The sequence below is a fragment of the Psychroserpens mesophilus genome (genome assembly GCF_050617655.1).
Taxonomy (GTDB): domain Bacteria; phylum Bacteroidota; class Bacteroidia; order Flavobacteriales; family Flavobacteriaceae; genus Psychroserpens; species Psychroserpens mesophilus_A.
Genome location: NZ_JBODQC010000006.1, coordinates 57,554 through 115,224, shown reverse-complemented (window position 1 = coordinate 115,224; position 57,671 = coordinate 57,554). Strand labels below are relative to the sequence as shown.

At 33.3% G+C, this 57,671-nt stretch carries 52 protein-coding genes (2 of these 52 running past the window's edge); 18 read left to right on the top strand and 34 right to left on the bottom strand.

Annotated elements, in window-relative coordinates; genetic code table 11:
• From ribB to pheT, 7 genes are all read right to left on the bottom strand, one after another.
• Positions 1 to 1,043: the 5' portion of a 3,4-dihydroxy-2-butanone-4-phosphate synthase gene (gene ribB / locus ACRHNM_RS11750; protein WP_431136794.1), read on the bottom strand. 118 nt of this gene lie to the left of the window's left edge; 1,043 of the gene's 1,161 nt are visible here — the first part of the coding sequence; the start codon lies at positions 1,041 to 1,043; the stop codon falls past the left edge of the window.
• A 39-nt stretch (positions 1,044 to 1,082) separates the two neighbouring features.
• Positions 1,083 to 3,446 (bottom strand): LptF/LptG family permease, encoded by a 2,364-nt coding sequence (locus ACRHNM_RS11745; protein WP_431136792.1) that lies wholly within the window; start codon positions 3,444 to 3,446, stop codon positions 1,083 to 1,085.
• Between the two features lie 14 nt (positions 3,447 to 3,460).
• Positions 3,461 to 4,093: a LolA family protein gene (locus ACRHNM_RS11740; protein WP_431136790.1), complete on the bottom strand. Its 633-nt coding sequence runs from the start codon at positions 4,091 to 4,093 to the stop codon at positions 3,461 to 3,463.
• 31 nt (positions 4,094 to 4,124) lie between these two features.
• Positions 4,125 to 6,527, bottom strand: a complete 2,403-nt coding sequence (locus tag ACRHNM_RS11735; protein ID WP_431136788.1) for a DNA translocase FtsK 4TM domain-containing protein — start codon at positions 6,525 to 6,527, stop codon at positions 4,125 to 4,127.
• An 89-nt stretch (positions 6,528 to 6,616) separates the two neighbouring features.
• A complete protein-coding gene (locus ACRHNM_RS11730) occupies positions 6,617 to 6,997 on the bottom strand; it encodes a diacylglycerol kinase (protein WP_431136786.1) in 381 nt (126 codons plus the stop codon).
• A gap of 33 nt (positions 6,998 to 7,030) precedes the next feature.
• Positions 7,031 to 7,531: a thiol peroxidase gene (gene tpx / locus ACRHNM_RS11725; RefSeq protein ID WP_431136784.1), complete on the bottom strand. Its 501-nt coding sequence runs from the start codon at positions 7,529 to 7,531 to the stop codon at positions 7,031 to 7,033.
• Positions 7,532 to 7,665: 134 nt separating this feature from the next.
• Entirely contained in the window at positions 7,666 to 10,092 is a 2,427-nt protein-coding gene (pheT, locus tag ACRHNM_RS11720; protein WP_431136782.1) for a phenylalanine--tRNA ligase subunit beta, read from the bottom strand.
• Between the two features lie 121 nt (positions 10,093 to 10,213).
• Between pheT and ACRHNM_RS11715 the strand changes: the two genes are divergently transcribed.
• A complete protein-coding gene (locus ACRHNM_RS11715; RefSeq protein ID WP_431136780.1) occupies positions 10,214 to 11,431 on the top strand; it encodes a peroxiredoxin family protein in 1,218 nt (405 codons plus the stop codon).
• 180 nt (positions 11,432 to 11,611) lie between these two features.
• Here the strand turns inward: ACRHNM_RS11715 and ACRHNM_RS11710 are convergent, their stop codons facing one another.
• From ACRHNM_RS11710 to recG, 3 genes are read right to left on the bottom strand one after another with little or no spacing between them, the layout of a single operon-like run.
• Positions 11,612 to 12,127 carry a DUF3124 domain-containing protein gene (locus ACRHNM_RS11710; protein ID WP_431136779.1) on the bottom strand — a complete coding sequence of 172 codons (516 nt, stop codon included), beginning with the start codon at positions 12,125 to 12,127 and terminating at the stop codon, positions 11,612 to 11,614.
• A 16-nt stretch (positions 12,128 to 12,143) separates the two neighbouring features.
• Positions 12,144 to 12,725, bottom strand: coding sequence for a tRNA-(ms[2]io[6]A)-hydroxylase (locus ACRHNM_RS11705; RefSeq protein ID WP_431136932.1), 582 nt, complete (start codon positions 12,723 to 12,725; stop codon positions 12,144 to 12,146).
• 40 nt (positions 12,726 to 12,765) lie between these two features.
• Positions 12,766 to 14,868 carry an ATP-dependent DNA helicase RecG gene (recG, locus tag ACRHNM_RS11700; protein WP_431136778.1) on the bottom strand — a complete coding sequence of 701 codons (2,103 nt, stop codon included), beginning with the start codon at positions 14,866 to 14,868 and terminating at the stop codon, positions 12,766 to 12,768.
• A 115-nt stretch (positions 14,869 to 14,983) separates the two neighbouring features.
• Between recG and ACRHNM_RS11695 the strand changes: the two genes are divergently transcribed.
• Positions 14,984 to 15,880 (top strand): patatin-like phospholipase family protein, encoded by an 897-nt coding sequence (locus tag ACRHNM_RS11695; RefSeq protein ID WP_431136776.1) that lies wholly within the window; start codon positions 14,984 to 14,986, stop codon positions 15,878 to 15,880.
• 4 nt (positions 15,881 to 15,884) lie between these two features.
• Here the strand turns inward: ACRHNM_RS11695 and ACRHNM_RS11690 are convergent, their stop codons facing one another.
• Together ACRHNM_RS11690 and ACRHNM_RS11685 are read right to left on the bottom strand one after the other, a co-directional pair.
• A complete protein-coding gene (locus tag ACRHNM_RS11690) occupies positions 15,885 to 16,403 on the bottom strand; it encodes a hypothetical protein (RefSeq protein ID WP_431136774.1) in 519 nt (172 codons plus the stop codon).
• Between the two features lie 8 nt (positions 16,404 to 16,411).
• Positions 16,412 to 17,989 (bottom strand): FMN-binding glutamate synthase family protein, encoded by a 1,578-nt coding sequence (locus ACRHNM_RS11685; RefSeq protein WP_431136772.1) that lies wholly within the window; start codon positions 17,987 to 17,989, stop codon positions 16,412 to 16,414.
• Positions 17,990 to 18,144: 155 nt separating this feature from the next.
• Between ACRHNM_RS11685 and ACRHNM_RS11680 the strand changes: the two genes are divergently transcribed.
• Positions 18,145 to 19,629 (top strand): hypothetical protein, encoded by a 1,485-nt coding sequence (locus ACRHNM_RS11680; protein ID WP_431136770.1) that lies wholly within the window; start codon positions 18,145 to 18,147, stop codon positions 19,627 to 19,629.
• A gap of 1 nt (position 19,630) precedes the next feature.
• Here ACRHNM_RS11680 and ACRHNM_RS11675 read toward each other — a convergent pair whose 3' ends face one another.
• Entirely contained in the window at positions 19,631 to 20,899 is a 1,269-nt protein-coding gene (locus tag ACRHNM_RS11675; RefSeq protein WP_431136767.1) for an amidohydrolase, read from the bottom strand.
• Positions 20,900 to 21,036: 137 nt separating this feature from the next.
• Here ACRHNM_RS11675 and ACRHNM_RS11670 point away from each other — a divergent pair, with 137 nt between their 5' ends.
• The gene (locus ACRHNM_RS11670) at positions 21,037 to 23,355 is read left to right on the top strand and encodes an ATP-dependent helicase (protein WP_431136765.1); all 2,319 of its coding nucleotides are present in this window, start codon (positions 21,037 to 21,039) and stop codon (positions 23,353 to 23,355) included.
• 58 nt (positions 23,356 to 23,413) lie between these two features.
• Complete coding sequence (locus ACRHNM_RS11665) at positions 23,414 to 24,034, top strand: L-threonylcarbamoyladenylate synthase (protein WP_431136763.1); 621 nt, start codon at positions 23,414 to 23,416, stop codon at positions 24,032 to 24,034.
• A gap of 106 nt (positions 24,035 to 24,140) precedes the next feature.
• Here the strand turns inward: ACRHNM_RS11665 and ACRHNM_RS11660 are convergent, their stop codons facing one another.
• The 3 genes from ACRHNM_RS11660 to ACRHNM_RS11650 form a co-directional block, all read right to left on the bottom strand.
• Positions 24,141 to 24,998, bottom strand: a complete 858-nt coding sequence (locus ACRHNM_RS11660; RefSeq protein WP_431136761.1) for an OmpA/MotB family protein — start codon at positions 24,996 to 24,998, stop codon at positions 24,141 to 24,143.
• A gap of 75 nt (positions 24,999 to 25,073) precedes the next feature.
• Positions 25,074 to 26,081 carry a glycosyltransferase family 2 protein gene (locus tag ACRHNM_RS11655; protein ID WP_431136759.1) on the bottom strand — a complete coding sequence of 336 codons (1,008 nt, stop codon included), beginning with the start codon at positions 26,079 to 26,081 and terminating at the stop codon, positions 25,074 to 25,076.
• Between the two features lie 4 nt (positions 26,082 to 26,085).
• Positions 26,086 to 26,532, bottom strand: coding sequence for a type I restriction enzyme HsdR N-terminal domain-containing protein (locus ACRHNM_RS11650; protein WP_431136757.1), 447 nt, complete (start codon positions 26,530 to 26,532; stop codon positions 26,086 to 26,088).
• Positions 26,533 to 26,635: 103 nt separating this feature from the next.
• Here ACRHNM_RS11650 and holA point away from each other — a divergent pair, with 103 nt between their 5' ends.
• Positions 26,636 to 27,643: a DNA polymerase III subunit delta gene (gene holA / locus ACRHNM_RS11645; protein ID WP_431136755.1), complete on the top strand. Its 1,008-nt coding sequence runs from the start codon at positions 26,636 to 26,638 to the stop codon at positions 27,641 to 27,643.
• Positions 27,644 to 27,765: 122 nt separating this feature from the next.
• A complete protein-coding gene (locus ACRHNM_RS11640; RefSeq protein WP_431136754.1) occupies positions 27,766 to 28,326 on the top strand; it encodes a type 1 glutamine amidotransferase domain-containing protein in 561 nt (186 codons plus the stop codon).
• Between the two features lie 92 nt (positions 28,327 to 28,418).
• Here the strand turns inward: ACRHNM_RS11640 and ACRHNM_RS11635 are convergent, their stop codons facing one another.
• From ACRHNM_RS11635 to ACRHNM_RS11625, 3 genes are read right to left on the bottom strand one after another with little or no spacing between them, the layout of a single operon-like run.
• Positions 28,419 to 28,772, bottom strand: coding sequence for a VOC family protein (locus ACRHNM_RS11635; protein ID WP_431136752.1), 354 nt, complete (start codon positions 28,770 to 28,772; stop codon positions 28,419 to 28,421).
• A 15-nt stretch (positions 28,773 to 28,787) separates the two neighbouring features.
• Positions 28,788 to 29,153 (bottom strand): DUF2200 domain-containing protein, encoded by a 366-nt coding sequence (locus ACRHNM_RS11630; protein WP_431136750.1) that lies wholly within the window; start codon positions 29,151 to 29,153, stop codon positions 28,788 to 28,790.
• A gap of 10 nt (positions 29,154 to 29,163) precedes the next feature.
• On the bottom strand, positions 29,164 to 29,643 hold the full coding sequence (locus ACRHNM_RS11625; protein ID WP_431136748.1) for a hypothetical protein: 480 nt from the start codon (positions 29,641 to 29,643) through the stop codon (positions 29,164 to 29,166).
• A gap of 106 nt (positions 29,644 to 29,749) precedes the next feature.
• Here ACRHNM_RS11625 and ACRHNM_RS11620 point away from each other — a divergent pair, with 106 nt between their 5' ends.
• Positions 29,750 to 30,580 (top strand): alpha/beta fold hydrolase, encoded by an 831-nt coding sequence (locus ACRHNM_RS11620; RefSeq protein WP_431136746.1) that lies wholly within the window; start codon positions 29,750 to 29,752, stop codon positions 30,578 to 30,580.
• 174 nt (positions 30,581 to 30,754) lie between these two features.
• On the opposite strand, the gene ppk2 (ACRHNM_RS11615) is transcribed toward ACRHNM_RS11620, so the two are convergent.
• The 8 genes from ppk2 (ACRHNM_RS11615) to uvrA all read right to left on the bottom strand — a co-directional run bounded on the left by ppk2 (ACRHNM_RS11615) (position 30,755) and on the right by uvrA (position 43,247).
• Complete coding sequence (gene ppk2 / locus ACRHNM_RS11615) at positions 30,755 to 31,570, bottom strand: polyphosphate kinase 2 (protein WP_431136744.1); 816 nt, start codon at positions 31,568 to 31,570, stop codon at positions 30,755 to 30,757.
• Between the two features lie 6 nt (positions 31,571 to 31,576).
• Positions 31,577 to 32,431: a polyphosphate kinase 2 gene (gene ppk2, locus ACRHNM_RS11610; protein WP_431136742.1), complete on the bottom strand. Its 855-nt coding sequence runs from the start codon at positions 32,429 to 32,431 to the stop codon at positions 31,577 to 31,579.
• 143 nt (positions 32,432 to 32,574) lie between these two features.
• Positions 32,575 to 34,986, bottom strand: coding sequence for an alpha-ketoacid dehydrogenase subunit alpha/beta (locus tag ACRHNM_RS11605; RefSeq protein WP_431136740.1), 2,412 nt, complete (start codon positions 34,984 to 34,986; stop codon positions 32,575 to 32,577).
• A 152-nt stretch (positions 34,987 to 35,138) separates the two neighbouring features.
• Positions 35,139 to 37,991 carry a metalloprotease gene (locus ACRHNM_RS11600; RefSeq protein ID WP_431136738.1) on the bottom strand — a complete coding sequence of 951 codons (2,853 nt, stop codon included), beginning with the start codon at positions 37,989 to 37,991 and terminating at the stop codon, positions 35,139 to 35,141.
• The gene (locus tag ACRHNM_RS11595) at positions 37,988 to 39,175 is read right to left on the bottom strand and encodes an endonuclease/exonuclease/phosphatase family protein (protein ID WP_431136736.1); all 1,188 of its coding nucleotides are present in this window, start codon (positions 39,173 to 39,175) and stop codon (positions 37,988 to 37,990) included. The genes ACRHNM_RS11600 and ACRHNM_RS11595 overlap by 4 nt, the downstream gene beginning before the upstream one ends.
• Positions 39,176 to 39,283: 108 nt before the next feature.
• Positions 39,284 to 39,970, bottom strand: a complete 687-nt coding sequence (locus ACRHNM_RS11590; RefSeq protein WP_431136734.1) for a TIGR00730 family Rossman fold protein — start codon at positions 39,968 to 39,970, stop codon at positions 39,284 to 39,286.
• A gap of 149 nt (positions 39,971 to 40,119) precedes the next feature.
• Complete coding sequence (locus tag ACRHNM_RS11585) at positions 40,120 to 40,287, bottom strand: lmo0937 family membrane protein (RefSeq protein ID WP_431136732.1); 168 nt, start codon at positions 40,285 to 40,287, stop codon at positions 40,120 to 40,122.
• Between the two features lie 128 nt (positions 40,288 to 40,415).
• Complete coding sequence (gene uvrA, locus ACRHNM_RS11580) at positions 40,416 to 43,247, bottom strand: excinuclease ABC subunit UvrA (RefSeq protein WP_431136730.1); 2,832 nt, start codon at positions 43,245 to 43,247, stop codon at positions 40,416 to 40,418.
• A gap of 165 nt (positions 43,248 to 43,412) precedes the next feature.
• On the opposite strand from uvrA, the gene ACRHNM_RS11575 reads away from it, so the two are divergent.
• The 4 genes from ACRHNM_RS11575 (at position 43,413) to ACRHNM_RS11560 (ending at position 45,596) form a co-directional block, all read left to right on the top strand.
• Positions 43,413 to 44,219 (top strand): peptidylprolyl isomerase, encoded by an 807-nt coding sequence (locus ACRHNM_RS11575; protein ID WP_431136728.1) that lies wholly within the window; start codon positions 43,413 to 43,415, stop codon positions 44,217 to 44,219.
• 75 nt (positions 44,220 to 44,294) lie between these two features.
• Positions 44,295 to 44,822 carry a hypothetical protein gene (locus ACRHNM_RS11570; RefSeq protein WP_431136726.1) on the top strand — a complete coding sequence of 176 codons (528 nt, stop codon included), beginning with the start codon at positions 44,295 to 44,297 and terminating at the stop codon, positions 44,820 to 44,822.
• A gap of 130 nt (positions 44,823 to 44,952) precedes the next feature.
• Positions 44,953 to 45,396 (top strand): hypothetical protein, encoded by a 444-nt coding sequence (locus tag ACRHNM_RS11565; protein ID WP_431136724.1) that lies wholly within the window; start codon positions 44,953 to 44,955, stop codon positions 45,394 to 45,396.
• Positions 45,396 to 45,596 carry a helix-turn-helix transcriptional regulator gene (locus tag ACRHNM_RS11560; protein WP_431136722.1) on the top strand — a complete coding sequence of 67 codons (201 nt, stop codon included), beginning with the start codon at positions 45,396 to 45,398 and terminating at the stop codon, positions 45,594 to 45,596. The genes ACRHNM_RS11565 and ACRHNM_RS11560 overlap by 1 nt, the downstream gene beginning before the upstream one ends.
• A gap of 35 nt (positions 45,597 to 45,631) precedes the next feature.
• On the opposite strand, the gene ACRHNM_RS11555 is transcribed toward ACRHNM_RS11560, so the two are convergent.
• Positions 45,632 to 46,309 carry an SIR2 family NAD-dependent protein deacylase gene (locus ACRHNM_RS11555; protein ID WP_431136720.1) on the bottom strand — a complete coding sequence of 226 codons (678 nt, stop codon included), beginning with the start codon at positions 46,307 to 46,309 and terminating at the stop codon, positions 45,632 to 45,634.
• A gap of 129 nt (positions 46,310 to 46,438) precedes the next feature.
• Between ACRHNM_RS11555 and ACRHNM_RS11550 the strand changes: the two genes are divergently transcribed.
• The 4 genes from ACRHNM_RS11550 to ACRHNM_RS11535 are packed head-to-tail and all read left to right on the top strand — an operon-like array spanning position 46,439 to position 49,319.
• On the top strand, positions 46,439 to 47,650 hold the full coding sequence (locus ACRHNM_RS11550) for a CHRD domain-containing protein (protein WP_431136718.1): 1,212 nt from the start codon (positions 46,439 to 46,441) through the stop codon (positions 47,648 to 47,650).
• 60 nt (positions 47,651 to 47,710) lie between these two features.
• Positions 47,711 to 48,364 (top strand): TrmH family RNA methyltransferase, encoded by a 654-nt coding sequence (locus tag ACRHNM_RS11545; protein WP_431136716.1) that lies wholly within the window; start codon positions 47,711 to 47,713, stop codon positions 48,362 to 48,364.
• Positions 48,365 to 48,403: 39 nt separating this feature from the next.
• Complete coding sequence (locus ACRHNM_RS11540) at positions 48,404 to 48,934, top strand: SRPBCC family protein (protein WP_431136714.1); 531 nt, start codon at positions 48,404 to 48,406, stop codon at positions 48,932 to 48,934.
• 1 nt (position 48,935) lies between these two features.
• Positions 48,936 to 49,319, top strand: coding sequence for a VOC family protein (locus ACRHNM_RS11535; protein WP_431136712.1), 384 nt, complete (start codon positions 48,936 to 48,938; stop codon positions 49,317 to 49,319).
• Positions 49,320 to 49,328: 9 nt separating this feature from the next.
• Here ACRHNM_RS11535 and ACRHNM_RS11530 read toward each other — a convergent pair whose 3' ends face one another.
• From ACRHNM_RS11530 to ACRHNM_RS11515, 4 genes are all read right to left on the bottom strand, one after another.
• The gene (locus ACRHNM_RS11530; protein ID WP_431136710.1) at positions 49,329 to 50,114 is read right to left on the bottom strand and encodes a carboxypeptidase-like regulatory domain-containing protein; all 786 of its coding nucleotides are present in this window, start codon (positions 50,112 to 50,114) and stop codon (positions 49,329 to 49,331) included.
• 126 nt (positions 50,115 to 50,240) lie between these two features.
• Positions 50,241 to 52,112, bottom strand: a complete 1,872-nt coding sequence (locus tag ACRHNM_RS11525) for a DEAD/DEAH box helicase (protein ID WP_431136708.1) — start codon at positions 52,110 to 52,112, stop codon at positions 50,241 to 50,243.
• 247 nt (positions 52,113 to 52,359) lie between these two features.
• Positions 52,360 to 53,190 (bottom strand): hypothetical protein, encoded by an 831-nt coding sequence (locus ACRHNM_RS11520; protein WP_431136706.1) that lies wholly within the window; start codon positions 53,188 to 53,190, stop codon positions 52,360 to 52,362.
• Between the two features lie 39 nt (positions 53,191 to 53,229).
• Entirely contained in the window at positions 53,230 to 53,817 is a 588-nt protein-coding gene (locus ACRHNM_RS11515; protein ID WP_431136704.1) for a non-canonical purine NTP diphosphatase, read from the bottom strand.
• 135 nt (positions 53,818 to 53,952) lie between these two features.
• Between ACRHNM_RS11515 and hpf the strand changes: the two genes are divergently transcribed.
• Both hpf and ACRHNM_RS11505 read left to right on the top strand, forming a co-directional pair.
• Positions 53,953 to 54,252, top strand: coding sequence for a ribosome hibernation-promoting factor, HPF/YfiA family (hpf, locus tag ACRHNM_RS11510; protein WP_431136702.1), 300 nt, complete (start codon positions 53,953 to 53,955; stop codon positions 54,250 to 54,252).
• Positions 54,253 to 54,368: 116 nt separating this feature from the next.
• Positions 54,369 to 56,438, top strand: a complete 2,070-nt coding sequence (locus tag ACRHNM_RS11505; RefSeq protein ID WP_431136700.1) for a M3 family metallopeptidase — start codon at positions 54,369 to 54,371, stop codon at positions 56,436 to 56,438.
• 3 nt (positions 56,439 to 56,441) lie between these two features.
• On the opposite strand, the gene rlmH is transcribed toward ACRHNM_RS11505, so the two are convergent.
• Together rlmH and ACRHNM_RS11495 are read right to left on the bottom strand one after the other, a co-directional pair.
• Positions 56,442 to 56,915 (bottom strand): 23S rRNA (pseudouridine(1915)-N(3))-methyltransferase RlmH, encoded by a 474-nt coding sequence (rlmH, locus tag ACRHNM_RS11500; RefSeq protein ID WP_431136698.1) that lies wholly within the window; start codon positions 56,913 to 56,915, stop codon positions 56,442 to 56,444.
• Positions 56,912 to 57,671, bottom strand: the 3' portion of a protein-coding gene (locus ACRHNM_RS11495; protein WP_431136696.1) for a hypothetical protein. It continues 62 nt past the right edge of the window; only the last 760 of its 822 coding nucleotides appear in the window; its start codon lies beyond the right edge, outside the window; it ends in the stop codon at positions 56,912 to 56,914. The genes rlmH and ACRHNM_RS11495 overlap by 4 nt, the downstream gene beginning before the upstream one ends.

Sequence of the window (57,671 nt, the reverse complement as noted above, 5' to 3'; positions counted from 1 at the left end):
GCACCAATTCCGAAGTCTTTAGAATCCATTTCTATACGAGGCGCTTTTACTATTTCACCCTCAATTTGAGATGTTTTTAGAATACTAAGGCGCTTCAGTAGATTCATAGATTGTGATTGCTGATTAATAAAAACGATAGCACCTTTACCTTCAGTGTTGATAACTTTAAACATGTCGTCTAATTTCTCGTCAGCATTATTAGTTAATGTTCCAAGAATATCATTGTTAACCAAAGTTGCATTCACACGAGTAAGGACTGGTTCATTTCGAGACCAAGTACCTTTTGATAGTGCTATATGTATTTGATTGTTAGTAGTTTGCTGGTATGCTCTTAAGCGAAAACTTCCAAATCGAGTTTCAATATTAAAATCTTCCTTTTTCTCTATTAAAGAGTCATGTTCCATTCTGTAGGCTACAAGATCTTCAATAGAAATGAGCTTTAAATCAAACTTCTTGGCCACATCCATTAGCTGAGGTAATCTTGCCATCGTTCCGTCTTCATTTAAAATTTCAACGAGTATTCCTGCAGGATTAAATCCAGCAAGTCTAGCTAGATCAACAGCAGCTTCAGTATGACCAGTGCGTCTTAATACACCTCCGTTTTTGGCTTTAAGAGGGAAAATATGACCAGGACGACCTAAATCCTGAGGCTTTGTGTCTTTTTCTACCAATGCTTTGATTGTCTTAGCTCTGTCATGAACTGAAATTCCGGTAGTGCAACCATGACCAATTAAATCCACAGAAACTGTAAATTGTGTATGATGTAAAACCGTGTTGTTTTGAACCATCATAGTTAAATCCAACTCTTCGCAACGATCTTCGGTTAATGGAGCGCAAATTAAACCACGACCATTAGTAGCCATGAAATTAATCATTTCTGGTGTTACTGCTTCAGCTGCAGCAATAAAATCACCTTCATTCTCTCTGTTTTCGTCATCAACAACAATAATGATTTTACCATTTTTGATGTCTTCTATGGCTTCAGAAATGGTATTGAGTTTTATTTTTGCTGAATTATTTGTGTTTGACATTGTTGTGAGCATAACGATAAATTAGAGTTGCAAAGATATGGCTTATTTTTTCTATGCTGAAAAGTCTTCAGCTATTTTATTGTGCCTTTTAAAATAGACAACAGGATAAATGAACAATCCTAAAACACTCCATAAAAGATGAGACTCTGGCTTTTGATTTATACTGGTATAAATGGTTTTAAAACGAATATTTGAAACTATCAAATAGACTAAAAATAAAAACAATGAAATCACTGATAATTCTAAAGCAGCATTTTCAGCAGCTGGTAAATTATTGTTTTTAAAGACAAAGTATAAAATACATAAAGTGATACACATGATATAAAACATGTAAGCAAACCTAGCGTATGATTTGTAATCTTTAAATATAAGGTTTGATTTTTCATTTGTTAGTAGGTCTAACTTACCATTAGAATCACTGGTAATTTGGTCGTTAGTTTTAGTCGTTTTTAAATCCTCATTTATTTTTTTCTTTTGAAAAAAGTAAAAAACAAAGTATAGAGGCAACCCAAAAAGAATAAATATTAAAGCATTTGAGATGTTGTTTTTGCCTAGTTGTTTATTAAGGTTAGAACTATCCATAAACGACTTAATAAGAGCAAATAAATAAAAAACACCTACAATAATGCCACAAATGAATAATGCTTGTCCAACTGAAGGAAAACCGTTATTTTTTAAAATAGCTCCTGGTAACGTTAATAATAATGTGATTGCATAAAGAAAGAAAGCTAATTTAGAGTTCTCTTCATATAGATATTTTAAACGTAGAGACTCTTCGTAGGAGTAGTCGGTTAAATTACCTGAAAATTTTAGTTGCTGTTGTGTTATTCCTCTGGATTCAAGTATGTTTAGCGAAGAGTTTTTATACTCAATACCATAATTATACTGTCTGTAATGTTTTACAACATCAATTAATTGATTGTTATCATAGTTTTTGAGATTTTGATAGTCTTCAGAATTAATATCTAATAGTTTTGAGCTGAAAGCCAGAGTTTTACTCTTAATCCCAAATAGTTTTTTAAGCGGGTCAAGTAAGCCTTCAGAATCAAATAACTGTCTGTCTTTAGTAGCTCTTCGGGTAAGATAAATACTTAAAGGAAACATAATTAAAGTCGATAGCCAAGTAGCTAAAACAGGATCTAAGGTACCATCTAATGAGCTGTTTTTGGCAAAAATACCAATAAAATGATATGTTAAAAACAATAAGATAGCAATCACTAAAGGTAAGCCAATACCTCCTTTACGAATTAAAGCCCCTAAAGGTGCTCCAACAAAAAATAAAATAATACAAGCTATGCCCAAAATGAATTTTTCATGAAGAGAAATCACATGCTTGCTTAACCATTTAGTAGATCCAGCAGTGTTTTTCTTATTAGCGTATATAATTTGACTTGTACTTGACGCTGTATTTGCAGCGAGATTAAGCAATTTTATTTTAGTTTTATTTTGAAACAAACTGAAAATATCACCATTAAAAGTGGAATCTTTTTTTGTAGTGATATTTTGATTCAGAGTTTCAAAAGCGGTACGTGTATATAAGGTTTGAGAAAATGTTTTTAATTGATCTGATTGTTTTTGATACAAGCTGTCAATCGTGTAACTAAGACTACTCGCGTCAAGCATATTGTAACGGTTATCATAACTTTTATCGTCTATATCTACATCATTTAATCCTTCTAAATCAACATTGATGGTGTATTCTTCAAAGTAGCTTTTTGCATAAGGTTTCTTAGCACGTTGTTTAGGATCTTTATTAAATATTTCTTCATAATAATGTCCGTCAAACAAGACCAATTGAAGAATATTTGAGTTTGGATTACTCTTTAGTTCTCCAGAGTCTGATATGATGACTGTCGTATTTCCTGTACGACGAATGCCTTTTTTATGGATGACTACTGTTTTTAGAAATTGTCCTTTATCACCACTTTTTTCTTCCACTTTAATATTGTAATCGCCAATATCATTAAATTGTCCTTCGGCTATAGCCATAGCAGGTTGAACTTTGGCAATGTTTTTTCTTAAGTTGTAGAAATTGTAATTCGCTAAAGTGATAACCTTATTTGAAAAAACAAAAGTAGATAAGCCTAATAACACAATAAAAACACTTAGGCTTCTCATAGCACGTTGAAGTGAAATACCAGTCGACTTCATGGCAGCAAACTCATAATTTTCGGCAAATTGACCGAAAACCATAATAGAAGCTAACAGTACTGTTAGTGGTAAAATTAGAGGAATTAGAGTAGGAGTAACGTATAATAAGAATTTTAAAATAACTCCAATGGCTAAGTCTTTTCCAGCTAATTCTGTGATGTACAGCCAGATAGATTGTAAAACAAAAATGAGCATGAGTATTATAAACACGCTCAAAAAAGTTTTTAAGTAGGTCGTGAGTATGTACCTATCTAGTATTTTCATGTATGGTTAATGGCCTAGTCGAGCTTATTTATGTAATAGTCTCCATATTTACTTTTGTCAAATGTAAATAAGGTTTTTGAAATCGGCTCATTCGTTTTAAAAGAATTAACAGTTAAGGTTGTTTTTGTGCCGTTTTTACCAATTTCAATCAGGTTGTAGATGTGTTTTGTATTGGCATCAATGCCTAATAGTACTTGTTTTATTTCAGAGTTGGTGTCTATTGGGTTTAATTTTACATATTGTATTTTTCTGCCTTTTACATTTTGAACAATATCCATTTCATAAGTATATCCGTCTTTGTAAAAGGACAACATTTTACTTGGAGTTATTGTAGATTCTTCTTCTATATTATCTGTAGATATAGTCACTTCCTCATCCTCAGGGCTAATTGTATAAAGTGTTTTTCCATCATAAATTCTAGTGATACCAAGAATGTTTAAGACATATTTATCTCCTTCCATAACAACATCTCCTCGTGTTTCTTGGTTAATGTTTTCGCTTGTGTTTTGAAGCACATATTTGAAATCTATAAATATATTCTCATAAGATTTGGTTTTATTATAAACGTCATTAAGTAAGGTTTCAGCATCTTGAGCAAACCCAATTGAACTCATTAAAACGGCTATTACAATTATAATCTGTTTCATTTTAAAATTAAGTGTTAATTATATTTTTGAATTACGATTCATTTTCTAATAATTGATCTAGAGCTACTAAATCTGGAACTAATACTTGTCTGGCTTTACTACCTTCAAAACCTCCAACAATACCTGCGGCTTCAAGTTGGTCAATTAAACGTCCAGCCCTGTTGTATCCAAGCTTTAGCTTTCTTTGTAAAAGAGAGGCAGAACCTTGTTGCGCAGTTACAATAATTTCGGCAGCTTCTCTAAACAGTTTATCTCTGTCCTCGATATTATTATCAAGACTTGTGCCACTTTCTTCACCAACGTATTCAGGTAATTGATAAGCTTCAGGATATGCTTTTTGAGAACCGATAAAATCAGTTATTTTTTCAACTTCAGGAGTGTCTACAAATGCACATTGAATTCGGATAATATCATTTCCCTGTGTGTATAACATGTCTCCTCGACCAATGAGCTGATCCGCTCCAGAGCCATCTAAAATGGTTCTAGAATCTATTTTTGAAGTTACTCTAAAAGCAATTCTTGCCGGGAAATTAGCTTTTATAATACCAGTTATAACATTTACTGACGGACGTTGCGTTGCAATAATAAGGTGAATACCAATAGCACGAGCTAACTGAGCCAAACGAGCAATAGGAGTTTCAACTTCCTTACCAGCAGTCATGATTAAATCTGCAAACTCATCGACCACCAAAACAATGTAAGGTAAAAAATGATGACCATCATTAGGGTTTAATTTGCGTGCTTTAAATTTGGTATTGTATTCTTTTATGTTACGACATAAAGCGTTTTTAAGCATCTCGTAACGGTTATCCATTTCAATACACAAAGAGTTTAATGTATTAATTACTTTAGTGTTATCTGTTATTATGGCATCTTCACTATCTGGAAGTTTCGCCAAATAATGACGCTCAATTTTATTAAAAAGTGTTAATTCTACTTTTTTAGGATCGACCAGAACAAATTTTACTTCTGCTGGATGTTTTTTATAAAGTAATGACGTTAGTACAGCATTTAGTCCTACAGATTTTCCTTGACCTGTTGCTCCAGCCATTAACAAGTGAGGCATTTTGGCTAAATCAACAACCATGGTTTCGTTGCTAATGGTCTTACCAAAAGCAATAGGAAGCTCCATGTCAGATTTTTGAAATTTTTGCGAAGCAATTACTGAGCGCATCGATACAATTGTCGAATTTTTATTCGGAACTTCAATACCAATGGTTCCTTTGCCAGGAATTGGAGCAATAATACGAATACCTAATGCTGAGAGCGATAAGGCAATATCATCTTCTAAGTTTTTAATTTTTGAAATTCGAACGCCTGCTTCAGGAACAATTTCATAGAGCGTCACTGTCGGACCAATAGTCGCTTTAATACTTGCAATTCCTATTTTGTAGTTATTTAAAGTTTCTACAATTCGGTTTTTATTTTCTTCAAGTTCTTCCTGATTTATCGTAATGCCTTCAGTATCATATTTTTTTAATAAGTCTAAAGGCGGAAATTCAAATTTGCTAAGATCTAAGGTTGGATCAAATTGTCCGAAATCTTCAACCAATTTATTAGAAAGATTATCCGTTTCAGAAACTTCTTCTTCAAAAGTTTTAATTTCAATATTTAATTCAGATTCTTCTTCAGGATCTTGTTTTGTGATTTCTACTTTTGGTGTCTCGCTTTTGGGTTCAGGTTTTTGAGGTTTTTCAGTTGTTGGTTCTGGTGTCTCAATGTTTAAGTCGAAAGCAGATTTGATATCTTCAGCTTCCGCAGACAAATCATTATCTAAAGGTACACTAACATTTTCATCTTGTTTTCTAGCCGAATTAATTTCCTCTTTTAATTCTTTGTTTGCATTTTTAAATAAAGCAGCAATAGATTCACCAGTAACTTTAAAACGAATGGCTAAATATACAATTAGGACAAAAACGAGTAAGAGTACAGTTCCTATTTTTCCCATGTAATCTTGAAAGAAACTATTCATTTCAAAGCCTATAGTTCCACCAAGCGAATCGTATTTGTGAGCAAAAAAACCAAAGAAAACAGACAACCAGATAGCAATGAGTGTGCCCCAAATCCAATGTCTTCGTAACTTAGATTTATTGATGTCTAAGGTGATATACACTCCGGAAAGAAAAACCAATCCAGAAAAGATAAAAGAAGAAATACCAAATGCTTGATTAATGAATAAATCACTTACCCAAGCACCAAGTTTATTAAGCCAGTTCTTAGCTTCAACATCTCTCGAGCTTAACTCTGTAAGTGTGCTTTGATCGGCTTGTCCTGTAAAGAAAAATGATAAGAACGCTATAAATAAAAGGATGCCAAGAATTATCAATAAACTACCAAAAATCAATTTTTGCTGATTTGATAATTTAAAACTTGGTTTTTTTATTTTAGGCGTTGTTTTAGCTTTGCTTTTAGTCTTGGTTTTTTTCTTCGCCATTAAAGGGTTCTTAGTGTAAAACAAAAATACAAATTACTAACGTTTATCCTAACGTAAAAAGTATTTAAGGTTATTAGATATTAACGGACTTATAAACCTTGAAAAAATTTGGGAATATAAATAATTAAAGCAGCAATAGTTGCTGAAACAGCAGCAATAAATACTGCTCCTGCTGCTATATCTTTAATTCGGCCAATGCTATCATGCTTATCAGGATGAATGAAATCTGAAATATATTCGACAGCAGTGTTCATGCCTTCTAAACTTAGAACTAAACCAATACATACAATTTGTATCAGCCATTCTGTTTTAGAAATGTCAAAATAAAAACCAGCAATAGTTACAGCAACAGCAATACCTAATTGAATTTTTATGTTTGATTCTGTTTTTACAAGATATGTTAAACCTTTAAAAGCGTAACCTATGCTTTTTAATCGACTTGTTAAAAAAGAATCTTTTTTCTGCGTCATGTAAATAACTCTACAGATACGTTTTTTGACTAATTAGTTTAAGGCCTTTAATGCAGCTTTGTAATTCGGTTCGTCCTTAATTTCAGCTACTTGCTCAGTATGTAAAATATGGCCATTGGTGTCTATAACGACAACACATCGTGAATGTAAAGTCTCTAAAGGGCCATTTTTAATGGTTAGACCATATGTTTTTCCAAAATCACCAGTTTTATAATCGGATAAGCTTATGACATTTTCTAATCCTTCTGCACCACAGAAACGAGCCATTGCAAATGGTAAATCTTTAGAAATACAAAGTACTTTAGTATTTTCCAATTCGCTGGCTTCTTTGTTAAATGTTCTTACTGATTGAGCGCAAGTACCAGTATCAATACTTGGAAATATATTTAAAACTAATCTACTTTCATTAAAATCGTTTAATGATTTATCTGATAAGTCTGTTGTTGTAAGTCTGAAATCTGGAGCAGTAGTTCCAGTTGATGGTAAGTTTCCGATAGTTTCGATAGCATTTCCGCCTAATGTTATTTTTGCCATGGTTTTGTGTTTTTTTTTATGAATGCTAAATTTAAGCATAAATATAAAGTCTGACTGCTAAATAAAATATAATATTTCGGAACTTATTTACAATAATGGCAACACTCCAACATGAGATACTAAAAACTCAGATGTTATCGTAATACAGCTCCTAGTTGTTTTTCAAAATTAGTTTGAAGCTTGTTCATGATCTTATCAATTTGCTTATCTGTAAGTGTTTTCTTTTCATCTTGAATGGTAAAGCTCACCGCATAACTCTTTTTTCCTTTTGGAAGGTTCTTGCCTTGATACACGTCAAATAAATCGACATCTTTTAATAGCTGCTTTTCAGTTTGCATTGCAATTTTATCAATATCTTCAAACGTGACTTGTTCATCTAACAATAAAGCAAAATCACGACGTACTTCAGGATATTTTGGAATATCCTGAAACTTAATATCATTATGTTTTGCCATGTTAACAATATTGTCCCAGTTAAATTCTGCAAACAATACCTCTTGAGAAATACCAAAATGTTTTAAAATCTTCTTGTTAATGATGCCAAAATCAACCAATTTAGTTTTTCCGAGAGATAAACTAATTCCTTCACTAAACACATCATTTTTAAGAGGAGATACTTTGTGTTTAGATAATCCTAAGCGTTCTAATACACTATTAATAACTCCTTTCAAATAAAAGAAATCACTTTTTTGTACTGGAGAGTTCCATCGTAAAGTCGTCTTGTTTCCCGTTAAGAAAATCGATAAACGTTTGTATTCTTCACGATTGCCATCGTAGTTGTGATAGGTTTTTCCAAATTCATATAACTTTAGGTCGTCGCGTTTTCTATTAATATTATAGCTTACAGATTCCAGTCCAGAAAACAATAAACTTTGACGCATCACACTTAAATCGTTACTTAGAGGATTGAGCATTTCTACATTGTGTTCTTCTTTTAATTGCTCACTTAACTTTATATAATTTGGTGTCGTTAATGAATTTGAAAGCATTTCGAAAAACCCTTGAGAAGCCAATTGATTACCTATGATATTCTGAAGCTTGTAATCTTCAAATTTGGAGGTGTTAGAGATAGAGGCATTTAGCTTTTCAGTTGTTCGAATGTTGTTATAGCCATAGACGCGCAAAACTTCCTCAATAACATCAGCTTCACGTTGTACATCATTTCTGTATGCTGGAACGGTAAGCCCTAATCCGGTTTCGGTAACATTATTGACTTTAATATCTAAAGAGGTAAGGATGCTTTTAATGGTTTCTTTTGGAATTTCTTCACCAATTAATTTTTTGGCATTTTCAAAACTTAATCTGACTTGAAAGTCCTGAATTTTCTTAGGATAAAAATCCATTAAATCACTTGTAATATCTCCTCCAGCAATCTCTTGAATTAACAAGGCAGCGCGTTTTAAAGCATATTCTGTAATATTAGGATCGATACCTCTTTCAAATCTAAAAGATGCATCTGTATTCATGGCGTGACGCTTCGCAGTTTTCCGGATACTTACCGGATTAAAATAAGCACTTTCTAAAAAAACACTTGTTGTGTTTTCGGTAACACCAGAATGAGCTCCGCCAAAAACACCAGCAATACACATGGGTTTTTCAGCATCACAAATCATTAGATCTTCTTCGTGTAACTCACGCTCTACATCGTCAAGCGTTGTGAATTTTGTGCCTTTAGGTAGTGTTTTAACAACGACTTTGTTTCCTGTAATTTTAGCTGCATCAAAGGCATGTAAAGGTTGACCTAATTCATGTAGCACATAATTTGTAACATCTACAATAGTATTCTTTGGTAATATACCAATCGCTTTTAATCGATTTTGTAACCACAAAGGCGATGCTTCAACTTTAAGTCCAGAAATAGTTACTCCGCAATAACGAGGTGCTAAGGTTTTATCCTTCACATCAATATCTATTTTTAGCGTTCGGTTTTCTACATGAAACGAGCTAACAGATGGAGTAATTAATTCAGTTTTGATTTCTTTTTGAAGTAAACCTGCTTTTAAATCACGGGCAACACCAAAATGGCTCATGGCATCTGCGCGATTGGGAGTTAAACCAATTTCAAATACCCAGTCATTTTCAACTTCAAATAATTTAGCTGCTTCTGTGCCGACTTTTGTATCAGGATCTAGAACCATAATTCCATCGTGAGAAGCACCTAAGCCTAATTCGTCCTCAGCGCAAATCATTCCGTGGCTTTCTTCACCTCTTATTTTTCCTTTTTTGATGGTCCAGGCTTCGCCTTCAGTAGTATATAGTGTGGTTCCAATAGTAGCCACAGGAACTTTTTGTCCTTTAGCAACATTTGGTGCTCCACAAACAATTTGTAACGGAGTATTATCACCAATATTCACAGTAGTGATTTTTAAACGATCTGCATTAGGATGTTGTTCGCAAGTGAGTACTTCGCCAACGACAATGCCTTGTAATCCGCCTTTAACCGATTGAAATGACTCGATGCCTTCAATCTCTAAACCTAAATCTGTAAGAAGTTCACCAGTTTGCTCTGCTGGCCAGTTTATCTTCAAAAACTGCTGTAACCAATTATAAGAAATCTTCATTTGTGTACTTTAATCAAGCCACAAAGATAATAATACTATGTAGTTATAATAATCGATAATTGTCTTTTCTTTGTAAGAATTATAAATTTGTATAAACTATAGGTTCAATAATCTCCACATTATGAAATATTTCCTTACATCGTTTCTTGTTCTTATTTTGTTTTTGTCTTGTGATAAGGAAAAAAGTAGTGATTTAAAGCTTGGTGTGTGGCGAGCAGAATTACAAGTTGCTCCAAAGGTGGCATTGCCTTTTATTTTTGAAATAACATCTCATCAATCCTTGAAGATTTTTAACGCTGAAGAAGTGATTTTAGTAAATGATATAAAGATTTCAAATGATACCATAGTGATTAAAACACCTGTTTTCGAAGGGTATATAGAAGCCGTTATAGCTGAAGAAAGCTTAAAGGGACGTTTTGTTAAAGAGGGCTTAGATCGTGTGGTTCCGTTTTCTGCAAAATATGGAACTGAAAAACGTTTTAGTGCTGAAACTAATTCTGCCAAACAAAACGTTGCTGGACATTGGGAAGTTGTTTTTAGTCCAGATGTTGCAGCAGATAAATATTTGGCTAAAGGAATTTTTAAACAAGAAGGAATAAAGGTGACAGGAACGTTCTTAACCACCACTGGAGATTATAGATATTTGGAAGGCATCATGGACGGAAATACCATGAAGTTATCTGCTTTTGATGGCGCTCATGCTTTTTTATTTATTGCAAAAGTTGAAGGAGATACTATGGAAGGGATGTTTTATTCTGGAAACCACTGGAAAGAACCATTTATAGGAAAACGTAATGAGACTTATGAATTGCCTGATGCTAATAACCTTACATTTTTAAAAGAGGGCTATGAGGTTTTAGAATTTGCTTTTCCAGATGCTGAAGGAGATATAGTGTCGTTATCTGACGACCGATTTAAAAATAAAGTGGTGGTCGTTCAGGTTATGGGAACCTGGTGTCCTAACTGCTTAGATGAAAGCAAATACTATTCAGAGTTTTATAATACAAACGGAAATAAAGATGTCGAATTTGTTGCATTGGCTTTTGAATACGCAAAAACAAAGGAAAAAGCCTTTCAGAGTATCAACCGTTTAAAAGACGATATTGGTATTAGCTACCCGATTCTACTGGCACAATATGGAACTTCAGATAAAATTAAAGCACAAGAGAAATTACCAATGTTAAATCATGTGCTGTCGTATCCAACTTCAATCTTTATTGATAAACAGGGTAAGGTACGTAAGATTCACACAGGTTTTAACGGACCAGCAACTGGTGAAAAATATATAGAATTTAAGAATGAGTTTACTAATTTTGTTAATGAATTAGCAATCGAATAGTGTAATTAAACACTTCTTAAAACAACGTTAATTAACAGTCTATCAGTGCTTTTTAACGAAATGCTAACAACTGCGATTTGTAATCCTGTCTAACTTGTAGTCAGTAATCAAATCAATCAATTATCAAACAAACAGTTATGTTTTAAAGCTCAGTCGCAAGATTGGGCTTTTTTTATAAGGTTATTTAATACGATGACCTTGCGTTACAAAAGATAAACCTTGTTGTCCCATAGTAGAATTCATAATGCCTTCGAATAAGGGTTGAGGGCAATTTTTTGGAGTTTTCCATTCAAAAATAAAGTTAGAACCTGTACCTCCTGATATATCTTTTTCGTCAATAATAATCTCAGTGGTTTCTAATGGAGCAAGATAAATGGTTTCATTAAAGTAACTTCTTACAGTTTTACCATGTGTGTCAAAATATTCAGCCTTTAAGAGAAAAATAGTGTCTTTAATGCTGGTGTTTCTTAAGCTTACCATTGCAGTAAGATTATGTGTTTTGTGTTCAGATTGACTGTAAATCTGAGAATAAATAGAAAGGTAGGTTTTTCCTGAAACTAAACTGTCATTTTTGCTAATGTTAATAGCTCGTTTTGTCCAGTTTTCAGGATTCACAGAGCTTATTTCTTGAGTTGAGTTTTCACAATTAAAAACTAATGTCATTGATAGTGCAATTAATACAAAATGTGATTTCATAATTGATTTCATAAGTTTATCCGTGAATACTTTCCGATGTGCCATAACTTTTTATGAGTTCGCCTTCAAATTCAATAAGTTCTTTCCAACGTTGATCCACGTCAATGCTTTTGCCATACTTCCTTGCAAATGTAATGAAAGTCGTATAATGACCAGCTTCGCTAACCATCAAATCATAATAAAATTTTGATAGTTCAGGATCTTTGATGCGTTGAGATAGTAGTTTAAAACGTTCACAACTCCTCGCTTCAATCATTGCTGAAAACAGTAGCCTGTCGACCATGCTTTGTAGGTGGTTTCCGCCTTTATTCATAAATTTATACAGCTCATTTACGTAGCTGTCTTTTTGTTCTCTGCCTAATTTGTAACCACGTGCTTTAATGATATTATGAACCATTTGAAAGTGCTCAAGCTCTTCTTTTGCCAGTTCCAGTAAATCGGTCACTAAGTCTTCGTATTGTGGGTTGTGAGTGATGATGGTTATCGCATTAGTTGCTGCTTTTTGCTCACACCACGCATGATCTGTGAGGATTTCTTCAATATTTTCCTCGGCAATTGTAGCCCAACGAGGATCAGTTTCAAGTTTTAAATGGAGCATGCTCATAGGTTTCGCTTTTTGTAAATATAATTATATAATTCTAAGAAATATAGTTCCAAATGTTCTTGTATTTACTGAGTTGTCTGTAGGTTCGTAAAATTACTTTATTTTCAGTAGAACCTAATGAAGGGTCGCTGTTTAAAATACGTTTGGCATAAAAACGAGCGCTTTGTAATATGTCTTTATCTTTTATAATGTTGGCAATTTTAAGGTTTAAAATGCCGCTTTGCTGAGTGCCCATAAGATCTCCTGGACCACGAAGTCTTAAATCGACTTCTGCAATTTCAAATCCATCACTGGTTCTTGTCATGGTTTCTAGTCTGACTTTACTATCTTGACTAAGTTTGTGTCCAGTCATCAATATACAGAAACTTTGTTCTGCACCACGACCAACTCGACCTCTAAGCTGGTGTAGTTGTGATAATCCGAAGCGTTCTGCACTTTCGATAACCATAACTGAGGCATTTGGAACATTGACACCAACTTCAATAACAGTAGTGGCAACCATGATTTGAGTTTCACCTTTCACAAAGCGTTGCATTTCATAATCTTTGTCTGCAGGTTTCATTTTGCCATGTACTATGGAAATTTGATATTTTGGTTGCGGAAAATCTCTAACTATACTTTCATAGCCATCCATTAAATCTTTATAGTCTAATTTTTCACTTTCTTGTATCAATGGATAGACGATATAGATTTGTCTGCCTTTATCAATTTCATCACGAATAAAACGCAATACTTTAAGTCGGTTTTTATCATACCTATGAACTGTTTTTATGGCTTGTCTTCCTGGTGGCAATTCGTCAATTACTGAGATGTCTAAATCACCATAAACAGACATGGCTAAAGTTCTGGGAATTGGTGTTGCAGTCATCACTAAAATATGTGGAGGAGAGGTGTTTTTTTTCCATAATTTGGAACGTTGAGCAACTCCAAATCGATGCTGTTCATCAATAATTGCAAGTCCTAAATTCTTAAATTTCACCTTATCTTCGAGCAGTGCATGCGTACCAATTAGGATGTTTAATTCTCCATTTTCAAGTGATTCGTGAATTTTTCTTCTCTCTAAAGTAGTGCTTGAGCCTGTTAATAGTGAAATACTGATATTCAATTTATTAGATAACTCAAGTAATCCTTGATAGTGTTGAACTGACAAAATTTCAGTCGGAGCCATTAGACAGGCTTGAAAATCGTTGTCAAGTGCCATGAGCATTGACATGAAGGCAACTATTGTTTTTCCAGAACCAACATCGCCTTGTAATAATCGATTCATTTGTGCATTGCTTCCTAAATCTTGTCTAATTTCTTTTAAAACACGTTTTTGAGCGTTGGTTAAATCGAAGGGTAAATGGTTTTTATAAAAGGTGTTAAAGTATTGTCCGACCGACTCAAATGGAAACCCTTTTATTTTTGATTTATGAATTAAATTTTTTAAAATTAATTGCAATTGGATGTAGAATAATTCTTCAAATTTTAATCTAAATTCAGAGCGAGCTAACAGGTCCTGGTTTTTTGGAAAATGAATATTGAAAAGTGCTTCGCTTTTTGATAATAATTTGAGTTCAGAAATTAAATTATCAGACAATGTTTCTTCAAAGCGTCCTTTAGTTTCTATAAATAAACTTTGCATTATTTTGGTCATTACACGATTTGTAATGCCTTTATTTGATAGTTTTTCTGTAGAAGGATAGATAGACTGCATAGATGAGCGTAGGTTTTGTTGGTACTCACTCAGTAATTCTAAATCTGGGTGTGGCATGCTAAAAACACCGTTAAACCAGTTTGCTTTTCCAAAAATCACATAAGGTATATTTTTTTTTATACTATCTCTGATCCATTTTTGTCCTCTAAACCATACCAATTCCATGCGTCCTGTGTCATCCTCAAAAGTGCCTACAAGTCGCTTGCCGCGTTTTTGGCTAATTTCTTTAAATCCAATAATTTTTCCTATAATTTGAACTTCGGCACTGTTTCTTCTTAAGTCGCTTATTTTGTGATATTTGGTTCTGTCTAGATAGCGATTAGGAAACAGGTTGATTAAGTCTTGGTAGGTGTGAATGCCTAATTCGCTTCGTAGTAATTCTGCGCGATTAGGTCCAACGCCTTTAAGATAATCGATAGGAGTTTGAAGATTGGTACTCATATAGCGAATTTACATAATTCCTTTGAATAGTTATCTTTTAGAAAATAGATTTTCATATTATTATAGTTTAGATAAAATTGTATTTTGGTGGTATGGTAAAATTGAAAATATATAAATGAAAGCATTGGTTATATCAGGAGGAGGAAGTAAAGGGGCTTTTGCTGGAGGTGTTGCGGAATATTTGATTAAAGATTTGGGTCGTAATTACGATTTGTTTTTAGGAACATCAACTGGGAGCTTATTGGTGCCACATTTGGCAGCTAATAATGTTAATAAGCTGTACGGTATTTTTACGAATGTACAGCAGAACGATATCTTTAGTGTGAGTCCGTTTATTCAGCGTCAAAAAGGTGATCGTGAATATGTATCAATTGATTTTGTGAACTCCTTGTGGCAATTTGTGAGAATGAAACGCACCTTTGGAGAAAGTAAGTCGTTGAGACGAAATATTAAAAGAAATCTGACAAGAGAGGAGTTTGATAAAATAAGAGCGACAAAAGAAGATGTGGTTGTTACGGTTTCAAACTTGTCTATGAATCGTGTAGAGTATAAGTCGATTAACGAATTTAGTTATGAAGAGTTTTGTAACTGGATATGGATTTCGTGTAATTACATTCCGTTCATGTCGTTGGCTAAAGTTGATGGATATGAATATGCAGATGGAGGTTTGGGTTGTGTGATTCCTATAAGGGAAGCGATTCAAAGAGGCGCAACGGAAGTTGATGCTATTGTATTAGAGTCGGAAAACATGAGTAAGCAAAAGGTATTAGGTAAAAATCCGTTTTCTTTAATGTTGAGTTTGTTTGGACATCTTTTAGATCAGGTTGAAAAAAATGATATTATGATTGGTAAGCTTGCGGCTAAAAACAGAGGTGTGAAGCTTAATATGTATTATACGCCAACGAGTCTTACTGAAAACTCTCTGATTTTTAGTAAACGTTTAATGACCAAATGGTGGTCTCAAGGTTATGAATACGCTAAAAACAAGCATGAAGATCAAGTTTTAGAATGATGTTTTACCAGATTTCTGAAACTTCTTCTTTTATAAATGATAAAGCTGCATCACTTGGAGATCGCTTGTCCATCATATCACTTAAAATAACTTCTCTAAGTTTGTCAGCAGAATCTACTTTGTCTGATAATGTTGCTTTTCTAATCATTTGAATGGTTGCATTTTTTGCGGTCGTAGTGATGCTCCAGCATTTGTCTGTAACGTAGATTTGTTGGGCTAAATTATGATCAAATTCCTGTTCAATGTTTGCTATAAGTAAAGACTCATAATCTTCTTTATTTGAAGATGTTGGTTTGACTCTTAGTAATATTTTTGAAGGCTTAATTCTTTCTAAAAAAAGCGACATACGTTCGTAGGCTTGAAGCCGCATTGGTAAGGTGTTTTTTTGGAGGTCTTTTTGTATTAAAAAATTTCTGCGGTTGTTTTCATTTTCTACGTGTTCTCTAAAAAATAAAAAAGCAATTCCTCCAGTAATTAATGCAGGAATGCAGTATAATAACAAACCTAAGATATCTAATTCCATACGTATTTTTAATTTTTATGTGTTTTTTGTTCCGAATTACCTCCCAAAAATATACAATCTTTTAAATCTTGCATAGAAGTAAAAGGAACATTTGTTTTATCATACATATAAGTGCTACTCATATCTTGTGAAAGATTATGGTCATCAACATTAACTTCAATGTCATTCATGTTAAACTGACAAGGATGCTCATGACCAGCAGCATGTGTGATTTCAATAAGTTCTTTTTTAAACGATTTGAAATATTGAGCCAGACGTTCAGATTTTAATGGCACATTTATACCGTTTTGTAACCATTTGCTTTGTGTAGCAATCCCAGATGGACACCTATTGGTATGACAGATTTGAGCTTGAATACAGCCAATACTCATCATAGCCTCTCGGGCTACATTGATGCAATCTACTCCCATTGCAAAAGCCATTGCAGCCTTTGCTGGAAAACCAAGTTTACCACTGCCAATGAATACGATTCGATTTGTTAATCCTTTATTTTGAAAGACTTTATATAAATCTCCAAAACCATAAACCCAAGGTAGACTTACATGATCTGCAAAACTGGGAGGAGCAGCACCTGTGCCGCCTTCACCACCATCGACAGTAATAAAATCTGGTCCTTTTCCTGTTTTCTTCATAATATCAGCGAGTTCTTCCCATTGTTCTAATTTGCCAATAGCAGCTTTTATTCCAACAGGTAATCCTGTCTGTTCTGCAATATCTTCAATAAAACCAACCAGTTCAGGAACGTTAGAGAACGCTGAGTGATTTGGTGGAGACAACACATCTTTACCAACTTCAACGCCTCTGATTTCAGCAATTTCATGAGATATTTTTGCGCCAGGAAGCACTCCGCCTTTTCCGGGTTTTGCGCCTTGCGATAATTTTATTTCAATAGCTTTAATAAAAGGATTGTCTTCAACAAGTTTTATCATTTTTTCCATTGAAAATCCACCATCTTTAGCACGAACACCAAAGTAACCTGTTCCGAAGTGAAATACAACATCACCTCCATTTTTATGATATGGAGATAATCCGCCTTCGCCAGTATTATGGTATGCGTCAGTGATTTTAACACCTTTATTTAAAGACTCTACAGCTTTAGCAGACAGAGAACCAAAACTCATAGCTGAGACGTTTATAATAGAGGCAGGACGATACGGTTTTCGTCTTTTGTGATAGGCTCCCATAACTTTGGCGCATGGTATAAACGACTTGTCTATACTATTAGGGTGATTGTCTTCTATTTTGTAAGACATCATGGCATTATTAATAAAGATATGCTGGTGAGCATAAATATCTCGATCTGTACCAAAACCTTCGTAATTGTTTTCTTGTTTTGCAGAAGCATAAATCCAGCTACGTTCAATTCTATTGAAAGGTAGCTCTTCACGATTGTTGGCTACGAAATACTGGCGCATTTCTGGTCCAATACTTTCCAGTAAATAGCGAATATGTCCAACAATAGGAAAGTTGTGGCTTATGGTATGTCTTTTTTGAAAGAAAATATCACGAATTGCAACAATAAGTAATATTATAATAATCCACATCCACCATGAGATTGATGCGATAGCATTAATAAAATTATCCATTACGTCTACTTAGTATTTAAAGTTGCTTTAATTTAAACGACATAAAAGTAATGAATCTTAATCTTTATGAAATGCCTTTAAATAGAAAAAATATAAATCGGATTTTTATCATAGTTTTCATTCTAATGTTGGCAGTTTTTTTTATGTCAAAGTATATGATAGTCAGGAAATTTGAAGCTTATGTTGAGAATTTGCCCAACCATATAGATTTGCAATATGACGATGTAGATATCCAAATATTTTCAGGAAGTTTAAATCTTGAACAGCCTTTATTGACAGTTAAAGGGCAAACAACCGATAGTATTAATGCACAAATAGCATTCAAAACCATTAAGATAAAGAGTTTGAGTTACTGGGATTATGTTTTTAATGAGTGTATTAATATTCAAGCAATAAAGGTTGATGAGCCAGAAATCACTTATTATCATAATAAAAAAGTAAATAATGAGCGTTACCATTCTGTTTTGACTAACAAGCTAAACAAAAAGATAAATATTGCATCATTTGAGGTCAGTAATGCCGAAATAAAAATTTTCAAAATCACTAATGACTCATTGATTTTTTCTGCCGAAAAATTAGATTTTCAGCTAGATTCAGTTGTTTTTAACTCCTCTGAAACTAAAAAATTACCTTTCGCATTTCAGAATTTATCGCTTAGTTCTGAAAATTTAAAATACAATATTAGTGAGTTTGAAAACTTATTTGTGGCTTCTCTAAATATGAATAACCAAAACACTACACTTGAAGAATTTGAACTTAAAACCAAATATTCTAAAGCCGAATTATCAAAACGTATCAAAACAGAGCGAGATCATTTTGATTTAAGTATAGCTTCTGTAGACATTCAAAATCATAACTTAAAATTTGATAAGACATCATCTGCGCATTTTGAAGCAGATAGTATTCTTATTAATAAGCCTGATTTCCATATTTATCGTGATAAGTCGATTACAGATGATTTAGTTGATAAGCCCTTGTATAGTAAAATGTTAAGAGAACTTAATTTTGATTTAACTTTAAGTAATGTTATCATAAATAAAGCTGAAATTACTTATGAAGAAAAAGTAAAAACAGATAGAGAACCTGGTAGATTAGAGTTTTCAAATTTAGAAGCAACAATTAAAAATATTTCTAACACATATTCAGAATCTGAACGCACATCGCTAAACATTACATCAAATTTCATGAAAAATACACCTTTAGAAGTGGATTGGAATTTTGATGTTAATGATGTCAACGATAACTTTGTTTTTAAAGCAGATATTGGAATGTTAAAAGCAGAACATTTGAATCAGTTTATGAAACCTAATCTCAATCTGAAACTGGAAGGAGAACTCATTAGAACTTATTTTACAATTGATGGTACTGCCAATCATTCACAAATAGATTTAAAAACCGATTACGACCAGTTTGATATTGTGATCCTTAAAGAAAATGGTGAGGAAAAAAATAAGTTTTTATCAGGATTGGTCAACTTATTCATAGCAAAAGACAGTAATGATAAAACAGACGGCTTTAGACATAGCGATACCAAAACTGTAGAGAGAGATAAAACAAAATCTATCTTTAATTTTATATGGAAAAATGCACAATCAGGTTTAGTCTCAGCAATGGCTGGAGATGGTAAAAAAGACAATTAGACTATTGGTTCAAATAATCTAATGTCATTAGAGTCAATGCTTTTACACCAAGTAAAAGTCCGCTTTCATCAATAAAAAAGCGAGGTGTATGATGAGGGTGAAGTTCAATATTGCCTTTAGTCATTCCACCTAAATAGAAATAGAATCCAGGAATTTCTTCTTGAAAATATGAAAAGTCTTCACCAATAGTTTCAGCTTTAATCTGAATCACTTTATCGTCGCCTGCAGCTTTTTTTAGACTAGGTAGCATATCTTTAACCAAGTCATGGTTGTTGTAGGTAATAGCCGTTTGGTTTCTAAAAGAAATAGTAGCTTCTCCACCATAAGCTTTGGCAATAGTTTCCGTCATTTCAGTCATTCGTTTGATAATTAAAGCTTTCATATCTGGATCTAATGTTCTTACAGTTCCTACCAACTCCGCAGTTTCTGGAATGATATTAAACCGAACTCCACTGGTAATCTTTCCAACAGTAATAACAGCAGCTTCGTTGATGAGTTTAGATTCTCTGCTGATAATGGTTTGCAACCCATCAATAATTTTCGCAGAAATTACTATAGGATCAACACCTAACCATGGAGCCGCTCCATGTGCTTGTTTTCCTTTTACGTTAATGACAAATCGCTCTACAGCTGCCATTGCACCTCCAGGTTTATAATGTATTTCTCCAACTTCAACCATAGATCTTAAGTGCAAACCGAAAATAACATCTACTTTAGGATTTTGAAGTACACCTTCCTTAATCATTAATTTTGCACCACCTTCTTCGCCTGGAGGAGGCCCTTCTTCAGCAGGTTGAAAAATGAATTTCACAGTGCCTTTAATTTTATCTTTATGTTTTGAAAGAATTTCAGCGACAGCCATTAAAATTGCCGTATGACCATCATGACCACAAGCATGAGCGACACCAGTTTCATTACCTGAGAAATTTGTAGTAACAGTTGATTTAAAGGGTAAATCGTTGTCTTCAGTTACTGGAAGAGCATCAATATCTGCTCGAAGCGCGACGACTTTTCCAGGTTGATTTCCTTTTAATATTCCAACAACTCCTGTAATGGCTACTCCAGTTTGAACTTCTAATCCTAGAGATTTTAAATGTGTTGCAATTTTTTCAGCAGTTTTAAATTCTTGATTGGATAACTCAGGATGTTTATGAAAATCACGTCGCCATTCAATGAGTTTAGACTCTATTTGAATAAAGTCAGATTCTAAATTGCTTTGTGCAAATGTACTTGTAATTCCTAGTAATAGAAACGCATTTAGGATTTTCATAATTGAAGTATTTGATTCGAAACTTAAATATATATGAAAATATAAGAGCAACAATAATTGTTTATAATTATTGATAAAAGCACTGTGTAAAACCTGTTACAAATGGTTATTTTTATCGTTCTAAAAACGAAAATGCATTGGAAAAATATTTAAGTCAGCTAAATGAAGCGCAATTAGCTCCAACTTTACAAAAGGATGGACCGATGATTATAATTGCAGGAGCTGGTTCAGGGAAAACACGAGTACTGACTTACAGAATTGCGTATTTAATGAGTCAAGGCGTTGATGCGTTCAATATTTTGGCCTTAACATTTACCAATAAGGCTGCAAAAGAAATGAAAGGCAGAATCGCAGATATCGTTGGTGATAGTGAGGCTAAAAACTTATGGATGGGAACTTTTCATTCGGTTTTTGCAAAAATTTTACGCTTTGAAGGGCACCACTTAGGATTTCCCAGTAATTTTACAATTTACGACACACAAGATTCACAAAAGCTTTTAGGTTCTATCATAAAAGAAATGGGTCTGGATAAAGATGTTTACAAAACAAAACAAGTTTACAGTCGTATTTCTTCATACAAAAACAGTCTTATTACAGTAAAAGCCTATTTAAGAAACCCTGAATTAATAGAAGCTGATGCAGCAGCAAGACGACCACGAATGGGTGAAATCTATCAAAATTATGTAGATCGCTGTTTTAAAGCAGGAGCTATGGATTTTGACGATTTATTGTTGCGCACTAATGAATTATTAACCCGCTTTCCTAATGTCTTGGCACAATATCAAAATAAGTTTAGATACATATTGGTAGATGAGTATCAGGATACCAACCATTCACAATATTTAATTGTGAGAGCCTTATCTGATCGTTTTCAGAACATATGTGTTGTTGGAGATGATGCTCAAAGTATTTATGCATTTCGTGGAGCAAATATTAATAATATTTTAAACTTTCAGAAAGATTATGACGATGTTAACGTCTACAGGCTCGAACAGAATTATCGTTCTACCAAAAACATTGTAGGTGCAGCAAACTCGGTTATAGAACACAATAAAACGAAACTGGATAAGATTGTTTGGACAGCAAATGTTGAAGGTGAAAAAGTAAAAGTGAACCGATTGATGACCGATGGTGATGAAGGTCGCTATGTGGCAAGTACCATCTGGGAAACCAAAATGAACGAGCAATTGCCTAACAGTGATTTTGCTGTTCTGTACAGAACCAATGCCCAATCTCGTGCTATTGAAGACGCACTGAGGAAGCGTGATATTCCATATCGCATTTACGGAGGATTGTCATTCTACCAAAGAAAAGAAATTAAAGATGTTACGGCATATTTACGTTTGATTTTAAACCCAGCAGATGAAGAAGCTCTAAAACGAGTGATTAATTATCCTAGTCGAGGTATTGGACAAACAACTTTAGACCGATTGGTAGTTGCTGCTAATGGCTACGGAAAAACTATTTTTGAAGTCTTACAAAATATAGATAAAGTTGAGATTAATATCAATACTGGCACCAAAACCAAGCTCAAAAATTTCGTAACGCTTATTGAAAGTTATCAAGTGATGAATCAAACGGCCAGTGCTTTTGAACTGACAGAGCATGTTGTGAAATCTAGTGGTTTGATGCGCGAGTTTAATAAAGATGGAACTCCTGAAGGTGTTGTACGTATTGAGAATGTCGAAGAATTATTAAATGGTATTAAAGATTTTGTAGAAGGACAAAAAGAATTAGCTGATGCTGGTGATTCTTTAGCTGAATTTTTAGAAGATGTAGCTTTGGCTACCGATTTAGATGCAGATAAGGGCAATCCTGATCATGTGGCTTTAATGACAATTCATCTGGCTAAAGGTTTAGAGTTTTCACATGTGTTTATCGTAGGAATGGAAGAAGATTTATTTCCAAGCGCGATGAGTATGAATACCAGAAGTGAATTGGAAGAGGAAAGGCGTTTGTTTTATGTAGCTTTAACCAGAGCTGAAAAACAGGCCTACTTGACTTATACGTTATCAAGATATCGTTGGGGAAAATTAATAGATGCAGAATCAAGCCGATTTATTGAAGAAATAGATGATCAGTTTTTAGAGGTATTGACACCAATTCATGAACCACGTCAAAACCCTATGTTATCGGCTGATATTTTTGGAGATATTGAACCTAGTCAGATTCGATTTAAAAAACCAATCAAGCGAAAAAAAGACACTAAACCGCCAAAATTTGTAGCTCCTAAAAATTTAAAACCAGTAACTAAATCATCTAATTCTAACGATAAAACAAATCTGTTCGATGGTGAATTAGCTATAGGAAATGTTGTGGAGCATGCGCGTTTTGGTAAAGGTGAAGTATTAAAGATAGAAGGAAAGGGTGCAGATGTAAAAGCTGAAATTAATTTTGAAGTAGGAGGTGTAAAGAAATTATTACTTCGTTTTGCTAAACTTGATGTGTTAGGATAGTTATTCGTAATAAAATAATTAATTACTTTGTAAAGTGTAAAATCAATATTCTAGTTTTATGGCTGAATTAGTTCGAATTTATGAGGAAAACCCTAATCCTAAAGAGATTAGAAAAGTTGTTGAGGTGCTTAAACGTGGAGGATTAATAATTTATCCTACTGATACGGTTTACGGTTTAGGTTGTGACATCACTAATATTAAAGCGTTAGAAAAGATTGCCAGAATTAAAGGTGTTAAATTAGAGAAGTCTAATTTTTCATTTATTTGTCATGATTTGAGTAATTTAAGCGATTATGTAAAACAGATTGACACTAAAACATTTAAAATATTAAAACGAGCACTTCCTGGTGCTTACACATTTATTCTACCAGGTTCTAATACGTTGCCACATCCTTTTAAAAAGAGAAAAACTGTTGGTATTCGTGTGCCTGACAATTCTATTGCTTTAGAAATTGTGAAACAACTTGGTCATCCAATTGTATCGACATCTATTCGTGATGAAGATGAAATAATAGAATACACGACAGATCCAGAATTAATTCTTGAAAAATGGGATAACTTAGTCGATTTGGTAATTGATGGTGGTTATGGAGATAATGAAGCGTCTACAGTGATTGATTTATCTCAAGATGAGCCTTTGATAGTTAGGGAAGGAAAAGGAAATTTGGAAATATTTTAATGTATGGTTAAGGTGCGTTAGTACTCGCTTACATTTCAATTTTTAAAGTTATAAAAAAAGGCTCAATCATATGATTGAGCCTTTTTTAGTATTCTATTTTTCTGGATTAGTTACCAGCAGATAAGTTTTTCATTTCTTCTTCAACCATTTCGTAAAACTGGTCAATTTTTGGCATTACAACAATTCTGGTACGTCTGTTTTTTGCTCTGTTTTCAGCAGTATCGTTTTCTACTAGAGGAACATGGTAACTTCTTCCAGCAGCAACTAATTGTTGTGGATTAACTTCGAGCTCTTCTAAAACTCTAACGACAGACGTTGCGCGTTTCACACTTAAATCCCAGTTGTCTAACAATACACCTTTTTTATAAGGAACATTATCTGTATGAGCTTCAACCATAGCTTCAAAATTTGGCTTGCTATTAATTACTTTAGCAACTTTTCCTAAAATTTCTTTAGCTCTTGTCGTTACTGTGTAACTTCCAGACTGAAAAAGTAATTTGTCTGCAATTGAAATAAATACAACTCCTTTTTCAACATTTACTTCGATGTCTGGATCATTAATACCTACAGCTTTCTTTAAACTGGTTACTATGGCTAATGTTACACTATCTTTTCTTGATAAAGCATCTTGCAAACGCGTGATTTTTAGATCTCTTTCTTTTAAGCTTTCTAAAGATTTTTCAAGGTTTTCAGCACCTTTTTGAGTTAAGGTTGTTAAATTTCCTTTAGTGTCAATTAAATCTTGGTTTGACTTACGCAAATCGGCTAACTGATCTTTCATGGTTTCAACACGAGCTTCAGCTGCTGCTCTGTCTGATAAACAACTGTTTAGTTTAACAGTTGCAGAATTTAATAAATCCTGAGTTTCTTTTTGTTTTTCTTCTAGTGCCATAAATTCTTTCTTTGACACACATGAAGTCATAATTAACATCCCAGCAACACTTAATAGCATTAATTTTTTCATAATAAACTTTAATAATTAGTTGTTATTTAACATATCAAAATTAGATAAAAGAAAACATCCTGAGTGCTTCTTTAACTAAAATTTTAACACATTTACTAACAATTGGTAATAATAACGTTTACGCACAAAGTAAGACCACACAATAGATGTTGTTTTGTAGTAGTTTTTTTTCTTTGGAAGTTGACGACGTTGTTTTAAAAGGCGACTTACATTAGAGTAAAAGCTGTAATGAGCTTTTAAAATGGCTAAAAAATGTCTGAATTGAAAATGAATCAGGAATTTTAAACCTGAAATACCATCTAAAATTAATCTTATAAAAATAACTCCGAACAGAAATCCATAGGCATTTTTAGTAATGGTAAATAAACTATTTCTGAAGTTGAGATAGGTTTTTTTTGGATGTATAGCATTTAATGTAGCACCTCCAACGTGATACACAGTAGAGGCACCAACATACTTTGTAATGTAACCAGCATTAAAAGCACGCCAGCATAAATCAATTTCTTCAAAATGGGCAAAATAAGATTCATCAAAGCCACTTAAGGATTCAAAGGTAGTTTTCCGTATAAAAAAACAAGCACCAGAAGCCCAGAAAACAGTAGTGGTATCGTCGTATTGTCCTTTATCTTCCTCAATACTATTGAAAATACGACCTCTACAGAACGGATAACCGTATTTATCGATAAATCCACCAGCCGCTCCAGCATATTCAAAATGCGTTTTTTTGTTGAAATCTAAAATTTTAGGCTGAATAATTGCTGTATTTGAATTTAATTGAAATTCTTGAACGATAGGTATGAGCCAGTTTGGAGTGACTTCTATATCGCTGTTAAGTAAACAAAACACATCAGCTTCAATGTGTTTTAAAGCATCGTTATAACCTTTAGCATAACCGCCATTTATCTTATTTTGAACAATCTGGACTTTTGGAAAATGCGTTTTTAAAAATGTAACAGAGTCATCAGTTGAGGCGTTATCTGCAACATAAAGATCTGCTTCCTGAGAATATTTAATAATTGAAGGTATAAACTGCTCAAGCAATTGTTTTCCATTCCAGTTTAATATGACGATAGCTAGTTTCAAGTATTCAGTATTTATAATTTGGAATATCTTTTAAAAACTCATAGCGTTCGTTATTAAAGTCCATCATACAATAATAATGATTAATTCCGTTAGTGACCATTAAATAACTTGCATTCAAAGTTAAATTATATCTTGCAATCTGGTCAAATGTGGTCTGATCTATTTTAATTTTATGCGACTTGCATTCCACGATAAGATGAATGCTTCCATCAGGATTAAAAACGACAATGTCATAACGTTTTGACAGCCCATTAACTTTGAGCTCTTTTTCAACGTTAATTAAAGATTTCGGATAATTTTTATACTGAATTAAATACTGAACACAGTGTTGACGCACCCATTCTTCAGGTTGTAAAATGATAAATTTTTTACGAATCTCATCAAAAATAGAAACTTTATTTTCGTTACTTTTGAAACGGAATTCGAACTTAGGAAAATTTAATACTTGCATAAAAGCAAACCAAGATTTTTTCAAAGTTAATCTACTAAAACTGAAAACCAAAACAGATATTATTTTTTTGGAATTTGGAATTTGAAAATTGTAATTTTCAATCATGGATGAGGTAAAGCAAATTGTAGCAGATATAAAAAAAGGTCAGATCAAACCCATTTATTTTTTAATGGGAGAAGAACCTTATTATATTGACGCAATTTCAGATTACATTGAAAATAATGTGCTTTCAGAAGAAGAGAAAGGGTTTAACCAAATGGTATTGTATGGTCGTGATATTACTGTTGACGATATTGTGAGTAATGCTAAGCGTTATCCTATGATGGCTGAGCGTCAAGTGGTTATTGTAAAAGAAGCTCAAGACTTATCGCGCACCATTGAAAATTTAGCAAGTTATGCTTCAAGTCCACAACTAACAACAGTCCTGGTAATAAATTATAAGTACAAAAAAATAGACAAACGTAAAGCGCTTTACAAAGCGATTAAGAAGCAAGATGGTGTTGTTTTTGAAAGCAAAAAACTCTATGATAATCAAGTAGCTGAATGGATTCGGAGAGTGCTTTCCGGACAGAAGTATACGATTTCTCCTAAAGCTTCACAGATGCTGGTAGAGTTTTTAGGTACTGATTTAAGTAAAATTAACAATGAGTTAGAAAAGCTTAAAATAATTCTTCCTGAAGGCACTCAAATCACACCTGAACATGTTGAAGAGCATATAGGGATAAGTAAAGATTATAATAATTTTGAATTGCGAAAAGCTGTAGGAGAGCGAAATAGCGTTAAGGCTTTCAAAATTGTAAACTATTTTGGAAACAACCCAAAAGACAATCCAATGGTAGTAACGGTTTCGTTGCTGTTTGGTTTTTTCTCTCAGTTATTACACTTTCATGGTTTGCATGACAAGAATCCAAGAAATGTTGCTTCAGCTCTAAAAATCAATCCTTATTTTGTAAATGAGTATGTTACAGCTGCTCGAAATTTTCCAATGCGGAAAGTAAGTCAAATTGTATCTACACTTCGAGAATTTGATGTTAAGAGTAAAGGTGTTAACTCAAATGCAGTACCTCAAGGCGACCTTCTGAAAGAACTTCTAGTAAAGATATTATCTTAGTTTTAAGACCTGTTAACACATAGTGCTAAATCTTCGTTAAACCCTTACGTTTTTTCGGTTTTACGTCATCTATTTACTATACTAAGGTAAATAAATATTAACAATAAAACCAAAAAAATAAAATGGAAAACTTAGACAGAAAGACCGTTGCTATTTTAGCAACCAATGGATTTGAAGAAAGTGAATTAAAAGAACCTATGAATGCATTAAAAGATGCAGGAGCAGATGTACATATTGTTTCAGAAAACTCGGGAAAAATTAAATCTTGGGCAGATGGTAACTGGAGTAATGAATATGATGTTGATAAAACCTTAGATGAAGTATCACAAAGCGATTATAATGCTTTAGTACTTCCAGGAGGCGTTATTAATCCAGATGCATTGAGAAGAAATGAGAAAGCGGTAAACTTTACCAAATCATTTTTTGAAAATCATAAACCAGTAGCAGCAATTTGTCATGCTCCTTGGTTATTAGCAGAGGCAGATGTTTTGAAAGGACGTAAAGTCACATCGTATAACTCGATTAAAAAAGACATCATCAATGCAGGCGCGCATTGGGTAGATGAAGAAGTTGTTGTAGACGAAGGTTTAGTAACAAGTAGAAACCCTAAAGATTTACCAGCATTTTGCTCTAAATTAGTAGAGGAAGTTTATGAAGGTAAACATAGTATGCAGACTGCATAATTAATGTCTCAATGCAATGTAAAGAGCAGAATCTTAATTGATTCTGCTTTTTTTGTTTTGTTAAATTTTACAGGAATCCATAAGGTGACTTCTTACTTTTGTGTCTCACACCAAACAGCCAGTTCATTACCAGAAGGATCTAAAAACTGAAACTGGTTTCCACCAGGAAACGAAAAAATATCTACGGTTATATTGCCTCCAAGATTTTTAATTTTTTGTTTTACGGTTTCCAAGTTTTTATGATACAATACAATTAAAACTCCATTTGTCATCATTTGGTCAGTTTTTTCAAAACCACCAGCTAGACCACTATTCGCAAAAGCAGTGTAGTTTGTACCATAATCTGTAAAAGTCCAATCAAATACTTGTTCATAAAACGCTTTTATGTCCTTTAAATCGATTGCTTTAAACTCTATATAGTTGATGTGATTATTGATACTGCTCATGTTTATTAGGATCTTTTAACCAACACGTAAGATCTTTTCCATTTTCCGACCCTTCGCTAATTCGTCAACAAGTTTATCTAAATACCTTACTTGCTGTGTTAATTGATTTTCAATCTCTTCAACTCTGTAACCGCAGATAACACCAGTAATAAGCTTAGCATTAGGATTTAGTTTGGCTTTTTTAAAGAACGTTTCAAAAGTTACTTGATCTTCAAGAAGTACTTCTAATGTGCTGTTATCAAAACCAGTGAGCCATTCTATGACTTGATTCAACTCTTCTTTTGTTCTGCCTTTCTTCTCTACTTTTGTGACATAATGCGGATACACTGAGGCAACAGTCATTTTTGCAATACGTTCATCGTGGTGACTTGTGTCTTTCATGTGTTATTGGTTATAAGTAACCCAATTCTTCAATCATTAAACCAAAATCATATTGTAAATCTTCATGTAATCCAGATACAATTTTCTCAATTTGAGCTAGTTGTCTGTTGTATATATTGATTAAGGTTGTGTTGTTTTTTATTGTGGGTTTAAATGTTTTTAATTTTTGACAGAAGTAGAGGAGTAACTCAGCTTCAGTTTCTTTTTTTAAGGAATATCGAGCGTACTTTTTAATGTTTCTCAAAATTTTGCGTACACTTTTTTTGATATAAAAATAGCTATTGGTGTTGATTGCTTCAAATTGTTCGTCTATCTCAGTTTTTACTGTGTCGATGTAACCAGACTCATCATGTGCTTCAAATAATAAATAGGTGAGGAGTTCTTTGTTCTCTTTTTTAAAACGGGATAATCGTAAGCAAAGCTCAGCTAACTCTTCACTGCTTTTGTATTTGAGTTCTTTTCTTAGGGTTACTACAGAGACAGCTTTCATACGTATTAAAGTTCGAGGTTTTTATTTGAACAAAAAATTTGTCCATTACAGTCAATTACAGACGTATTAATCAGATATTTTAAATTGAATTTAAAAATAAACCTTTATGCCATTTATAACAAACAAAACCAAGAAAGATAACGTTGATATTTTTTATGAAGACTACGGAAGCGGTCAACCCGTTATACTGATTCACGGTTGGCCTTTGAGCAGAAAATCATGGGAACAACAAGTGTGGAAAATTGTAGAGTCTGGATACAGATGCATATCTTACGATAGACGTGGTTTTGGGATCTCCTCATTTTCATGGAATAATTATGATTATTCTTCGTTAGCCAGCGATTTAAATGAACTGATAAAACAACTTGAACTTACCAACTGTGTCATTGTTGGATTCTCTATGGGTGGAGGTGAAGTTGTTCGTTATTTTACAGATTTTGGAAGTGACAGAATTTCAAAAGCAGCTTTGATAAGTAGTATTGTTCCTTTAGTAAAACAAAAAGATGATAATCCTGATGGTGTTCCGGAAAAAGATTTAGAAGGCATTAAAGATGCTTTAGAAGAGGACCGTTTGGGATTTTTGAAAAATTTTCACAAAGGCTTTTATAATTATGATGATAACAAAGATCGTGTTAGTCAAGCTCAACTGGACTATGATTTTATTGTAGCATCACATGCTTCACCCAGAGCAACAATTGAAGCTGCAAAGGCATGGATGCACACCGATTTTAGATCTGAATTGCAAAATATAGATGTGCCTACACTTATTGTGCATGGAGATGCCGACAAAACAGTTCCTATAGCCACTTCGGCTAAGCAAGCTGCAAAAGGAATTAAAAACAATCAATTTGAAATCATAAAAGGCGCACCACATGGTCTAAACATCACTCATAAAGAAGAATTTAATAAGATTCTTATAGACTTCTTAAACAGTTGAAAATTTAAATAAGACAACATAAACTTAGTAAATAAGCAATCGGTAACGGTTGCTTTTTCAGGTTTTAATCACCTTAAACTACATAGTAACAAAATCAGATTATTAGCTCTTCTTTATCATCTCTAATCTCATGAGCGGTAATATTTCATTATGTTTTAAAACTGATCTCTGAAATTATTCATTTAAAATTGATCGCATTGTTTTATGTTTTATGGTTTCAATATCTTTTATTTCATAAGGAATTTCTTTTAAAATGTATTCAAAAGCTGCTATTCGAGCACTTGTTTTTTTATTTGCTTTGATTATTTTCCATGGCGCATGCTTCTGAGTTTTATCAAACATAGCCTCTTTAAATCGAGTGTAGTCATCCCATAGTGATAAGGCTTTTTTATCAACATCACTATATTTCCATTTTTTAATTGTGGAACTAATAATGTCTTTAAAACGACGTTCTTGTTCTTTTTTTGTTATTGAGAAATATAGCTTTAATAAATAGATGCCAGAGTCCTGAATCATTTTTTCAAACTCATTGACTTGCCCCATAAATATATCATATTCTTTTTTCGAGCAAAACCCGTTAACAGGTTCTACGACAGCTCTGTTGTACCAGCTTCTGTCAAAAAATACTATTTCTCCATTATTTGGCAAGCGATTAATATAACGCTGAAAGTACCATTGTCCCATTTCGGTTTCGTTTGGTTTTGGTAACGCCACAACCCGAATAGCACGAGGTGGTAAATGTTGGATAATACGTCGGATAGCTCCACCTTTTCCAGCGGCATCACGACCTTCAAATAGAATGACAATTTTTTTATCGTTTTTAGCTACCCATTGCTGTAGAATTAACATTTCTTCCTGAAGCTTTTCAAGACGTTTCTCATATTTCACACTCTGAATTGCTTTTTTTGTATCAATACGTTTTTGACGTAATAAGGCTTCAATTCCTTTTTTTGTGTTTAATGTGTTTAAATCTTTTTCTGTCATAATCATTGAAATCTATTGATCAAGTTGAATGGTATTTCTAAAATAGCGTTGAACGATATTCGGATCAGGCAAGAGAGCTTTGCAACTATTTCCTTTATTATCATAGTCAAACAGACTCAATACATATTTGATGCTTTCTAATCGCGCTTGCTTTTTATCATTTGATTTTATAACCACCCAAGGTGAAAAGGAGTTGTGCGTGCGAGAAAACATCTGGTTTTTGTAAACGGTAAAATCATCCCATAGTTCTTGTCCTTTCTCATCAACTGGACTGAATTTCCATTTTTTAAGAGGATTTTTCAATCGCTTTTCAAAACGACGTAGCTGTTCTTCTTTAGAGACTGAAAACCAGAATTTAATAATGGTTGTACCAGATTCGTAGAGCATATTTTCAAATTCAGGCACCTGAATCATAAATCGATTGTACTGTTGTTTTGTACAAAATCCCATAACCGGCTCAACAACAGCTCTGTTGTACCAACTTCTGTCAAAAAAAACGATTTCTCCAGCGTTTGGTAATTGTTTAATATATCTATTAAAATACCATTGGTTTTTTTCAACTTCTGTGGGTTTATTTAAGGCTACTATTCGCATAGCTCTGGGATTGAGGTGTTCTTTAAAACGTTTAATTGTTCCTCCTTTGCCAGAAGCATCTCTTCCTTCAAAAATAATTCCTATTTTTTTGTTTTCCTTTTGAACCCATCGCTGAAAATCTACAAGTTCAGCTTGAAGCGGAAGTAACTGCTGTTCGTAATCGTATTTTTCTAAAGCTGATCCGTAATTAGGATTATCATCTTCATGTGTTTTTAAATATGAAATTAAATCTGAATTGGTTTTGAATGAATGTATTAGGTCTTCTGTTAACATGTATTGAAAGTTTACTGATAGCTTCTAAATTATGAAATTTTCAAAAATTATTTTATGACTTATGTCATCAATAACCGCAGATGTATAAAAAAACCTTTCAAATTAATGAAAGGTTTAGGGTTTGTAAGTTTTTAAGATGAAAGCTATCTTAATTTCGGAAAGTCATTTGGATTTGCCTCATGCTTCACTTCATAAACTGCTTCAAAAATATCTTCAGCTGAAGGTTTTGAAAAGTAATCACCATCAGTTCCGTAAGCAGGTCGATGTGGTTGTGCAGCTAAAGTTTTAGGTTGACTGTCTAAATATTGATAAGCCTTTTGAGTGTTTAAAATCTCATTCAGAATATAAGCAGAAGCACCTCCAGGAACATCTTCATCAATCACCATAAGACGGTTGGTTTTGGCTACACTTTTAACAATATCATGGTTGATGTCAAATGGCAATAAAGACTGAACATCTATGACTTCAGCATTAATACCAACTTCTAAAAGTTCTTTGGCTACTTGTTCAATAATTCTTAGTGTAGAACCATAAGATACTAAGGTGATATCTGTACCTTCTTTTACTGTTTCAACAACTCCAAGAGGTGTTTTAAACTCACCAATGTTATTAGGCATGGTTTCTTTTAAACGATAGCCATTTAAGCATTCAATAATAAGCGCAGGTTCATCACTTTCTAATAATGTATTGTAGAAACCTGCTGCTTTGGTCATATTTCTTGGAACTAAGACATGAATCCCTCTTATAAGATTTATAATGCCTCCTAGCTGAGATCCAGAATGCCAAATACCTTCAAGTCTGTGTCCACGAGTTCTTATAATTAGTGGTGCTTTTTGTTTTCCTCTGGTTCTGTATTGTAATGTAGCCAAATCATCACTCATGATTTGTAAGGCATACAAGATATAATCTAAATATTGTATTTCGGCAATAGGTCTTAAGCCACGCATAGCCATACCTATTCCTTGTCCGAGAATAGTAGCTTCTCTAATTCCTGCATCTGCAACTCTAAGTTCTCCGTACTTTTCCTGAAGCCCTTCTAAACCTTGATTTACATCACCAATATTACCTGCGTCTTCACCAAAAACTAAAGCTTCAGAATACTTGCCAAAAATAGCATCAAAATTATCTCTGATAACGACTCTGCCATCAACCTGTTCAGCATTACTATCGTAAGTTGGTAATACTTCTTTAATGGTTGTTGCTGCACGATTTGAGGTGCTGTATAAATGTGAACTGTATTTTGGTTGAACAGTTTCCATATAGGAGTTAATCCAAGTTAGAACACGTTCTTTTTCTGCGGAATTTTCAGAAACAACATAACGCAGAGCCTTTCGAACAGACGATGCTATGTCTTTTCTTAAAGGCTCATCAATACCTTTAAGTTGATTGATGATTTTATTAATAAATACTTTATTGCTACTTGATTCTGAAAGTGCCGTTAGTATTATAATGGCTTCTTCCTGCTCATTTTTTATAGGTTTTAAATAAGCACTCCAAGCGGCTTTTTTACCATCACGAACGTTCTTTTTAATGATTTTGTCTAACGCATCAAGCTCATCCTGATTAGTAATGTTATTACTAATCATCCATTGACGCATTTGCGAGATACAATCAAATTCCTGTTCCCATTCCAGACGCTCTTTGCTTTTGTAGCGTTCGTGAGAACCAGAAGTAGAATGTCCTTGAGGTTGTGTTAATTCTAAAACATGTATCATTACAGGAACATGTTCTTCGCGTGCAATGTACTCAGCTTTTTGATAAGTTTCAATTAGAGCCGGATAATCCCAACCATTAACTTTTAATATTTCGTAACCTTTAAGGTTTTCATCCCGTTGGAATCCTTTTAAGATTTCAGAGATATTTTCTTTAGTCGTTTGGTGTTTCGCATGAACAGAAATTCCATATTCATCATCCCAAATATTGATTACCATCGGAACTTGTAGTACACCAGCAGCATTAATCGTTTCAAAGAATAGGCCTTCACTTGTACTGGCATTACCAATAGTTCCCCAGGCAATCTCATTTCCGTTTTTAGAGAAGTTTGTCGTATCTATACCTTCAACTTGTCTGTATATTTTAGAGGCTTGCGCTAATCCTAAAAGTCTTGGCATTTGACCAGCAGTAGGAGAGATGTCAGCACTAGAGTTCTTTTGTTTGGTTAAATCTTTCCAGTTGCCATGTTCATCAAGACTATGCGTTCCAAAATGGCCTCCCATTTGTCTTCCGGCAGACATAGGTTCTTGTGAGATATCTGTATTGGCATATAAACCAGCAAAAAACTGTTCAATAGTGAGTTCACCAATGGCCATCATAAAGGTTTGATCTCTGTAATAACCAGATCTAAAATCACCATTTTTAAAAGCTTTAGCCCAAGCGAGTTGTGGAATTTCTTTTCCGTCACCAAAAATACCAAATTTAGCTTTTCCAGTCAACACTTCACGACGACCTAATAAACTGCATTCTCTACTGGTTACAGCAATTTTGTAGTCGTTTATGACTTGAGTTTTAAAGTCTTCAAAAGTTAAATCAGTTTTTGTATTAGAATCGGTTTGCATAGCCTTAAATTATATGTTGCAAATTTAGCTAAAGTTTCTATGTTTTACAACGTTGAAGTTTGTTATATGTTTAATAAATTATCATAAAAAGACCATAATTATTACAGTATTCTTAGTTTGGCTAGATAAATCAAAGTTTGATTAAGAATTTTCTAAAACCACTTACGTCGGAATAACCCTAAAAGTCTACCTGGATCTAAGGTAAACAAAATACGAATACGTTCTTCATAATTTCGTTGTCCGACTTCCCAGCCTAAATTTGAATATACAGGAAAATAAATTTCAAAATAATCAGTTATCAAATTTAATCTGATTCCAGAATCATAAACAAATTTCGGATTTCTACCTCTGTTTTTTACTAAACCAATATCGCCATAAGCTTCGATGTATCTCCAGATAGTTGTGCTTGTATTGGCTGTAGTGATCCATTGGTTTGCAAACGGAGTTTCTAACATCGATTTAAATCCGCCTTCAGCAATAATAATTTGTTGACTGAAAATTCCTGAAGATTCTGAGCGTCCTAAATAGTTATATTCAAAGAGGTAATCTGTTGGTCTGTCTAAAGCAAAACTAAAATAATCGGACTGCTCATCAGTTTTGTTAAACAAAAATGTTCCGGCAAAAAAGCGAATATTAAATTGCCTGTTGCGTTCAGAGAGTTTTCTGTATTCGTAGTTTATTGATATTTTTCCGAAGCGTTCTGCAAGCTGAAAATCATAAAACCATTGTTTGAAATTAATAATACCAGGTTTTCCAGACACATACCTCATGTTAAATACACTATAATCTGGTTCATCAATGACATCATTATCTACTTCAAATATCGTATCATCTCCTACATTTCTTTTTATAGATAGAAACCTCAAACTCAAATTTTGAAAATCATCAGATCTAAAATCATCATCATTTCTAAAGCTGAATGAAATACTTGGTGTTACACGTGTCACAAAAGCATCTTCAGCAAAAGATGAATAGCTTGTACTAATGCCATAATTAATTCCGTAAAGATTTCTATTTTCGATATTATGGGTATAGCGAATAGAAGCGCTTCCTGTTAGCGTTTTAGAATTTGTAGCGTATTGTGGTGAGATCTTATAGTTAAGACGTTTTTTCAATAGTGTTTTATTGTAAAATTTACCACCAAGAGTCAATCCATCATAGATGTTTTCAAACTCTATTAGCGGCATCATGAAAATTTGATTGTAGTAAGGATCTTCAATATCCTGAATAAGTCTAAACTGAAGGGGTTTGTTATTTAAAAAATTACTGTTAAGAGTTTTATAATTATCTCTGAGATTAAACTCAGGAATCATGTTGTCGTAATTTAACGCAAATTTGTTGTTACCATTTCTGGGAATGGTTAGTGTTTTGGTATCGTTAATGTTTTCTACCCATGTTTTAGTTAGAATAGAATCTTTATCAAGAGTAAATAACGAAACAGGCACACTATTGTCTCTTTTGTTTTTAATAGTGAGCGTTATCGAGTCTTCTGTAGCTTCAACATCTTTAATTTTGAAGTCAATCTTTTTTCGCGAGTTGATATAATCTGTAAAAAACCAATCGACATCTTTAGATGTGTTTTTCTTCAGAAGGATTTCAAAGTCTTTTGAAGATGTAATGTTTAGTTTTTGATCTGCTAAATATTGTTTGATAGTAGATTCTATAGTGTTTCCATTGACAAAATCATCGAGATATCGCAAACCAACGCCAGCTTTATATTTGCTGGCAATATTTGCATTGAATTTTAACAGTGAATCCTTAGACGTTGTCAAAGGCTGGTCTCTGTTAGTTCTTGCCATCTGCATGTAAAACATCACAAACTGATCGTTGTAATTTAAATCGGCTGCATGAAACGATCGGATTCCCCAAATATTTGCTAAAGTTCCTATCATTTTAGTATCAGGATAATGCTCTTCAATATACTTCATCAGGTAATAAATCTGAATACCTTCCTTAATCCAGTAATCTTTTCTTGGATTTACTAATAGTGTGTTGTCTAAATAATTTTTAAGTGCTGTTTTTAGTAGTTTTAATTCGTATTGAAAATTATCAGGAAAAGGTCTGATAAAATCAGGTAATTGGTTTAAGCCGTATAAAGGGTCTTTTTTATAGTCGCTTTTAGTAATTAATAATCGTTCGTGTGGATAGCTACCAAGATTTTGCGTGAGATAACGCGTTATTTTATCTGTAATTAATGCTTTTTCTTCCGGACTAACACCTTTACTGTTTATGTTTGATACGATATTAAAATCATCAGTTTGAACAAATTTAAACTCAGAAAATTTCACGAGTACAAATGTGCTATTAACTCTATTTGCACCATATAATGTTACTATTTGTTCATTTTTAGTCTGTTGGATATCGATAGTATTTAACTCAGAGATAAAGGTATATCCCAAAGGAAACCTGATTTCAAAATTTAAATTAGCTTTAGGCGTATACAGGTCATCAAGGTTTTTATTGCTGTAAATTTGCCATTTACCATCATACACCACAGGAGTGAGGTACCAATATTTTAAATTAAATTCTTTACTGTCATTTATACCATATCCCGTGAAAGTATCATCTGGTAAAACCAAATTATAACTTACATTGAGTTCGTATTTTTGATTGGGTAAAAGCGGAGTGTCCAACTCTATTTTTACGATGTCTATGTGCTCTTTAAGATTACTGAAATTGAGGTCTTTACCAGTACTGTTTTTTAGATTAGTGATTGTTGTATAACCACGTTGCTCACTTTTTGCAAAGTGAATTTTAAGGCTAAATTCTTCTTCAAAGCGTTTCGCTAAAGGTGTGTTTTTTGTTGAGTAGGCATTGTTCCAGTCGTTGAGGTAAATAGCTGTTAAGGTGTCGTTACTGGTGTTGTGATAACTAATTTTTTGTTCTATATGAACGGTTTTATGTTCTACATCAAAATCTGCTTTCAGGTCGATTGAGTTTTGACCAAAACCAATGGCATTTAAGCACAAACTAATTGCAATAAAAAAGACGTGTTTTAATTTCAATGTGCTATGATGAATTTTAACGGTTTATGGTGTAACTCTTGTGATGTGATGTAATATATGCCATTTGCCATGGATGACATATTTTCTTTTACATATAACGAGTTTTTAACACTAATAGTTTTTATAACTTGTCCTAAATTATTGTTAATAGTGATTGTTTTTAGCTGAGCTGAAGGGTTTAACTTTAGAGTTAACACCTCGTCAATAATATTAGAACCTGTAATTTGTAATGCTTTTACTGTCGAAAATTCCTCTAAAGATAAAGATTGATTTGTTTGTAGTTCTAGTGTCACAGGAAGATGGTCACTGAAATTATGCAGAGCATTTCTAATAAAAAATGGATATTCTGCACCAGCACAATCTGAAGAATTAATGGCTTGATTATAGCATTGTATGTTGGCATTATTTCCATAAACTTTATAGGAGTTTTCTACAAACTTAATTTCAGGATTGGTTTGCATGTTTTCTGAAGTCATTATAAAATCAAACCGATCATCAAACCCTCCAGTAGAACCACCAAAACCTGTTTGAGTTCTTGTAGATTGTGTCATCACATCTATATAATTGGTATTGTTGTGCCAGCTTCCAATCTGGTTAGCAGGATCTATAAAATCAATAGCATTATTATTATCTGAATCTATGAGTTCTTGAAATGCAGGTTCAGAATCTGTATAAACATTAAAATCACCAGCTAAAACCACGTTGCTATCTGCGGGTAGTGTATCTAAATAGGCAATTAGATCTTCAACCATTTGAAAACGAATCACTTGATTTTCGGTACCACTTGATGCTTTTAAATGACAGACAATAACGTCAATGAATACAGGATTTATATCAGATTCAACTGAATTGATTTTCATTCGGTAATGATTAAAATCTCTATAAATTGAAGTGATAATGGTTTGACTCTCAAGTGTGAATTTAGAACTGTCATAATAGATTAAATTTTGAAGGTCATTCTGATCACTTATCACGTCATCAGAGGTGTTCAATTCAAAAGTTGCACTTTGGTAATCTGGGTTTAAAAACTGAAGAGAACTCAATATGGTATTAGCGCCAGTTTCATTATTGAGTTCACAAACCATGAATATATCTGGTCTGTAATCGTTTAAAATTAATTCTAAATATTGTAAGCGATTAGGTACAGCATCTTCTAAAGGGAAATTTAAAACGTTGTAAAACATTAATTTAAAATTCTCTTGCGCATACAATCCATTCAATGCGACAGTGCACAGCACCAATATCAAACATAAGTTCTTTTTCATAGCAATATTAAAAAGTGAATGTTTGGTTTAGAAATTTGGACTCAACCCATATTCTTTATAGAAGCCATCTAAAATACTTATCACTTCATCTGCAGTATCTACAAGATGTATTAAATCTAAATCTGTAGCACTAATATTTTTTTCGTTTATCAAGGTTGATTTTACCCAATCTATCAATCCTCCCCAAAAATCGGTTCCGACTAAAATAATTGGAAATTTCTCAATTTTATTAGTTTGTATTAAAGTCATGGCTTCAAAGAGTTCATCTAAAGTTCCAAAACCTCCAGGCATAACGACAAAGCCTTGAGAATACTTGACGAACATTACTTTTCTAACAAAAAAGTAATCAAAATCTAAACTTTTATCAGAATCAATATACGGATTATCATGTTGTTCGAAAGGCAACTCTATGTTAAGGCCTACAGACGTTCCTCCTGCAATATGTGCGCCTTTATTTCCAGCTTCCATAATTCCTGGTCCACCACCAGTAATAACACCATAGCCATGTTCTACTATTCTTGTCGCTACTTCTTCGGTGAGTTTATAGTATTTATGATCAGGTTTTGTTCGTGCAGATCCAAAAATTGATACACATGGACCAATTTTACTAAGCTTTTCGTAACCGCTTACAAATTCGCCCATAATTTTAAATATAGCCCAAGAGTCGTTGGTTTTAATTTCATTCCAGCCTTTAGCATTCTGTTCTTTTCTCATATATCGTTTGGTATTTTAAATATTTGTCAAAGTCACAAAAATAATAGAAATAGCAATAGAAATAATAATTTATAGTGTAATAGTTGACCGACTTATAAACAAAAAGGCAACCCAGTTTGGATTGCCTATGATATATGATATGTTATAATTTATAGTGGTTTGCGACCAGTTATGATATTATATAAAATTACAATAATAGCAATCACTAATAAAACGTGAATTAAACTACTGGTGCCTATACCTGGAATAATTCCTAGTAAACCTAGTAACCATCCAATTATACATATTACCGCTATTAACCAAAGAATACTTTTCATAATTGTTAGTTTTTTAATGTTATAAAATAAATATATACATTACTATTCAATTGTTAAAAAACTGAAAGTGATAGCACTAATAAATTATTGGATTGAGTTCACATTTGCCTGTTTTCAGTAAGAAAGTCTTACATCAACTCTTTTTTAAGGAATTTAGCCGTGTAGCTTTTTTTGTCTTTAATGATTTCTTCAGGAGTTCCTTTTGCGACGATTTTTCCACCACCTTGACCACCTTCATAACCTATATCTATGATGTGGTCTGCCATTTTAATCACATCTAAGTTGTGTTCAATAATCAATATAGTATTGCCTTTATCGACTAATTTATTCAGCACCAGCATTAAAACTCTAATGTCTTCAAAATGTAAGCCAGTTGTTGGTTCATCAAGAATGTAAAAGGTGTTTCCTGTATCTCTTTTACTAAGTTCGGTAGCCAGCTTAATACGTTGTGCTTCACCACCAGAAAGTGTTGTGCTTTGTTGACCCAGCGTTATGTATCCTAAACCAACATCGACGATGGTTTTTAATTTTTTATGAATCTTCGGAATGTGCTCAAAAAAATCTACCGCTTCATTCATGGTCATGTCTAAGACATCACTAATCGATTTCCCTTTGTAACGAATTTCTAATGTTTCTCTGTTGAAGCGTTTGCCTTGACACGTTTCGCATTCAACATACACATCAGGAAGGAAATTCATTTCAATCACACGCAAGCCACCACCTTGACAGGTTTCACATCGACCACCTTTTACATTAAAGCTAAAACGACCAGGTTTATAACCACGAATCATAGCCTCTGGGATTTTAGCAAACAAACTGCGTATTTCACTAAAGGTTCCTGTATATGTCGCTGGATTACTCCTTGGAGTTCTACCAATAGGAGACTGGTTAATATCAATGACTTTATCAATGTGCTCTAAACCTTTTATGCTTTTGTAAGGCATCGGTTTTTTTACACCATTAAAATAATGGGCATTCATGATAGGATACAAAGTCTCATTAATGAGTGTTGATTTTCCACTTCCAGAAACTCCTGTGACACCTATCATTTTTCCTAAAGGAAGGGTTACAGATACATTTTTTAAATTATTACCTGTGCAACCTTTAAGTTCAATGGTTTTGCCATTGCCTTTACGTCGCTTCTCAGGAATAGGAATTTCTTTTTTTCCATTGAGGTAATCTGCAGTTAATGTATCGTGAGTTAATAATTCTGAAGGCGAACCAATACTGATAATTTCTCCACCATATTTTCCGGCTTTCGGACCAATATCAATAACATAATCAGCACGCTCTATCATATCTTTGTCATGTTCTACAACAATAACAGAGTTTCCAATATCACGAAGAGCAACTAAGGAATTGATTAGTTTTTCATTATCACGTTGGTGCAACCCAATACTAGGTTCATCTAAAATATAAAGTACACCAACCAGCTGAGAACCAATTTGAGTGGCAAGTCTAATACGCTGTGCTTCGCCACCTGATAAAGATTTTGAACTTCTGTTAAGTGACAAATAATCTAAACCAACATCTAATAAAAATTGAGATCTCGATTTGATTTCTTTTATAATTTCTTCAGCTATTTTGAATTGCGTTGTACTAAGGTGTTTTTCTAAACCTTCAAACCAAGCTGCCAAATCAACGATGTCTTTATTGGCGAGTTCAGCAATGTTAAGTCCGTTGACTTTAAAATATAAAGACTCTTTTCTGAGTCGAGATCCTTCACAGGTTGGACAAGAAACTTTATCCATGTAGTCTTTTGCCCAACGTTTGAGTGACGTCGTTTCAGCATTTTTGTACTGACTTTCAATAAAATTAGCAACACCTTCAAAGTCTATTTTATAATCTCGAGTAACACCTAAAGTTTTACTTTCAACAGAAAACTTATCATTTCCACCATACATAATCATTTGTTTGGCTTCGACAGGAATATCTTTATAGGCATCGGTTAAACTAAAATTAAAACGCTGTGCGATTGTTTCAAACTGTTTAAAAATCCAGCTGTTTTTTTGCGGACCATGAGGCGCTAAGGCACCAGCTTTTATGGAGATACTATCATCTGGAACGATTTTGTTTTCATTGACCTGATATAAGGTTCCGATGCCATTACACGTCTGGCAAGCACCTTTTGGAGAATTGAACGAAAAGTTATTTGGTTCAGGATTAGGATATGAAATCCCAGAGGATGGACACATCAAATTTCGACTAAAATAACGTACCTCATCAGTATCGTGATCGAGAACCATCAACACGTCATCACCATGATACATGGCTGTATGTATCGTTTCAGAAAGTCGCTTATCGTTATCTGCAGTATCGTCAATTTTAAGTCGGTCAATGACAATTTCAATATCGTGCGTTTTGTAACGATCCAGTTTCATGCCTTTCACCAAATCACGAACCTCACCATCAGTTCTCACTTTTACAAAGCCTTGTTTTGCAATTTGTTCAAAAAGTTCACGATAGTGTCCTTTTCTTGAACGGATAACAGGAGAGAGGATGTTGATACGCTTGCCATTAAAACTCTCTTTAATGAGATCTTTAATTTGCTCATCACTGTAACTTACCATTTTCTCACCAGTATTGTAACTGTAAGCATCACTGGCACGAGCGTAAAGTAAACGTAGAAAATCATAAATTTCTGTGATGGTTCCAACAGTAGAGCGAGGTGATTTGCTGGTTGTTTTTTGTTCAATAGCAATTACAGGAGATAAACCGTCTATTTTATCTACATCAGGACGTTCCAAACCACCTAAAAATTGTCGTGCATAGGCTGAAAATGTTTCAATATAACGACGCTGACCTTCAGCATAAATGGTATCAAATGCTAAAGACGATTTTCCGCTTCCAGATAAACCAGTAATCACTACCAATTGCTCACGTGGAATAGAAACATCAATATTTTTTAAGTTGTGCACTCTAGCACCTTTAACCTCGATGGTCTCGTCGAATTTACTCATAAATTAACCTGAAATGTGAATTTTGCTCACAAAGTTGCAAAGGTACTTAAATTCACACTAAAACCGAAGTGAGGTTGTTTTAGAGTTTTGTTAATTTATTTACTTAGGTGATTTGAAATTAAAGATTTAATTTAGAGCTTGATATGGCTAATTAAATCAAATATTATGAAAACTAGATTAAAAACCGGACTTGTATTAGTCTTAGGTTTACTTTTTTTGAGTTATAATTTGAAGTCAGATGACCGAAAAATTGTAGAAATGACCACCAATTATGGAACCATGGTTATTGAGCTGTATAATGAAACTCCTTTGCATCGTGATAATTTTATAAAGTTGATCCATGACAAAGCTTATGATAGTTTATTATTTCATCGTGTAATTGAGACTTTTATGATTCAAGGAGGTGATCCAGATAGTCGTTATGCAAAACCAGATAAAATGTTAGGAGAAGGAGATCTGGAGTATAAGGTAGATGCAGAATTTAAACCAAACTTATTTCATCAAAAAGGTGCGTTATCAACAGCCAGAGAAGAAACACTAGGAAGAGTGTCTAGTGCGATGCAGTTTTTTATAGTTCAGGGCAAAGTTTTTAACGATAGTCTTCTTGATGTGGCAGAATCTCGAATAAACAAAATGTTGGCAAGACATCACCTTTTAAATCAACCTGAAAATGCATCACTTTGGAAGGCTCTAAAAAAAGCTGAAGAAAATGTCGAGCAATACACGATTATGAACGACAGTATTAACGCATTGGCTGAATCTTTTACTGATTTTATACGTTACGAGATTCCACAATCTCATCGTGAGGTTTATAAAACTATAGGAGGAACGCCTCATCTGGATCAAAATTATACGGTTTTCGGACAAGTGATTGAAGGCTTAGAAGTTGTAGATTCTATTGCGAAAGTAAAAACTGATCGATGGGATCGACCAATTGAAGATGTCAGAATACTATCGGTTAGATTAAAATAGAATTAGCGTCAAGGCCAAGATTGTAATTCCGTAATAATTTTTATTTTAGTCAACAAATATTAAATTAAATAGCACATGAAATTATTAGGAATAGGATCAAGAATAAATCATCCAGAGTACGGAAAAGGCGTTGTTACAAATGTCACTTCAAAACACTACTGGGTTACATTTATTGAAAACGGATTAGAAACTATAGAATTAGATAGTGACTTTGAAGTCATTGAAGCTGACGAAGATGAAGTAGATACGGTTAGTTTTTTTGAAGTTGAAAGTAGCCTCGTTCAAATTTTAAAAAAATGGAGTGATGTCACAGAAGTTGTTTCCATAGCTGATAAGTGGAAAGGCGGAAAACTTATTTTGGAACCAGCAGATACCAGTCTACAAAGTAAAGAAATTCCTATTGATAGTTTTTTCCATAAGATAACAATGGTTAGAGATCGACTTCGAGTGATGGAACAGAAAATTAATTCTAGTAAAAATCTTGATGAACAGGAAAAAATAGATCTTCAACAATATATTACGCGTAGTTATGGAAGTTTAACCACATTTAATGTGCTTTTTAAACTGAAGACACAACAATTTGTAGGACAGAAGAGTTCATAATATGAATATTTGTTTTATACTTTAAACTCTGCTTTTTAAAAAACAGAGTTTTATTTTGGATTATTTTAAAATGTAAAGTATATTTGTCATATAGTAAAAATAATTTTACTTAATATAAAATATATTTGTCATGAATCTACAAAAGTTACAAGATTGTGAACGTACCAAAATAGAACGATGGTCTAAATTTCAACTGTCTAATGCATGGAAAATTAAAGGTGTTATTATATCTGTATTGATTTTCATTTTCTTAATATCTCTTAAGTTTATTGATAATGAACCTTTATGGGCTAAAGAAGTTCTTAAACGGTTACTTATTGTTGGGTTTCTTATAATATCCTTATCAAAAGATAGGGAAGAAGACGAAATGATTGCTTCTTTAAGAGCTAAATCGTATGCTCTTGCATTTGTTTTCGGAGTTTTATATGCATTAATACAACCTGGAATAGAGCATATTTTGCATACTTATGTTTATGAACCTAACCCATCAAATACCTTTAGCTATTTTGAAATTCTGTTCTTTATGTTATTAATTCAAATCATGTTTTTTGAAATATTAAAACGTAACAGATAATGGAAAACACCATAAAAGTAGAACGTGCTATTTTGAGTTTAACTCAAGATGATTTAGCAAAAAAAATTGGAGTTTCTCGTCAAACAATAAACTCTATTGAAGCCAATAGATATGTGCCATCTACAGTTTTGGCTTTGAAGCTTTCAGCAATATTTGGCAAGCCTGTTAATGACTTTTTTAAATTGAATAACGATGATTAGTTTAGTTATTATAGTAGTTGAAATCTGTATCCAAGCTATCGCAATGATTCTTTAAGAATTTTCATTCCTTTAGTTGCCGTTTCAGGAATTACTTTTAGATGTCCTCTGCTATCAATTGCTGGTTTAGGATCAATAAAATAGATTGGAGTATCATCAGGAATATAATGCATTAAACTTGCCGCTGGATAGACTTGCATTGACGTGCCAATAATTATCAAAATATCGGCTGTCACACAAATTTCAATTGCTTTTTCAATCATTGGAACGGCTTCTCCAAACCAGACAATATGTGGACGTAATTGATAACCTTTAAGGCACAAATCTCCTAGCATAAGGTCTTTAGTCCAAGATTTAATATCAAGCTCGTTTCCTGTACTCCGAACTTTTAATAGCTCACCATGCAAATGCATAACATTCCTGCTTCCTGCACGTTCGTGGAGATCGTCTACGTTTTGAGTAATGATGGTAACCTTATAATCATTTTCTAATTCTACTAAATCCTTATGTGCCGAATTTGGTTCTACTTCTAATAATTGCTTTCGACGTTGATTATAAAATTCTAAAACCAATTCTGGGTTCTTCTGAAAACCTTCAGGAGTAGCCACCTCCATAACATCATGACCTTCCCATAATCCGTTGGCATCTCTAAACGTTTTTAATCCGCTTTCTGCACTCATTCCAGCTCCAGTTAATACAACGATGTGTTTTTTCATTTGTTTTTCATTATAAAACTAAAAATAAGCATTTACATGGTTTGCGTCAAGATAAACTTGGATAACATTAATAAAACAGGGCTATTACAGTTACATTAATTCCAAATTAAAATAAAACAAAAATATATTATGAAAACACTATTCAAACTACTACTCTTTATACCTGTAGCTTTTTTAACTAGCTGCAGTAATGATGATGATACAGTTTTGGTCGATAATCCTTTTGGTGACACTAAAATATATCAACTAGCTTCGGTTGCAGATCCTTCAATTTCAGGTACAGCAACTTTTACCGAAAACACAAATGGGTCAACCACAGTAGAGTTGCAGTTATCTGGAACACCTTCTGGTGGGATGCATCCTGCACACATTCATTTTAATACAGCAGCAGAAACAGGTGCAATTGCCATTACTTTAGAAACGGTAAATGGAGATACAGGATATAGTTCTACAAACGTCACTGCGCTAAATGAAGATCAAGGAGGAGCATTGATTACCTATGACGAATTATTAGGTTTTGATGGTTATATTAATGTTCATTTAAGTGCTGATGATTTAGGAACACTTGTCGCACAAGGAGATATTGGACAAAACGAGCTTACTGGAACTTCAATAGTTTATGATTTAGCAACTGCTGATGTTCCTGGAATAAACGGAACAGCAACATTTTCTGAACGTGTGAATGGAGAAGCATTAGCAACAATCGCATTAGATGGAACTTTTGATACCGATACACATCCAGGACATATTCATATGAATACCGCAACAGAAACTGGAGCAATTGCATTTACCTTTAACCCTGTTGATGGAGCGACAGGTATGAGTAAAACAAATGTTTCTGCGCTTGACGATAATACAAGTTTTGGCTATACAAATATCTTGGATTATGATGGTTATATTAACATACACTTAAGTGCCGATGATTTAGATGTTCTGGTAGCACAAGGTGACATTGGTCAAAATGATTTAACTGGTAATTCTATTGCTTATGATTTAGCAACTGTAGATGTACCAGGTATTACAGGAACTGCTACTTTTTTCGAAAGAAATAATGGAGAAGCACTTGCACAATTATCACTTATAGGTACACCTAATGGAGGGATGCATCCAGCTCATATTCATATGGGTAGTGTTGCCACAGCACCTGGAGATATTTTATTTACATTTACTCCAGTAGATGGCTTGACAGGGAAAAGTGAAACTAATGTTTCTGCCCTTGATGACGATTCTCCGTTTGGATATGGTGACGTTTTAACTGTAGATGGTTACTTAAACGTGCATTTAAGTGCTGACGATTTAGGAACATTAGTTGCTCAAGGAAATATTGGAGCAAATCTATAATCTTAGATAATAGACAATTTGAAACCCAACCGTTTGGTTGGGTTTTTTTATTTTTACAATATGACAGACGCAAAACTTCTTAAACATTTAGAATCGTATCTCACAGCATCTCGTAAAGAACGATTTACTGAGGTGTTATCGCAACGAACAAATCATTTTACAGTTGCAACAGAAGATGTTTATCAATTGCATAACACCAGTGCAGTGATACGTAGTTGTGATGTGTTTGGGATTCAGGAAGTACATATTGTAGAAGAGATTAATAGTAAACGTATTGACCGCGAAATTGCTATGGGATCACAGAAGTGGGTGGATTTAAATCGATATAATTCTGTAAAGGAAACAATTTCAAATTTAAAAGAAAAAGGATATCAAATTGTAGCCACAACACCTCACGATAACAATGCAATGCTTCATGATTTTGACGTGACCAAGAAATCTTGTTTTTTCTTCGGGAGAGAAACAGAAGGTTTGTCTCAAGAAGTCATTGATGAGGCAGATTGTTTTTTGAAAATTCCGATGGTTGGGTTTACGGAAAGCTTAAACATTTCGGTATCTGCAGCCATTATTTTACAACATGTAACCACCAAACTTAAACAATCTAATATCAATTGGCAACTTACAGAAGACGAGAAACTAGAAAAACGATTAGATTGGTGTAAAAAAACAATTAAAAGTTATGATGAGATTATTGAACGTTTTTATCAAGCCTAATAATTTTGTAACTTGTTATCACAACCAACACATTAAATTATGACAATCCTATTGTATGTTCTCGGGATACTAGTTTTACTTTTTATACTCTTGGCACTTTTTGCCCCAAAATCATATAAAGTTGAGAGAAGTATTGTCATAAACAAACCTCTTCCAGAAGTTTTTATTTATTTAAAACACATCAAGAATCAAGACTTCTGGTCACCTTGGAAGAAGAGAGATCCTCAAATGAAACAAGAGTTTATTGGTACAGATGGTGAAATTGGTTTTATTGCAAAATGGGAAGGTAATAAAGCTGTTGGTGTTGGCGAACAGGAAATCACTAGTATTGTTGATAATGAACGAGTTGAAGCAAGGTTGCGTTTCTTTAAACCATGGAAGTCAGAATCAGATGCAATCACCAAAGTTGAAGTTGCAGAAGAAGGAAAAACTAAAGTAACTTGGGGGTTTTCTGGACAGAATAAAGTACCAGCGAATATATTCATGCTGCTTTACAATGTAGATAAACATGTAGGTAAAGATTTTGAAGAAGGTCTGGGAAGTTTAAAAGAAATTTTAGAATCTAACTGATATGGAACATAATATGATTGGCTGGTTTGAAATACCAGTACATGATATGGATAGAGCAAGAACGTTTTATGAAACTGTTTTTAAAGTAGACATTACAATACACGATTTTGGAGGTATACTTATGGGATGGTTTCCTTTTGATGAATCAAAACCTGGTGCTACAGGAACCTTAATTAAGCAAGAAACATATGTACCTAGTCAGGAAGGTACTTTAGTCTATTTTGTTTCAGAAGACGTTCAAAATGAGTTGAATAGAATAGAGGCAGCAGGTGGTCATATATACCAGCCTAAGACACAAATTTCACCAGAGCATGGTTTTATGGCTGCTTTTATAGATTCAGAAGGTAATAGAATTGCTTTACACTCTAGACAGTCTAGACAGTAGGCAGCAGATTTAAAATCGACCTGATTTGCTATTGCTTCGACTTAACACTTTGTACTCTTCGTAGCATTCACTTATGGCATCAAGAACCTGAAGGTCGTTAGCTGTTTCAATAAAATCTTTTGAATAATTACACTGATTTATAATTTCATCTAAATCGTATTTGTCGACTTGTAATAACACTAAAAGCATTTCTCTGTCAAAACGCGATGCCAGATTATTTCTAATCTCATCATCTTGCTTCATCTTTTTGAGTTTGCGTAATTCATTAGCTTTGTTTCCAAACATATTATGTAAAAAATCTGCAGGATTAAAAATAGCTCCTAATACTTTATTTACAGCATTTGGTCTCCTGTCTCCAGCTTCATAACCTTTGTTTGATAAGCCTGAAATACTATATCTGTAATTAGATTTTATAGGAACCTGTTTGATATCGACAGCTAAATAACCCGTAAGTTTTAATTGATTTACAACAACCTCTTCTAATGCTAAAGCCAATTCAGTCATGCCTATTTCTGTATTACCAAATTTAAGCCAATCGTTGGTAACTCTTACTTTAATAGATTTATATCCTAAATACGAAAAGTGAAGTGTATCATTGACATTAGCTTTAATTTCAAATTCACCTTCATCATTAGTTGAAGTACCAATAACTTGATTTAAATTAACAATATTTACACGATCTATTGGTCGATCTGTAGACACATCAATTACAGTTCCTATAACAGATGTTGGATCTTGGGCAAAGCAAATTACTGTTGTAAAAAAAAGAAAAGCAAATATTTGTAGGTGTCTCATGTACTAAAATTACGATATAAAAGTAGTAAACAAAAGTAAATAACTTGATTAATGTCTAATAATTTGACTTAATATTAACAAGATGGTTTAAAAAAACCTCACAATAATATGGTGAGGTTTTTATTTTTAATCTTTACGTCTCGAACGTCTTGGTCTATCTGATATTGGTTTACTATCAGAGCGTCTTGATTTTGACTCACTGCCTGAACTTCGTCTTTCGCTTCTATTTCTTGAATCACTAGATCTTGCAGAAGAGCGTCTGTCACTTCGGTTTCCAGAACCTGAATCACTTCGTCTTCCAGAAGAGCGTCTGTCTCCTCTTGGTTTACTATCGTTACGTCTTCGTTTTCCACCATCACGACGTCCACCACGACTTCTTCCGCCTTTGTCTTCACTCACTTCTACGTTAACAAATCGTCCGTCATGTTTAAAATCAGTAAAAAAGGCTAATACTTTGTCTTGGATTCCTTTTTCTGTATTAAAAAATGAAAAACTGTCTTTAACATCTACTTTAAAGACATCATCACGACCCAATTCTAGAACTTCTTTTAAGAAATCTTTAAGCTTCATCCAATCGTAACCATCTTTACGTCCTACATTTATAAAGTAGCGTGTTTCATTTTTGCTTCCACCATAATCTCGTCCGCTTTCGCGTTCACTGCCACGAGAAGAATCACTCACATTAAGGTCTTTTGATTTTTGATAATAATTGAAGAAACGCGTAAACTCTACAGAGAAAAACTTCTTAATCAATTCATCTTTATCTGTATCAGAAAATAATTCGTTAATACTATCTAAGTACTTGTCTATCTCATGATTGATTTCAGTATTGTGTATTTTATTGGCGAGTGACATTAACTGCACTTCGCAAATTTCCATACCATCAGGAATTTCTTTTTTCTCAAATTCTTTCTTAATGATACGTTCGATACTTTTAATCTTACGAACCTCACTTTTAGAAACAATCACCATCGAAACACCTGTTTTTCCTGCACGACCTGTACGACCAGAGCGATGCGTATAGGTTTCAATTTCATCTGGTAACTGGTAATTAATAACGTGAGTGATATCGTCAACATCAATACCACGAGCAGCAACATCTGTAGCCACAAGCATTTGTATTTGTTTATTTCTAAACGATTTCATCACCAAATCACGTTGGTTCTGACTTAAATCACCATGTAAAGCTCCAGCACTATAACCATCTTCAATAAGGTTTTCAGCAACTTTTTGAGTATCGCGTTTTGTACGACAGAAAATTACAGAAAAGATATCCGGATTGGCATCAGACAAACGTTTTAAAGCCTGATAACGGTCTCTGGCATTTACCAGATAGTATTCGTGGGACACCTGATTTGTACTTTCATTTTTATTTCCTACTGTAATTTCAATAGGGCTGTACATGAATTTTTTCGCAATATTAGAGACCTCTTTCGGCATCGTTGCAGAAAATAACCATGTGTTTTTATCTTTAGGAGTGTGCGATAAGATATCAGTAATATCTTCATAAAACCCCATGTTTAGCATTTCATCAGCTTCATCTAAAACTGAAAATTCAATTTTAGAAATATCAACCATATTTCTGCTAATCATATCTTTCATACGACCAGGAGTAGCCACAATAATTTGTGAACCACGTTTGACAGATCTCGCCTGGTCTGTAATACTTGCACCTCCATAAATGGCAGTTACATTAAGTCCTTTACAATATTTACCATAGAGTTTAAGTTCATTGGTAATTTGTAAACATAATTCACGAGTAGGAGAGAGTATTAATCCTTGAGTAGTACGACTGTCAATATTAATTTTTTGAAGCATTGGAAATCCAAATGCTGCGGTTTTACCTGTTCCTGTTTGTGCTAAGGCAACCAAGTCGGTATCTTTTTCCAGTAAAATAGGAATTGCTTTTGCTTGTACATCACTAGGCGTTTCAAATCCTAAGTCGTTAATAGCAGCTAATAGGTCTTCATTAAGACCGAGTTCTTTGAATGTGCTCATTCGTCTTGTATTGTATTCGATTATGTTCTTTGGTGTTACAAAAGAAGCGAATCGACATACTAAACACTTAAACTTCTAGGTAACACATCCTCACTCTGAGGAATTAAGTGAAACTCAATTTTGAAAAGCTTTTTAGCGAAATCAAAATTTTTGAGTAAAACTAACCTCGTACTTAATATGAGGTCTCACTATTTATTTTTTCAAGGTGCAAAGATAGACTATTATTTGGATATTCAATTTAAAGCTTTCAATCATAAAAATAATCAACACTTGACTGTAGCTGATTATTACTGTTGTAAACATTCATATTTAAAGGATATCCATCATTATTTAGTGTCCATTCATAGGTTAGTGAATATTCACTATTTGTTAAAGAAAGATGATATTTAGGTACTGTTGCAACGTAGTTAAAATGTATTCCTTTTATACTGTTATCATATAATGCATAATTATTTTTATAGTCTCCATAGATGAATCTAGAATATATTTGAGCGTTTACAGGAGGTAAATTTGTGCTGTCATATGTATAGAAGTTAGTAGGTTCTATTGATGAAATTAATGACTGTACATTATAATCTTCATCATAGATAATTTCAACAGTTTCTTCAGGACCTATTTCCTTATAGATAATACCATCGTTATTTAGTAAAAATTCTTTGGTAGTTTGTTCGCCATTCGTAATGTTTTCACTTGTAATGATTTGATTTCCGTATGTATAAGTTGTTGAAGATGTATTTTCACTAACGATATTGGTTGTTTGAATTATTCTGCCCAGTTCATCATAAGTGAAATCGTATTCATTAATTACAGAAGGAGAATCGATTTCAATTCGGCTTAATTTCTCATTTTCATAAAAGAATTTGGTGTAAGCCCATACATTATCTTCAATGTAGTGAATTGTGTCAGCAATTGGTTTATTATTTACATAGGTTCTTCTGGATTTGAGATAAGGTTCTCCAGATAAGTAAGCTGTAGTTACCCTTGTAAAATTCATATATTGCTGCGTAGTGTCTGAATCTGAGTCTGAGCCACATGTATAGCACATTATAAATAAAAAAACGGCTGATATTTTTTTCATCACTAGTCTAATTTGTTGAATTATAAATTTAGACTTTTTTCACGAACTATTCTTATGAGATTCTAAAAATTGAATTAATTGCTGAACAGCTTTCCCACGATGTCCAATCTTATTTTTTTCTTCCAGAGTTATTTCAGCAAAGGTTTTATGATAACCTTCAGCTTTAAAAACTGGATCATAACCAAAGCCGCCTTCACCATGTTTTTCTTTAGTGATTTCACCTTTACAAATTCCTGTAAATGTTTCTGTATTCTCATTTAAATGTAAGGCAATCACAGTTTTAAACTGAGCATTTCTATTGGATTGTGATGATAAGTTTTCAAGGAGTTTATTGGTATTGTCGTTTGCATTGCGTTGCTCTCCTGCATAACGTGCACTAAAAACACCTGGTTCACCATGCAAAGCTTCAACTTCTAATCCTGTATCATCAGCAAAGCAATCGTAACCATAATGTTCTTTGATGTATTCGGCTTTTTGAACGGCATTACCTTCAATCGTCAATTGAGTTTCTGGCACGTCTTCAAAACAACCAATATCTTTTAAACTCAATAGTTTAATATGGTCAGGAATTAGTGATTGAACTTCTTTCAGTTTGTTGAGATTGTTGGTGGCGAATACGAGTTGCATTGTGATACATTTATTTTGGTTAAAGATAAATAATGGCATCAAACTTTATCAATTCTTTATGATTTTTATCAGTTTGTGTTCGATTTTCTTTTTGTAAATTTAGGTAATGAAATTAAACTAAAAACAAGACCAATTATGAATGTAAACATCAGATATGTCAATGTTGACGCGAGCGAAACTTTAAATACATTTACAGAAGAAAAACTATCAAAATTATTTAACAGATACGAGTTTTTAATAGGAGCAACTGTTAGATTCAAACAAGATGAAAATAACCATACTAAAGGTAAGATTTGTGATATAGAACTCAGTTTACCTGGTCCGCGAATATTTGCTACTTCAGATGAAGCGAAATATGAGGTTGCTGTTAGAGAAACCATAAAAGACTTAGAACGTCAACTTAAAAAACGCAAACAGGTTTTTAAAACGCATTAGCATTTTAAGAATTCTGAAATAAGCCTTATAACATACACATGTATTTATAAGGCTTATTGTTTTAATAAAATGGGTTTTGAATGTTATATTTGTGTACACTAAAACTTATCGTTCCAATGAAAAAAATTGCAGTATCAATCGTTTTACTATCACTTATGAGTTGTTCAGAAAAAGAATCTAAAATTGTCGTAGCCGAATTACCTCAGGATAATCCGTTTAATGTCGCCCTAAATGAACCTTTTGATTATGCTAAAGTTACAGGAGAATCTATTGAAGAATACGTGACTTACGAAATAGATAAAGCGTCTCAAACTATAGAAAACATAAAAAGTCAATCTAAGGCTACACTGGAAAATACGTTTCTTCCTTTTGATGCTGTTATGAATACATTAGGTCAAGCAGGAAGTAATTCGTTTATGTTGTATTGGACATCAACGGATTCTTTAACCAGAGCTAAAGGGTTGGAGTATTCGCAAAAAGTAGACTCATTAAATACGGCAATCTCATCTGATAAAAATTTATTTAAGCAATTTGAAACCTTTAAAGCTTCAAACGGGTATTCAGAATTAAATAATAGAAGACAACGATTTGTAGATGATATTATTAAAAATTTCAAACTGTCTGGTGTCAACCTGCCTGACGATAAATTAGAAACCTTTAAAGCTTTAAAATCTGAAATTACAGACTTAACCTCTCAGTATTCAACCAATATGAATACCGCTAATTTAGTTTTAACACTCGATGAAGCTGGAGCTGAAGGACTTCCGGAAAATTTTAAAGATACCTACAGAACAGAAGACGGAACCTATAAAATACCTGCACAGCCTTCAACAAGAGGACCAGTTATGGATAATGCTACAAATTCTGAAACCAGAAAGGCCTATCAAATGTTGTATTCTAATAGAGGTGCAGATGAAAATTTAGACATCTTAAAACAATTGGTTGACAAACGTTATCAGCTTTCGCAACTTATGGGTTACGAGTCGTATGCTGAGTACAATCTGGTTCCGAAAATGGCTAAAAACCCTGAAACTGTTTGGGAGTTTATTGACGATTTGGTAGCTGAATCTAAAGAAAAGGCCATTCAGGATCTTGAAGTGTTAAAAACTGCCCGAAAAAACAGAGATGATATTCCTATGGATCAAACTTTAAACCCTTGGGATATTTCCTACTATAGAAATCAAATATTAAAGACAAAATATCAGGTTGATGCAGAAAAGATTCGTGAGTATTTACCAGTTGATGCTTGTTTAGAGGGTATATTTAAATTATATCAGGAACTTCTTGACTTAGAGTTTAGAAAACTAGAGAACGCTTCAGTCTGGCATGAAGAAGTACAAGCGTATGAAGTATTCGAAAATGGAAAATTGAAAGGTCGTTTCTATTTAGATTTGTATCCAAGACCATTTAAAGAATCCTGGTTTTATGCGGTTCCGCTCTCTACTGGAAAACAAATGGAAGAGGGTTATGAAGTGCCTGTCGCTATGCTTTTAGGAAATTTTACAAAAGGAACTGACAAGCTGCCTTCAATGATCACTCATAATGAATTGAGTACTTTATTTCATGAATTCGGACATACTATGGATGCTTTGGCATATGAAGGTGAATACAGTTTACAAGCCGATACAAAAAGCGACTTTGTAGAAGCCATGTCGCAAATATTTGAAAACTGGATTTGGGATTATGACATCTTAAGCTCTTTTGCGAAACATTATGAAACAGGAGAAGTTTTGCCTAAAGCAGTATTTGATAATATGGTGAATGCCAAAAATGTGACTTCTGGACTATCGGCTCAAGGCTCACTAAGAAGTTGTATGTATGATATGAATTTATATGATAAGTATAATCCGAATACACCTTTAGATACAGATCAGTTATGGCGAGATATTGATAAACAATTGGGAGTAATGGATTGGTATATTGAAGGAACGCATCCTCAGGCAAGTTGGATTCACATTAATACACATCCAGTATATTATTATGGTTATTTATGGTCTGAAGTGTATGCTCAGGATATGTTTACCATTTTTGATACTAATGGTTTACGCGATCAAAAAACAGGAGTGAGATATCGTAAATTAATATTAGCTAATGGAAGTCAGAGACCAGTTGATGAAGCTGTTGAAGAATTTTTAGGACGACCAATGAATAACCAAGCCTATATTAAAAGCCTAGGTTTGGAATAACATTTATCGATGATGATAAGGCTCATTGCGTAAAATGGTAAAGCCACGATACAATTGCTCAATGACAAATAAGCGAATCATTTGATGGGAAAAGGTCATTTTAGATAAGGACAGTTTCCCATTTGCTTTTTGATATACTTCTGGTGAGAAACCGTAAGGTCCACCAATGACAAACACGAGTTGCTTGATTCCAGAATTCATATGTTTTTGTAAGTAATTTGCAAAGCTCACAGAATCTAATTGTTTTCCGTTTTCATCTAATAAAATCAAAACATCTGTAGCATTCAGTTTATTTAAAATGAGTTCACCTTCCTTTTGTTTTTGTTGATCTTCACTAAGGTTTTTTGCTTTTTTTAAATCAGGAATAATTTCAAATTCAAATTTCACATAAAACCCTAAACGCTTTTGATAGTCATCAATAAGAGCTTGTAATTGCTTGTTATCTGTTTTGCCAATGGCTAGAAGTTTTATGTTCATCTTTTATATGTTTTTCGCAAAGGTGTATAAAACACATCATGATTTTCGTAAAGAGAATTGTCTTTTAGTAGTTCAAATAATTGATTTTCTAATTCTGACCAGTTATGATTTTTGAGTAATTCATTTTCAACATTTTGAATTAAACCGTATGTCATATAGAATGAACCATCTGGTTTTATAATGATTATACGATTGCCAACATCGTAATCTAGAAATTTTTGTTTAATTACACTATTGTTATGAATCCATTTGAGTTTGTTTTCGATTGGTTTAACAATGTTGTTAATATTTGATACATGAAATACTTTAGCCTTATATTGTTTTTCAATCTTCTTTTCAAACTTTTCCCACTTCTTAAATTTTTTTATTTGAAGTCTTCTAAAACCTCTCTCTTTTATTTTTAATTGCTCTTTTCTTTTTAAAAGATCGATTTTACGTTTATCTAACTTTAGGTTGTAACGAAACTCATTTTTTAAATTTTGAATATAAGATTGATAATTATGTAGTGTATCAATATATACAATTACAATGTAGTCATTATTTAATAATTTGGTAGAGGTCCTTTGAGAAAGTAAAGATCTGATTTGACTATTTTCAACATCTGAAATTTTACCAAATTGATCTGTTAATGTTAATTTTGATATTGTATCTACTCCTTTAATATAAGTTTTTCCAATAATAAACTTATTCCTGATTAAATTCTTTGCTTCTTGTTGTGTAATATCTTCACCATTATGATCAAGATAGATTCTAGAT

Bases quoted from the DNA above. Each gene is read 5' to 3' on its own strand.
- ACRHNM_RS11745 (WP_431136792.1), bottom strand. From the start codon at position 3,446: ATGAAAATACTAGATAGGTACATACTCACGACCTACTTAAAAACTTTT.
- ACRHNM_RS11740 (WP_431136790.1), bottom strand. From the start codon at position 4,093: ATGAAACAGATTATAATTGTAATAGCCGTTTTAATGAGTTCAATTGGG.
- ACRHNM_RS11735 (WP_431136788.1), bottom strand. From the start codon at position 6,527: ATGGCGAAGAAAAAAACCAAGACTAAAAGCAAAGCTAAAACAACGCCT.
- ACRHNM_RS11730 (WP_431136786.1), bottom strand. From the start codon at position 6,997: ATGACGCAGAAAAAAGATTCTTTTTTAACAAGTCGATTAAAAAGCATA.
- tpx (WP_431136784.1), bottom strand. From the start codon at position 7,531: ATGGCAAAAATAACATTAGGCGGAAATGCTATCGAAACTATCGGAAAC.
- pheT (WP_431136782.1), bottom strand. From the start codon at position 10,092: ATGAAGATTTCTTATAATTGGTTACAGCAGTTTTTGAAGATAAACTGG.
- ACRHNM_RS11715 (WP_431136780.1), top strand. From the start codon at position 10,214: ATGAAATATTTCCTTACATCGTTTCTTGTTCTTATTTTGTTTTTGTCT.
- ACRHNM_RS11710 (WP_431136779.1), bottom strand. From the start codon at position 12,127: ATGAAATCACATTTTGTATTAATTGCACTATCAATGACATTAGTTTTT.
- ACRHNM_RS11705 (WP_431136932.1), bottom strand. From the start codon at position 12,725: ATGCTCCATTTAAAACTTGAAACTGATCCTCGTTGGGCTACAATTGCC.
- recG (WP_431136778.1), bottom strand. From the start codon at position 14,868: ATGAGTACCAATCTTCAAACTCCTATCGATTATCTTAAAGGCGTTGGA.
- ACRHNM_RS11695 (WP_431136776.1), top strand. From the start codon at position 14,984: ATGAAAGCATTGGTTATATCAGGAGGAGGAAGTAAAGGGGCTTTTGCT.
- ACRHNM_RS11690 (WP_431136774.1), bottom strand. From the start codon at position 16,403: ATGGAATTAGATATCTTAGGTTTGTTATTATACTGCATTCCTGCATTA.
- ACRHNM_RS11685 (WP_431136772.1), bottom strand. From the start codon at position 17,989: ATGGATAATTTTATTAATGCTATCGCATCAATCTCATGGTGGATGTGG.
- ACRHNM_RS11680 (WP_431136770.1), top strand. From the start codon at position 18,145: ATGATAGTCAGGAAATTTGAAGCTTATGTTGAGAATTTGCCCAACCAT.
- ACRHNM_RS11675 (WP_431136767.1), bottom strand. From the start codon at position 20,899: ATGAAAATCCTAAATGCGTTTCTATTACTAGGAATTACAAGTACATTT.
- ACRHNM_RS11665 (WP_431136763.1), top strand. From the start codon at position 23,414: ATGGCTGAATTAGTTCGAATTTATGAGGAAAACCCTAATCCTAAAGAG.
- ACRHNM_RS11660 (WP_431136761.1), bottom strand. From the start codon at position 24,998: ATGAAAAAATTAATGCTATTAAGTGTTGCTGGGATGTTAATTATGACT.
- ACRHNM_RS11650 (WP_431136757.1), bottom strand. From the start codon at position 26,532: ATGCAAGTATTAAATTTTCCTAAGTTCGAATTCCGTTTCAAAAGTAAC.
- holA (WP_431136755.1), top strand. From the start codon at position 26,636: ATGGATGAGGTAAAGCAAATTGTAGCAGATATAAAAAAAGGTCAGATC.
- ACRHNM_RS11640 (WP_431136754.1), top strand. From the start codon at position 27,766: ATGGAAAACTTAGACAGAAAGACCGTTGCTATTTTAGCAACCAATGGA.
- ACRHNM_RS11635 (WP_431136752.1), bottom strand. From the start codon at position 28,772: ATGAGCAGTATCAATAATCACATCAACTATATAGAGTTTAAAGCAATC.
- ACRHNM_RS11630 (WP_431136750.1), bottom strand. From the start codon at position 29,153: ATGAAAGACACAAGTCACCACGATGAACGTATTGCAAAAATGACTGTT.
- ACRHNM_RS11625 (WP_431136748.1), bottom strand. From the start codon at position 29,643: ATGAAAGCTGTCTCTGTAGTAACCCTAAGAAAAGAACTCAAATACAAA.
- ACRHNM_RS11620 (WP_431136746.1), top strand. From the start codon at position 29,750: ATGCCATTTATAACAAACAAAACCAAGAAAGATAACGTTGATATTTTT.
- ppk2 (WP_431136744.1), bottom strand. From the start codon at position 31,570: ATGATTATGACAGAAAAAGATTTAAACACATTAAACACAAAAAAAGGA.
- ppk2 (WP_431136742.1), bottom strand. From the start codon at position 32,431: ATGTTAACAGAAGACCTAATACATTCATTCAAAACCAATTCAGATTTA.
- ACRHNM_RS11605 (WP_431136740.1), bottom strand. From the start codon at position 34,986: ATGCAAACCGATTCTAATACAAAAACTGATTTAACTTTTGAAGACTTT.
- ACRHNM_RS11595 (WP_431136736.1), bottom strand. From the start codon at position 39,175: ATGTTTTACAACGTTTTAAATTTCCCTTTAGAAGATGCTGTACCTAAT.
- ACRHNM_RS11590 (WP_431136734.1), bottom strand. From the start codon at position 39,970: ATGAGAAAAGAACAGAATGCTAAAGGCTGGAATGAAATTAAAACCAAC.
- ACRHNM_RS11585 (WP_431136732.1), bottom strand. From the start codon at position 40,287: ATGAAAAGTATTCTTTGGTTAATAGCGGTAATATGTATAATTGGATGG.
- uvrA (WP_431136730.1), bottom strand. From the start codon at position 43,247: ATGAGTAAATTCGACGAGACCATCGAGGTTAAAGGTGCTAGAGTGCAC.
- ACRHNM_RS11575 (WP_431136728.1), top strand. From the start codon at position 43,413: ATGAAAACTAGATTAAAAACCGGACTTGTATTAGTCTTAGGTTTACTT.
- ACRHNM_RS11570 (WP_431136726.1), top strand. From the start codon at position 44,295: ATGAAATTATTAGGAATAGGATCAAGAATAAATCATCCAGAGTACGGA.
- ACRHNM_RS11565 (WP_431136724.1), top strand. From the start codon at position 44,953: ATGAATCTACAAAAGTTACAAGATTGTGAACGTACCAAAATAGAACGA.
- ACRHNM_RS11560 (WP_431136722.1), top strand. From the start codon at position 45,396: ATGGAAAACACCATAAAAGTAGAACGTGCTATTTTGAGTTTAACTCAA.
- ACRHNM_RS11555 (WP_431136720.1), bottom strand. From the start codon at position 46,309: ATGAAAAAACACATCGTTGTATTAACTGGAGCTGGAATGAGTGCAGAA.
- ACRHNM_RS11550 (WP_431136718.1), top strand. From the start codon at position 46,439: ATGAAAACACTATTCAAACTACTACTCTTTATACCTGTAGCTTTTTTA.
- ACRHNM_RS11545 (WP_431136716.1), top strand. From the start codon at position 47,711: ATGACAGACGCAAAACTTCTTAAACATTTAGAATCGTATCTCACAGCA.
- ACRHNM_RS11540 (WP_431136714.1), top strand. From the start codon at position 48,404: ATGACAATCCTATTGTATGTTCTCGGGATACTAGTTTTACTTTTTATA.
- ACRHNM_RS11535 (WP_431136712.1), top strand. From the start codon at position 48,936: ATGGAACATAATATGATTGGCTGGTTTGAAATACCAGTACATGATATG.
- ACRHNM_RS11530 (WP_431136710.1), bottom strand. From the start codon at position 50,114: ATGAGACACCTACAAATATTTGCTTTTCTTTTTTTTACAACAGTAATT.
- ACRHNM_RS11525 (WP_431136708.1), bottom strand. From the start codon at position 52,112: ATGAGCACATTCAAAGAACTCGGTCTTAATGAAGACCTATTAGCTGCT.
- ACRHNM_RS11520 (WP_431136706.1), bottom strand. From the start codon at position 53,190: ATGAAAAAAATATCAGCCGTTTTTTTATTTATAATGTGCTATACATGT.
- ACRHNM_RS11515 (WP_431136704.1), bottom strand. From the start codon at position 53,817: ATGCAACTCGTATTCGCCACCAACAATCTCAACAAACTGAAAGAAGTT.
- hpf (WP_431136702.1), top strand. From the start codon at position 53,953: ATGAATGTAAACATCAGATATGTCAATGTTGACGCGAGCGAAACTTTA.
- ACRHNM_RS11505 (WP_431136700.1), top strand. From the start codon at position 54,369: ATGAAAAAAATTGCAGTATCAATCGTTTTACTATCACTTATGAGTTGT.
- rlmH (WP_431136698.1), bottom strand. From the start codon at position 56,915: ATGAACATAAAACTTCTAGCCATTGGCAAAACAGATAACAAGCAATTA.